The 56,590-nt window shown below is 42.8% G+C and carries 63 protein-coding genes (1 of these 63 only partly in view); 18 read left to right on the forward strand and 45 right to left on the reverse strand.

All coding sequences use genetic code 11. The features are described 5' to 3' along the window. The 33 genes from NG55_RS17650 to NG55_RS17810 all read right to left on the reverse strand — a co-directional run. Positions 1–833, reverse strand: the 5' portion of a protein-coding gene (locus NG55_RS17650) for a beta-ketoacyl-[acyl-carrier-protein] synthase family protein (protein ID WP_065343976.1). Its footprint begins 361 nt before the window's first position; 833 of the gene's 1,194 nt are visible here — the first part of the coding sequence; it begins with the start codon at positions 831–833; its stop codon lies beyond the left edge, outside the window. Next, the gene (locus NG55_RS17655) at positions 830–1,384 is read right to left on the reverse strand and encodes a DUF3261 domain-containing protein (RefSeq protein ID WP_065343977.1); all 555 of its coding nucleotides are present in this window, start codon (positions 1,382–1,384) and stop codon (positions 830–832) included. Before NG55_RS17655 ends, NG55_RS17650 begins: the two co-directional genes overlap by 4 nt. A gap of 1 nt (position 1,385) precedes the next feature. Then, on the reverse strand, positions 1,386–2,681 hold the full coding sequence (locus tag NG55_RS17660) for an NAD(P)/FAD-dependent oxidoreductase (RefSeq protein ID WP_065343978.1): 1,296 nt from the start codon (positions 2,679–2,681) through the stop codon (positions 1,386–1,388). Between the two features lie 25 nt (positions 2,682–2,706). After that, entirely contained in the window at positions 2,707–5,019 is a 2,313-nt protein-coding gene (locus tag NG55_RS17665; protein ID WP_065343979.1) for an MMPL family transporter, read from the reverse strand. Beyond that, positions 4,994–5,671 carry a LolA family protein gene (locus NG55_RS17670; protein ID WP_065343980.1) on the reverse strand — a complete coding sequence of 226 codons (678 nt, stop codon included), beginning with the start codon at positions 5,669–5,671 and terminating at the stop codon, positions 4,994–4,996. The genes NG55_RS17665 and NG55_RS17670 overlap by 26 nt, the downstream gene beginning before the upstream one ends. Further along, positions 5,664–6,092 carry an acyl-CoA thioesterase gene (locus tag NG55_RS17675; RefSeq protein ID WP_004802675.1) on the reverse strand — a complete coding sequence of 143 codons (429 nt, stop codon included), beginning with the start codon at positions 6,090–6,092 and terminating at the stop codon, positions 5,664–5,666. Before NG55_RS17675 ends, NG55_RS17670 begins: the two co-directional genes overlap by 8 nt. A gap of 9 nt (positions 6,093–6,101) precedes the next feature. Then, positions 6,102–7,643 carry an HAL/PAL/TAL family ammonia-lyase gene (locus NG55_RS17680; protein WP_065344014.1) on the reverse strand — a complete coding sequence of 514 codons (1,542 nt, stop codon included), beginning with the start codon at positions 7,641–7,643 and terminating at the stop codon, positions 6,102–6,104. 25 nt (positions 7,644–7,668) lie between these two features. Further along, positions 7,669–8,601, reverse strand: a complete 933-nt coding sequence (locus NG55_RS17685) for an LpxL/LpxP family acyltransferase (protein WP_065343981.1) — start codon at positions 8,599–8,601, stop codon at positions 7,669–7,671. Further along, positions 8,601–9,341: a glycosyltransferase family 2 protein gene (locus tag NG55_RS17690; RefSeq protein WP_065343982.1), complete on the reverse strand. Its 741-nt coding sequence runs from the start codon at positions 9,339–9,341 to the stop codon at positions 8,601–8,603. Before NG55_RS17690 ends, NG55_RS17685 begins: the two co-directional genes overlap by 1 nt. Before the next feature lie 10 nt (positions 9,342–9,351). After that, a complete protein-coding gene (locus NG55_RS17695) occupies positions 9,352–11,025 on the reverse strand; it encodes an ApeI family dehydratase (protein WP_065343983.1) in 1,674 nt (557 codons plus the stop codon). Positions 11,026–11,031: 6 nt separating this feature from the next. After that, positions 11,032–11,583, reverse strand: coding sequence for a COG4648 family protein (locus NG55_RS17700; protein ID WP_016540711.1), 552 nt, complete (start codon positions 11,581–11,583; stop codon positions 11,032–11,034). After that, on the reverse strand, positions 11,580–11,828 hold the full coding sequence (locus NG55_RS17705) for an acyl carrier protein (RefSeq protein ID WP_005193178.1): 249 nt from the start codon (positions 11,826–11,828) through the stop codon (positions 11,580–11,582). The genes NG55_RS17700 and NG55_RS17705 overlap by 4 nt, the downstream gene beginning before the upstream one ends. An 11-nt stretch (positions 11,829–11,839) precedes the next feature. Further along, positions 11,840–12,100: a phosphopantetheine-binding protein gene (locus tag NG55_RS17710; protein ID WP_005206340.1), complete on the reverse strand. Its 261-nt coding sequence runs from the start codon at positions 12,098–12,100 to the stop codon at positions 11,840–11,842. Further along, positions 12,084–12,905 carry a lysophospholipid acyltransferase family protein gene (locus NG55_RS17715; RefSeq protein WP_141669910.1) on the reverse strand — a complete coding sequence of 274 codons (822 nt, stop codon included), beginning with the start codon at positions 12,903–12,905 and terminating at the stop codon, positions 12,084–12,086. The genes NG55_RS17710 and NG55_RS17715 overlap by 17 nt, the downstream gene beginning before the upstream one ends. Further along, complete coding sequence (locus NG55_RS17720) at positions 12,890–13,504, reverse strand: beta-ketoacyl synthase chain length factor (protein WP_016540713.1); 615 nt, start codon at positions 13,502–13,504, stop codon at positions 12,890–12,892. The genes NG55_RS17715 and NG55_RS17720 overlap by 16 nt, the downstream gene beginning before the upstream one ends. A gap of 250 nt (positions 13,505–13,754) precedes the next feature. Next, a complete protein-coding gene (gene der, locus NG55_RS17725) occupies positions 13,755–15,164 on the reverse strand; it encodes a ribosome biogenesis GTPase Der (protein ID WP_016540714.1) in 1,410 nt (469 codons plus the stop codon). Between the two features lie 176 nt (positions 15,165–15,340). Beyond that, on the reverse strand, positions 15,341–16,483 hold the full coding sequence (gene bamB, locus NG55_RS17730) for an outer membrane protein assembly factor BamB (protein ID WP_016540715.1): 1,143 nt from the start codon (positions 16,481–16,483) through the stop codon (positions 15,341–15,343). Further along, entirely contained in the window at positions 16,483–17,181 is a 699-nt protein-coding gene (locus NG55_RS17735) for a YfgM family protein (RefSeq protein WP_016540716.1), read from the reverse strand. The genes bamB and NG55_RS17735 overlap by 1 nt, the downstream gene beginning before the upstream one ends. A gap of 29 nt (positions 17,182–17,210) precedes the next feature. Further along, on the reverse strand, positions 17,211–18,503 hold the full coding sequence (gene hisS, locus NG55_RS17740) for a histidine--tRNA ligase (RefSeq protein WP_023271337.1): 1,293 nt from the start codon (positions 18,501–18,503) through the stop codon (positions 17,211–17,213). Next, positions 18,500–19,615, reverse strand: coding sequence for a flavodoxin-dependent (E)-4-hydroxy-3-methylbut-2-enyl-diphosphate synthase (gene ispG / locus NG55_RS17745; protein ID WP_016540718.1), 1,116 nt, complete (start codon positions 19,613–19,615; stop codon positions 18,500–18,502). The genes hisS and ispG overlap by 4 nt, the downstream gene beginning before the upstream one ends. A 22-nt stretch (positions 19,616–19,637) precedes the next feature. After that, entirely contained in the window at positions 19,638–20,432 is a 795-nt protein-coding gene (locus NG55_RS17750) for a helix-turn-helix domain-containing protein (protein ID WP_016540719.1), read from the reverse strand. Next, the gene (gene pilW / locus NG55_RS17755) at positions 20,423–21,229 is read right to left on the reverse strand and encodes a type IV pilus biogenesis/stability protein PilW (protein WP_023271336.1); all 807 of its coding nucleotides are present in this window, start codon (positions 21,227–21,229) and stop codon (positions 20,423–20,425) included. Before pilW ends, NG55_RS17750 begins: the two co-directional genes overlap by 10 nt. A 16-nt stretch (positions 21,230–21,245) precedes the next feature. Then, a complete protein-coding gene (gene rlmN, locus NG55_RS17760; protein WP_016540721.1) occupies positions 21,246–22,481 on the reverse strand; it encodes a dual-specificity RNA methyltransferase RlmN in 1,236 nt (411 codons plus the stop codon). 121 nt (positions 22,482–22,602) lie between these two features. After that, entirely contained in the window at positions 22,603–23,034 is a 432-nt protein-coding gene (ndk, locus tag NG55_RS17765; RefSeq protein ID WP_004652531.1) for a nucleoside-diphosphate kinase, read from the reverse strand. 107 nt (positions 23,035–23,141) lie between these two features. After that, entirely contained in the window at positions 23,142–23,342 is a 201-nt protein-coding gene (gene iscX / locus NG55_RS17770; RefSeq protein ID WP_004652532.1) for a Fe-S cluster assembly protein IscX, read from the reverse strand. A 96-nt stretch (positions 23,343–23,438) separates the two neighbouring features. Further along, the gene (locus NG55_RS17775) at positions 23,439–23,990 is read right to left on the reverse strand and encodes a phosphatase PAP2 family protein (protein WP_065343984.1); all 552 of its coding nucleotides are present in this window, start codon (positions 23,988–23,990) and stop codon (positions 23,439–23,441) included. Between the two features lie 38 nt (positions 23,991–24,028). After that, a complete protein-coding gene (locus NG55_RS17780; protein WP_065343985.1) occupies positions 24,029–25,300 on the reverse strand; it encodes a glycosyltransferase family 4 protein in 1,272 nt (423 codons plus the stop codon). A gap of 476 nt (positions 25,301–25,776) precedes the next feature. Further along, the gene (locus NG55_RS17785) at positions 25,777–26,616 is read right to left on the reverse strand and encodes a symmetrical bis(5'-nucleosyl)-tetraphosphatase (protein ID WP_065343986.1); all 840 of its coding nucleotides are present in this window, start codon (positions 26,614–26,616) and stop codon (positions 25,777–25,779) included. Beyond that, the gene (rsmA, locus tag NG55_RS17790) at positions 26,616–27,428 is read right to left on the reverse strand and encodes a 16S rRNA (adenine(1518)-N(6)/adenine(1519)-N(6))-dimethyltransferase RsmA (protein WP_065343987.1); all 813 of its coding nucleotides are present in this window, start codon (positions 27,426–27,428) and stop codon (positions 26,616–26,618) included. Before rsmA ends, NG55_RS17785 begins: the two co-directional genes overlap by 1 nt. 18 nt (positions 27,429–27,446) lie before the next feature. Continuing rightward, positions 27,447–28,316 carry a pilus assembly protein PilJ gene (locus NG55_RS17795; RefSeq protein WP_065343988.1) on the reverse strand — a complete coding sequence of 290 codons (870 nt, stop codon included), beginning with the start codon at positions 28,314–28,316 and terminating at the stop codon, positions 27,447–27,449. Between the two features lie 36 nt (positions 28,317–28,352). Then, positions 28,353–29,327 carry a 4-hydroxythreonine-4-phosphate dehydrogenase PdxA gene (pdxA, locus tag NG55_RS17800; protein WP_065343989.1) on the reverse strand — a complete coding sequence of 325 codons (975 nt, stop codon included), beginning with the start codon at positions 29,325–29,327 and terminating at the stop codon, positions 28,353–28,355. A 219-nt stretch (positions 29,328–29,546) separates the two neighbouring features. Beyond that, on the reverse strand, positions 29,547–29,900 hold the full coding sequence (locus tag NG55_RS17805) for a hypothetical protein (protein WP_065343990.1): 354 nt from the start codon (positions 29,898–29,900) through the stop codon (positions 29,547–29,549). 65 nt (positions 29,901–29,965) lie between these two features. Next, positions 29,966–30,598 (reverse strand): hypothetical protein, encoded by a 633-nt coding sequence (locus NG55_RS17810; protein WP_016660147.1) that lies wholly within the window; start codon positions 30,596–30,598, stop codon positions 29,966–29,968. Positions 30,599–30,865: 267 nt separating this feature from the next. Between NG55_RS17810 and rplM the strand changes: the two genes are divergently transcribed. After that, complete coding sequence (gene rplM / locus NG55_RS17815) at positions 30,866–31,294, forward strand: 50S ribosomal protein L13 (protein WP_004802631.1); 429 nt, start codon at positions 30,866–30,868, stop codon at positions 31,292–31,294. A 12-nt stretch (positions 31,295–31,306) separates the two neighbouring features. Next, positions 31,307–31,693, forward strand: a complete 387-nt coding sequence (rpsI, locus tag NG55_RS17820; protein WP_004652544.1) for a 30S ribosomal protein S9 — start codon at positions 31,307–31,309, stop codon at positions 31,691–31,693. Positions 31,694–31,757: 64 nt separating this feature from the next. Here rpsI and NG55_RS17825 read toward each other — a convergent pair whose 3' ends face one another. Further along, the gene (locus tag NG55_RS17825; protein ID WP_065343991.1) at positions 31,758–32,150 is read right to left on the reverse strand and encodes a hypothetical protein; all 393 of its coding nucleotides are present in this window, start codon (positions 32,148–32,150) and stop codon (positions 31,758–31,760) included. Positions 32,151–32,277: 127 nt separating this feature from the next. On the opposite strand from NG55_RS17825, the gene NG55_RS17830 reads away from it, so the two are divergent. From NG55_RS17830 to NG55_RS17885, 12 genes are all read left to right on the forward strand, one after another. After that, entirely contained in the window at positions 32,278–32,937 is a 660-nt protein-coding gene (locus NG55_RS17830; protein WP_023271334.1) for a glutathione S-transferase N-terminal domain-containing protein, read from the forward strand. Positions 32,938–32,951: 14 nt separating this feature from the next. Next, a complete protein-coding gene (locus tag NG55_RS17835; protein WP_065343992.1) occupies positions 32,952–33,377 on the forward strand; it encodes a ClpXP protease specificity-enhancing factor in 426 nt (141 codons plus the stop codon). A gap of 15 nt (positions 33,378–33,392) precedes the next feature. Beyond that, on the forward strand, positions 33,393–34,055 hold the full coding sequence (locus NG55_RS17840) for a hypothetical protein (protein ID WP_016540733.1): 663 nt from the start codon (positions 33,393–33,395) through the stop codon (positions 34,053–34,055). Positions 34,056–34,442: 387 nt separating this feature from the next. Further along, positions 34,443–34,802, forward strand: coding sequence for a roadblock/LC7 domain-containing protein (locus NG55_RS17845; RefSeq protein WP_004802620.1), 360 nt, complete (start codon positions 34,443–34,445; stop codon positions 34,800–34,802). A 163-nt stretch (positions 34,803–34,965) separates the two neighbouring features. Next, positions 34,966–35,934, forward strand: a complete 969-nt coding sequence (locus tag NG55_RS17850) for a hypothetical protein (RefSeq protein WP_016540734.1) — start codon at positions 34,966–34,968, stop codon at positions 35,932–35,934. Positions 35,935–35,942: 8 nt separating this feature from the next. Continuing rightward, on the forward strand, positions 35,943–36,485 hold the full coding sequence (locus tag NG55_RS17855) for a GTP-binding protein (protein WP_016540735.1): 543 nt from the start codon (positions 35,943–35,945) through the stop codon (positions 36,483–36,485). Between the two features lie 22 nt (positions 36,486–36,507). Then, the gene (locus NG55_RS17860) at positions 36,508–36,927 is read left to right on the forward strand and encodes a roadblock/LC7 domain-containing protein (protein WP_004652554.1); all 420 of its coding nucleotides are present in this window, start codon (positions 36,508–36,510) and stop codon (positions 36,925–36,927) included. Positions 36,928–37,287: 360 nt separating this feature from the next. Next, on the forward strand, positions 37,288–38,631 hold the full coding sequence (locus tag NG55_RS17865) for a sphingomyelin phosphodiesterase (protein WP_065343993.1): 1,344 nt from the start codon (positions 37,288–37,290) through the stop codon (positions 38,629–38,631). A 12-nt stretch (positions 38,632–38,643) separates the two neighbouring features. Further along, entirely contained in the window at positions 38,644–39,573 is a 930-nt protein-coding gene (locus NG55_RS17870; protein WP_065343994.1) for a lipase secretion chaperone, read from the forward strand. A gap of 194 nt (positions 39,574–39,767) precedes the next feature. Next, a complete protein-coding gene (locus tag NG55_RS17875; protein ID WP_065343995.1) occupies positions 39,768–40,547 on the forward strand; it encodes an AraC family transcriptional regulator in 780 nt (259 codons plus the stop codon). A gap of 74 nt (positions 40,548–40,621) precedes the next feature. Beyond that, entirely contained in the window at positions 40,622–41,470 is an 849-nt protein-coding gene (locus NG55_RS17880) for a sterol desaturase family protein (RefSeq protein WP_065343996.1), read from the forward strand. Between the two features lie 26 nt (positions 41,471–41,496). Then, positions 41,497–41,970, forward strand: a complete 474-nt coding sequence (locus NG55_RS17885) for a hypothetical protein (protein WP_065343997.1) — start codon at positions 41,497–41,499, stop codon at positions 41,968–41,970. 34 nt (positions 41,971–42,004) lie between these two features. Here NG55_RS17885 and NG55_RS17890 read toward each other — a convergent pair whose 3' ends face one another. The 6 genes from NG55_RS17890 to NG55_RS17915 form a co-directional block, all read right to left on the reverse strand. Then, the gene (locus NG55_RS17890; protein WP_065343998.1) at positions 42,005–43,963 is read right to left on the reverse strand and encodes an acetyl/propionyl/methylcrotonyl-CoA carboxylase subunit alpha; all 1,959 of its coding nucleotides are present in this window, start codon (positions 43,961–43,963) and stop codon (positions 42,005–42,007) included. 86 nt (positions 43,964–44,049) lie between these two features. After that, a complete protein-coding gene (locus NG55_RS17895) occupies positions 44,050–44,880 on the reverse strand; it encodes an enoyl-CoA hydratase/isomerase family protein (protein ID WP_065343999.1) in 831 nt (276 codons plus the stop codon). Positions 44,881–44,890: 10 nt separating this feature from the next. Continuing rightward, entirely contained in the window at positions 44,891–46,051 is a 1,161-nt protein-coding gene (locus tag NG55_RS17900) for an acyl-CoA dehydrogenase family protein (RefSeq protein ID WP_065344000.1), read from the reverse strand. Between the two features lie 91 nt (positions 46,052–46,142). Then, positions 46,143–47,756 carry an acyl-CoA carboxylase subunit beta gene (locus tag NG55_RS17905; protein ID WP_065344001.1) on the reverse strand — a complete coding sequence of 538 codons (1,614 nt, stop codon included), beginning with the start codon at positions 47,754–47,756 and terminating at the stop codon, positions 46,143–46,145. A gap of 3 nt (positions 47,757–47,759) precedes the next feature. Further along, the gene (locus tag NG55_RS17910) at positions 47,760–48,635 is read right to left on the reverse strand and encodes an SDR family oxidoreductase (RefSeq protein WP_065344002.1); all 876 of its coding nucleotides are present in this window, start codon (positions 48,633–48,635) and stop codon (positions 47,760–47,762) included. A 10-nt stretch (positions 48,636–48,645) separates the two neighbouring features. Further along, positions 48,646–50,454, reverse strand: a complete 1,809-nt coding sequence (locus NG55_RS17915; protein ID WP_065344003.1) for an acyclic terpene utilization AtuA family protein — start codon at positions 50,452–50,454, stop codon at positions 48,646–48,648. A 195-nt stretch (positions 50,455–50,649) separates the two neighbouring features. Here NG55_RS17915 and NG55_RS17920 point away from each other — a divergent pair, with 195 nt between their 5' ends. The 4 genes from NG55_RS17920 to NG55_RS17935 all read left to right on the forward strand — a co-directional run bounded on the left by NG55_RS17920 (position 50,650) and on the right by NG55_RS17935 (position 53,247). Further along, positions 50,650–51,249, forward strand: coding sequence for a TetR/AcrR family transcriptional regulator (locus NG55_RS17920; protein WP_005259673.1), 600 nt, complete (start codon positions 50,650–50,652; stop codon positions 51,247–51,249). Then, positions 51,246–51,755 (forward strand): GNAT family N-acetyltransferase, encoded by a 510-nt coding sequence (locus NG55_RS17925; RefSeq protein WP_065344004.1) that lies wholly within the window; start codon positions 51,246–51,248, stop codon positions 51,753–51,755. Before NG55_RS17920 ends, NG55_RS17925 begins: the two co-directional genes overlap by 4 nt. Before the next feature lie 119 nt (positions 51,756–51,874). Next, the gene (locus NG55_RS17930; protein ID WP_065344005.1) at positions 51,875–52,492 is read left to right on the forward strand and encodes a DUF6915 family protein; all 618 of its coding nucleotides are present in this window, start codon (positions 51,875–51,877) and stop codon (positions 52,490–52,492) included. A gap of 17 nt (positions 52,493–52,509) precedes the next feature. Further along, positions 52,510–53,247 carry a hypothetical protein gene (locus NG55_RS17935; RefSeq protein WP_016540750.1) on the forward strand — a complete coding sequence of 246 codons (738 nt, stop codon included), beginning with the start codon at positions 52,510–52,512 and terminating at the stop codon, positions 53,245–53,247. A gap of 60 nt (positions 53,248–53,307) precedes the next feature. Here the strand turns inward: NG55_RS17935 and NG55_RS17940 are convergent, their stop codons facing one another. From NG55_RS17940 to NG55_RS17960, 5 genes are all read right to left on the reverse strand, one after another. Beyond that, positions 53,308–54,471, reverse strand: coding sequence for an acyl-CoA dehydrogenase family protein (locus NG55_RS17940; RefSeq protein ID WP_065344006.1), 1,164 nt, complete (start codon positions 54,469–54,471; stop codon positions 53,308–53,310). A 133-nt stretch (positions 54,472–54,604) separates the two neighbouring features. Next, positions 54,605–55,168, reverse strand: coding sequence for a DUF4256 domain-containing protein (locus NG55_RS17945; protein ID WP_065344007.1), 564 nt, complete (start codon positions 55,166–55,168; stop codon positions 54,605–54,607). Between the two features lie 23 nt (positions 55,169–55,191). Next, on the reverse strand, positions 55,192–55,539 hold the full coding sequence (locus NG55_RS17950; protein WP_065344008.1) for a GFA family protein: 348 nt from the start codon (positions 55,537–55,539) through the stop codon (positions 55,192–55,194). A gap of 65 nt (positions 55,540–55,604) precedes the next feature. Further along, complete coding sequence (locus NG55_RS17955) at positions 55,605–56,000, reverse strand: hypothetical protein (protein WP_065344009.1); 396 nt, start codon at positions 55,998–56,000, stop codon at positions 55,605–55,607. A 74-nt stretch (positions 56,001–56,074) separates the two neighbouring features. Further along, positions 56,075–56,470 carry a putative signal transducing protein gene (locus tag NG55_RS17960; protein WP_016540755.1) on the reverse strand — a complete coding sequence of 132 codons (396 nt, stop codon included), beginning with the start codon at positions 56,468–56,470 and terminating at the stop codon, positions 56,075–56,077. Between the last annotated feature and the right edge of the window lie 120 nt (positions 56,471–56,590).

Genomic DNA, 56,590 nt, shown 5'->3' on the forward strand with positions numbered 1-56,590 from the left:
ATTGCTGCACTGTCCAAGGCACACTGCATCGCTTTCGCTGCCCCCAAACCCTCAGGATGCGGTGCAGAAATATGCCATGCATCCATCGATTCACCCACACCATATAACATGATCGGTGCGGAGGCTTTAGTCAGTAAAAATAAAGCTGCGGCTTCGCCAATATTAATGCCATCACGATTGACACCGCAGGGTTGGCAAACATCTGCCGATAAACTTTCCAAACTGTTAAAACCATTTAAGGTCAGTTGGCATAAGGTATCTACGCCACCGACCAATACCGCATCAGCCAAGTCAGCCTGAATTAAACGCTGTCCTGCGGCAAAGGCCTTGGCACTGGAAGAACAGGCGGTCGAAATGGTATAAGCTGCTCCTTGCCAACCGAGATAGCCTTGTAAAGCTTTGGCTAGGCAGCCCATTTCTTGCGGTTGATGCATTACTTCAATAGTATCATTACCATCAAAATACTGTTTCAGTAACAGCTCAGTGTCGGATATCCCCGAGGTCGAAGTACCGATCACAATACTTAGGCGGCTTGGATCAATGCTGGCAATTTGCTGTTGAAGTTTAGTCTCGATTTTTTGCAGCGCAGTCAACGCAAAACGTAGATTACGTGAGTCAAATCGAGCTAGCGATTCAGGCACAGTGTCTATCAATGGCTCTGCATAGCGTCCCACCCAAACTGGACGATCGGCTAAAAACCCTGCTTCCAGTGTCAGAGTATTGTCAGGAGTCGTTAAACCTTCACGAATCTGCTGAATATCCTGGCCTAATGCAGAGAGCCCAACACTCACAGGAATCCCAACCGCTTGCAACTGAGATAAAGATTGACTCATGGTTGCACCCCTTGCCCAGATTGATCACTATTCAAGGTATTTTCTATCGGGCTCAAGGTCATACGGTACGGCACCTGCAGATTATCAAGTTCAATGCTATTAGCTTGAGTTTGAATCACTAATACTGCCTTTTCAGCAATAAAAACTTGCTGTTGCGTTGCCGATTGTTGTACCCGAACAGACTGTTGTCCTAACTGAGCAAACTGAGGATAGGTCGCAAATAACAAATCTCGAACCACAAACTCAAAAGGCAGTAAGCGCATCTGATCAATGCGTTGCTGTACCTTGACCTGCTGTCCATCAAATTGTAATTGAAACAAAGGCTGTCCAGTTAAACCCAAAGCAACCAGACTGAGCTGATGACCTTGCTGTTGCTGATACAGCAAAAAGCTAAAGCTTTTATCCTTCCACTGCACTTCAACTTGGTCTTGCCGTTGATATTGCTGTGCTGGCCAATGGCTGCTTTTCAGCCCCTGTGCATGGGGCATCAGTTGACAGCCACTCAACAGCAACATGCCACAACATAATAACGTTATCCAGATCCGTTGCATCTTAAACCTCTAAGGCTTTCTCTTGCGCGACGCCTTCACGGCAGTATTCGGCCAAGGTGCTTAAACGGCGTTTGGCATTTTTATGAATCGGATTTTGATCATCCCATGCATAACCTGCCAGTAATGATGAAACCATACGACGAATGTTGTCATTTTGATTGCTTGCGAACACCACATCCTGAAACTCGCCTTCGTACCAAGACTCAACATAAGCACGGAACACTTTAATCCCTTTACGTAGCGGTAGTTCATAGGCTTGCATCCAGTCTACCTGTTCGCCTTGCAGTACCCGATCAACCAAAGGAATTGCCAGACTGGCAGATTTCAAGGCAATGGTCACACCCGATGAAAATACAGGATCGAGAAACTCGCCTGCATTGCCGAGCAAGGCATAATTCCGACCTGCCAAATGTTTGACGTTTGCCGAGTAACCAACCAAAGTTCGAACTGGTGTATCAAATTTCGCCTGTGCCAAGACCTCGGATAATGCTGGATCATCGGCTAGAATCCGTTTCAATAACAAGTCAGGTTCATTCTGAGCGGCATCTTCAAGCTGATAATGATCAAAGAAATCCTGCTCCGCCACCACACCAAAGGAAGCACGACCATCGGCAAAGGGAATCAGCCAATACCAAGCACGACGATCTTTTTCATGCACGGTAATTAAAATTTTGTCACGGTCAAAATCAGCACGATTACCAATCCCATCTTCAATATGGGTAAACAAGGCACGACGCACTGGGAAATTGGATGGGCTTTCTAAATCTAAAAACTTCGGTAAGATGCGACCAAAACCACTGGCATCCAATAAAAACTTGGCTTGAATCTGATAGCGCTGCTGCGCCTCATCTAGCACGGTTAAAACAGGGTGTTCTACTTCAACATCGACAGCAACAACTTCATGTCCAAAACGAATATCCGCACCATATTGCTGTGCTTGTTGAGCCAGTAAGTGGTCGAAGTCAGCTCTGCGCACTTGCCAAGTGGTACCAGGCCCCGCACTGAATTTTTCCGTGAAATCATAATGGCTACGTTTTTCACCACACAAAAATGCCGCGCCATTTTTAAACTGGAAGGCACGGGATTGAACATGTTTCCGTACAGTTTCTAATAAGCCGGCTTCTTCTAGAAACACCATGCACTGCGGTAATAAAGACTCACCAATCGAAAAGCGCGGAAAATATTGTTTTTCAATCACCGTGACCGCATAGCCTTTTTGACGGAGCAAGGCTGCGGCTGAACTGCCAGAAGGTCCAGCACCAATAATCACCACATCGGCTGTTTGTATCATCTTCATTATTGCCCCTAAAAATTTAATCTTTTTAATGCTGTTCTAAATTCACAAGATGGTGTTGATCGGCTGGCGTAAGCAACGTTGCATAAACAAATGAAAAGATCACACCCAATAAAACGGTTAGACCAAAACAATGAATCGCATAAGTGTGACTCAATGATAATAGCCCAAAGCCCAATAAGGTCGACATCATACACAAAAACAACGCCATGCCAACCACCTGTGGATGATCGTGTCCATGTCGATAGAAAATCGCGTAATCCACGCCTATCCCAATGATCAAGAAGGTTCCCATAATACTGAACAAGTTAATTTCCACACCCAACCAAGCCTGTACAGCAAAGGTACTGATGAGTGCCAAAGTCACAGGCAGAACCAGCGGCATAATCGAACGCTTGCCATAGACCAAGCTCAAACCCAGTGCCAGTCCCAATAAGGCATAGATCAGTAAATGCTGCGCTTGCTGACGATGCTGTGCAAACGCACGAGACAGTGTGCTCACTGGTTGTTGGAAAGCAATCTGTGCGGATTCAAGTTGCTGCAATCGCTGCGCCTGCTTCACCCCACGAACCATGACCAGACGCTCGGTAGGACTGAGCTGTAAAAATGCCAAGGGATGTTGTTGAAACACCTGTTCTGTGAGTAAAGGTTGCTGCTGCAATTGTTGTTGCCATTGCAGTAGATCAGCAAAATTCAACCCCATGCTTTCCGCATACTTTTTCAGTGCCGTGGCAGGAATCTGCTGAAGTAGTTGCACATTTTGCTGCTGCTGGGCCATAGGTGGAATCCATTGTCCCAAAGCTTGAAAACCTTCAATTTGTCCCTGCGTTTGCAATTGCTGCAATTGATCAATCAATTGTGCTTCCTGCTGCTCAAGCTCAGCACTGGAGTGCGCACGCACAACAAAATAATCACTGCTTTGCTGCTGAGCAAACAAGGAACGAATATATTGGTCTTCCTGCTTCAGCTTGGTATCCATACTTTGCAAGTTTCGAATATCATCATTGGATTGCAAAGCAAATAGACTGCCTCCTCCAATCAGCAAAATACTCAAAATAAAGCCATAACGTAGTTTTTGATGTTGCTGAAACCATTGTCTGGCCATTCCAATCCAAGCTAAGCGTCGAATTGCAGGTTGTGCATTCAGCGGAGCTAAGCGCGGTAGGAGCAACACACTGGTGATCCAGGCAGCGACCAAACCGACAATTGAAAACACCGCAATTTGTCTAAAGGCTGGAAACGGCGTAAAGCTCAGAAAAATATAAGCCACAACCGTGGTCATTAAGCCCATAAATAAGCTTGGCAACAGCGGTCTAAGAATCCTAAATCCATCCAGTTTAGGGTGCTGCGATTGCATTGCCATAAAATAGAAAGAGAAATCGACACACACCCCGATCAGACTGGCACCAAAGACCAAGGTCATCAGATGAATTTCACCGAACACCAGATGCGTCACCGCAAATGCCAGTAAGCTCCCCGTCGATACAGCGATAAATTCAGTGATGAGGGGGCGGAATGAACGAAAGCCAAACCAAACCAACAAAATTAAGCCCAAGGTCGAACCGAGGCCGATGGTCGAGATTTCCTGCTTGGCCGACTGGGTTCCATAATTAGAAAATAAAATGGTCCCCGTCCAATGCGATTGAACCTGTAACTTATTCAGCTCAGGCTGTAGCTGTTTAATCCAAGCGCTGACCTGTTCCTGATAATCAATGTTATAAGGGCTCTGTTTTAATTGCAGAACCAATAAGCGTGACGTCTTTTGCTCATCATGAATGGTTGCAAAACCATCTTCCAGCTCAACATTGCTGGAAAGCTGATTGGCTGCGCTCAACATATAGCGTGGAAACAGCAACAAAGGGTCTTGTTGTAGTGAGGTCGCGGTGATCGGCATCCCGACACTCATTAACTGCATCAGACTTTGTTCAGTCAGTGCCTCATAGTCCTGCTGTTGCAAAAACTGTCGGTCTTGTTGATTCAGCAAACCTGCCCGATGTTGATATAACTGTTTGGAAAACTGCGCTAAATCCAATTGCGGTCGAAGCGGTTGCCACAGCTCACTATGTTGTAGCTTCTGTTGGAACAACTGAGTGGCTTGCGTTAAGGCCTGTTGATCCTGACTTTCTAAAACAACAAAGACCTTTTCATTGAGTTGATCACTCATATATTGCTGTGTTTTAGCAAGCTCAGGATTTTGTTGCGTTTCAGGCAGCAAAGCAAAAATATTGGTCTGGATATGGATTTCTTTTTTGACCCATGCCACCGCCAGCGTAAGCCCAACCAGCGTTAAAATAATTAACCAGATGGCTGTGAATTTATTTTGCCAATTGGAAAAGCGCATCTTCAGCAGCCGTCAGTTGATTCGGTTGAGTGGTTTGATTACGGAATAAAATCGTGGTGCTGTTATTGGCCTGTTCTTGAATCACGATTTTATTGACATACTGCTGCCCCTGCGCATCAATTCTCAGGAACAACTTTTTAAATAGCGCTGATTTAGGTGTTAATGCAATATTCCACCCACTCGGGCTGTAATTGGCGGATAACACATTAAAATTCTTCGCCAAGGCTTTGTCATCACCCGACATCAGTTGCAAAAATAAGCTCGCAACCGAACTATAAGGGGATTGATCAATCTGAATCTGGCTATAGGTTCGTTGTGTTTTCTGGATGAGTTTCTTTTGGGTTACGATCAAATCTGCTTGCACAGGTCGTTTAATTTGCCAAAGTACCCCATTGGATTTTGCAAAGGTCAGTGTGCCATTGGAAACAAAAGTTTTGTTTAAACTTGCCAGCTTCTTTTGCTGTTCAAAATCAGCGCGAATGAGTTCACTTTTAGCAAGCTGATTAAAAATCGTCGCGACCTGATCCGCATGTGCTGATGCTGAAACACTCAAGCTGAACAATACACTAACAACACTGAGTAATAACCACCAAGTACGCTGTTGCATCGATGCAACAAGGCGATTGAGATTCAGAAAAGCAGAATTAACCATGCGGGTGCTCCTTAAACGCATCCCATGCATTTAAACAATCCAATAAAATTTGCGGTGACTGGAAACACATTTCTCGGGTCTCCATATTCACAGCCACTTGCGTGGTATAGCCTTTGGTTAAACGTCGTCCAGTGTTTGCATCGAGAATCAGATATTCAATTTTTAACCGGTTTTCCCATTCCTTCAGAATTGCGCGAACTTTAATTTTCTGTTCAAACTCAATCCCCTGTACATAACGCACATGACTTTCAATCACAGGCCATGCATAGCCCGATGCTCTCATCTGGTTGTAGTTATAATTAAACTGTTCCAATAACTTACAACGTGCAATTTCAAAATACTTTAAATAATGTCCATGCCAGACCACATTCATGGTATCGACATCATGAAACGGGATTTCAATGATTACATCTGCCTGCATCTGTCGCTCCTAGACCTGTTGCTGGAATTGATTGAACAATTCAAAATTGTCGAAACGATCAATAATCTGTTGTAGTTCAGTTTGTAAAGGACGATCTTCTTGCAGTAGTGCAAAACTTTGTAAGGTCCACTCGACAAAGGCCTTTAAAGGCGGGCTTAATTGAGATTCAACACCTTTCAAATGCACGGCCTGCACACTGGCACAACATAAGGCCGCCAGAACCTGCTGCGTCAAGGTAATGACCCGAGTCGCATCTCGGGCAGCAATGGTGCCCATACTGACTTTGTCTTGGTTATGGCATTCGGTCGAACGTGAGAAAATAGACGCGGCCAAAGTATGTTTCAAGGCTTCTGCGGTCCAAGCCGAAACCCCAATTTGAACCGCTTTAAAACCATGATTCAGTGGTAAGCGCTCGGCACTGGCACCCGTTAAATTACGCGCTAAACCATGATTCATTTTATGGTCGACCAACTGGGCAATTTGTCGGTCCATCAAGTCGGCAATATTGGCAATCATAATCTTCAGACTGTCCATGGCTTGGGCAATATGCCCGCCATAGAAATGACCGCCATGTAACACCCGTAAATTCACCGGATCAATCAGCGGATTATCATTGCTAGAATTTAATTCATTTTCAATAAACTGGCGCAACCAGGTTTTTGAATCTTCAAACACACCAATAATATGCGGCGCACAGCGTAAAGAATAACGATCCTGTAAGCGTGGACTTTGGTGTGCCGTCTGCACTTCACTGTTCAGCCATTCACGTAATTGCTGGGCAATCTGTTGCTGACCTTGATGCGGTTTTTGGGCAAATAAAACTTCATCAAAATGACTTGGATTGCCTTCTAGGGCCAAGACATTTAAAGCGGTAATCAAGGTACTGGCCAAAGCCACCTGCTCTGCTTTTTTATAATTTAAGCAGGCAATCGCCGTCATCACCGCAGTACCATTCATCAGTGCCAAGCCTTCTTTCGGGCGTAACACCAAGGCGTCCAAGCCTTGTTCAGCATAGACTTGCGCAATCGGCACAATCTTACCTTGCGTATAGACATCACGCTCCCCCACCAAAGCACCTGCAATATAAGACAGCGGCGTCAGATCACCACTTGCCCCAACAGAGCCTTCAGACGGAATCACAGGAATGATATTTTCATTCAGCATCCAAACCAGACGTTCCAGCAAGGCCAGAGACACCCCCGAATAACCACGTGCGAGTGAACAAAGACGAGTTACCACCACGGCACGGGCAGTGATCAGGTCTAGATTTTCACCTAGACCGCAGCCATGAAAACGAGACAGATGCAAAGGGAGCTCATTGACTTGATGCATCGGAATCTCAACCAGACAAGAGTCCCCATAGCCAGTGGTGACGCCGTAGATCACACCTTCATCCAGCAACAGCTGATCCAAAAAATCTGCGCCGCGCTGAATCAACTCACGCCAAGCCGTTGCTGTCGGTAAAGCAACTTGACGCTGTTGTCGAGCAACCGCCACCACATCTTCAATACTGAGTGGCTGCTCACCGACAATCAGAACGGGCTTGAGCATTGCTTCACTTTGACTTGCATTCACGTTATTTTGTCCAAAACTGATAAAAATTAAACCATTGATACGGTGCTCGTAAGCAATGTTGTTCTAATACGGCGACATAAGATTGGGTAATCTGTTGCATGCTGTTTAATCGGGTTTTGCGCGGTAAATCCACTTGCGTGGCAATTGCATGAATATGCACCTGAAACTTCTGCTCGGCGCGATAACAAAACACCGCCAACACAGGAACTTTCAATAAATTGGCCAAAATCCATGCCCCTTGTGGCAACGCAGCCTCCTTTCCCAAAAACTGGATACTTTGCACTCGATCTGACTGCACAGGAATCCGATCCGCAGCTACGATCACCCACTCTCCCTGCTCCATCTTTTCCTGTAGCAGCATGGCAGTTTCAATACCAAGTTCATCCACTGCAATTAAATTGACATCAGCCTTATCATTAATCTTTTTTAAAAACTGATTAAATTGTGAGGCATGCTTTTGATACACCAGTACATTAATTTTTTGTGGGTGCTCTGACTTTAGCGCCCGCAGTAGCTCAATATTGCCAAAGTGCGACACCACAATAATCGCACCTTTTTGGTAATGTTGCTGAAAGTGCTCATGCCCAAACAATTGCAGTTTTTGCTCGGGAATATGCCCTAACCAGCCCTCAATTTTATCTAAAATGCATTCACCGAATTGCATAAAATGCGTATAGCTATTCACCCAGTTCGGCATTGCTGTAAACGGGGACTGAGACCCTGCAAATTGATGCAAACGCTGTAAATATTGTAAAGAAGCCTGTCGAGCTGTCAGTGCAAACAGCCAATACCACATGATAATAAAATACAGTACCACACGGCATAGCCAACGCCCACCACAGCGATAAAATCCAAGCATCAGCATCAGTGGCAACAGTCCGCCTCGTTCCTTAATCTGATGCCATGTATCCTGTGAAGTGGGTGCTGTCTTCATCAGTCCGCCTTAAACTTATGCCAAATCAACTTTGGAAAGCGCAGTAACATCCCTGCGAATAATCGGGCATGTGCCTGACTTAGCCCTAAATTGTCACGCCAGACATTAAAATGTGAGATGCCATGCTCAGGATAAATAACCTGTGTAGGCACATTCACAAAAGGTGTATTTTCCCATTTTAACCGAACCAAGATTTCACTATCAAAACCCATTCGAGGTTGGAATTGAGCCGCATTCAGTATCGCGATGGTTTTTGCCAATGGATAGATCCGGAAACCGCACATACTGTCTTTAATTTCGAAAGACAAACTGTTTAACCACACCCAAAAATGCGTAACATAACGTCCGTACAGACGCTTTTTCGGCACTGAGTCATCAAAGATTGGCTGTCCAATCACCATTGCTTGGGGATGTTGCTGCGACTGTTCAATAAATTTCGCCACATCCTGCCAGCAATGCTGACCATCCGCATCTAATTGCAGTGCATGTGTCATACCTAATTGAGCAGCATATTGCAGCCCAGTCATAACCGCTTGTCCCTTGCCTTGGTTGGTCTGATGTTCAACCAAATCAACCAATGGATGCTGCCCTGCCAGTCGATGTAGAATCGCTGTACATTCGGCATCACTACCATCATTGACAAGGATAATCGGATATTGAAATTGTTCCAGATACTGAACAAGATCAGCAAGATAATGCGGATGATTATATACAGGAATAACAATGCTATAGTTCAACATCAGCGGACTCCTAGACCTGTTCAAGCGCAAACAATAAACGCCCTGAAGCCAAGACCTGTTGCTCTGAGGTCATTTCAAAGCTGATCTTATGTAATTTACGAGTTAATTTTAATTGCACCACCGCATGAGGACGAATCAGGTTTTGAAACTTCAATTGCTCAAAGCCCTGACACCACTGTAAATCAGACCAACTATTTTTCGCAAACTGCTGAATAAAGCCAATCTGCCCAACACCTGGATAAATCGGTTGAGTTGGAAAATGCCCCTTAAAACATTCCAGTTCAGCGGGAAACTCAATGCTGAAATACTGCTCATCCTGTTGTTGCCATTGCGATAATACGACAGGCTGTAACATCGGGCTAAATAATGCTTTTAAATAATTTTTATCGCGTTTTGACTGGGTATTTTGTGGAATCTGACTTAAAAAGCGCCACTGTCGCGGAATGGCAATGCTTTCCAGCTGATACTGTAACTGCTGCTTCAACTGTTTGACAAAAGCGGCTTTACCAATCGTCATTAATTGCTGTTGAGCCTCGACACTGAGCACCACAATCGCGGCCAAAATTTGTCGATGCTGATGTTCAAGTAAGAGTGTGTGGCTTTGCGCTACTTCCAGCAAGCTATTCAAGCTGTGCTCAATCGCATCCAGACTCAAGCGCTTTTCTTCCAACTTGATAATGCGGTCCAAGCGACCTAAAAGTTTGAATTGTTTATTGTCGATATTGATCCACTCAGCAGCATCACCGGTGATGATCCAGCCAGACTCCCCCGCATGGTTGCTTTGCACCATAAGTTGGGTGTTTGCAGAAATCTGAATCTCAACATTATTGAATGCCGTCCATGCTGCATCATCATATTGACGATGTGCAATCCCGCCTGTCTCTGAGCTTCCTAGCACTTCAACAATCGGCACATTCAAATGTGGTCGAACACCCGCATCCAATTTGCCACCCGAACTAAACACCATTTCGCACTGCTGCAAGACTAAATCCTGCGTCCAGCGTTTTAATAAAGCTGGACTGGAAATCAGGTAGTTGCTCCACCCTTGTTGGGCTAAGCGCTGTTGCGCTTGAATAACATCTTCAGGAAAAGCCAATTGCGGATTAAAAAAATGACGCCCTGTTGCCAGCGGCAAAAGTAGCTTGAACAGCAGGCCATAAATATGCTGGTGACTGACTGTGGCAATGGCAACGCTTTTTTCTTTGAAATGAAAGCTGCCAGCTAGGCCGATCACTTCATTGAGCAATTGCTTCAAAGTACGTTCAATCTTTTTCGGTTCGCCGGTTGAGCCCGAGGTAAAGAACACGATCTCAGCCTGATTTAAGAAATCATCCTGTTGGATACGAACCAGTTGCGAAAAGCTTTGTTCTACCTTCTCAGTCGCGGGAACAGGCTGACGGCTTAGAAAGTAAATTTGTTGCTGGGCAAATTGTTGTTCTAAATCTCGAACACGATTGGGAGGTAAAATGATTTTTTTATTGGCCAACACGCCTGCAAATAATAACAGTAGAAACTGATAGCTGTCTTGTTCCCACAATGCCCACGTTTCTTGGCTCAGCGCTTTGATTGCAGCCGTTTGCTCAGCGACGTCTTGCCAAAAATCGGCATAAGAAATTGTTTTTAATTCAGAAGTAATACACAACGCATTCGTTGAAGCAGCATCATGATAAAAAGAAATAGGCATAATATTTTAAGGTGTCGTTTGATTTAAACGTTGATGTCTTTTTCGTAAAATGTACTCACCAAGGAATAATATTCCCATCAATAGGTAAGACACAAAACCATTATAAATGATCCAATATTTCATTGGTGCAAATACCGTTGTCAGTGCAATTACGGCATTCATCGCAAAGAAAAAGCACCACACTACCGTGACTTTCCGTGTCCACACCACGCCAGAGGCTGGCAGATCAGGTTCAACCAGACGTGCAAAGCGCTCAATCATGGACGGTGGTCGATATAGTGTCAGTGCAAAAATGATCAACGCACCGAGACTCATCCCCACAGGATAAAGCTTGAGCCAAGCATGATCTTTTAAAATCAGACTCAATCCACCACAAACAATAGCTAAGCCTGTCAGCGGTAATAGCAAATCTTTTTTGGCGCTCAGCAAGCGACTAATACCCAAAATAATCAATAAAACACTGACCCAGATGAACTGTCCATGTGACAGACTCCATCCAACAATAAAGGGGTATAACACAAAAAATGTGATCAATGCCCCTCTAATGAGATGTCTCATTCAGCAGTCATATTCTGAATGACCACAACAACATCCTGCACGGTTCTGACCGCTTTAAAATCTTCAGGCTTGACTTGCTTGCCAGTCAGTTCTTTAATTTTAACCACCAGATCGACAGCATCAATGCTGTCTACATCGAGATCTTCATATAAATTGGAATCAAGTTGGATATCATCAGGTTCAATTTCGAATAAATCCTGCATCCATTCTCTTAACTTTGCCAGCACCTGCTCTTGAGTTAACATCGATCTACTCCTTAACCTGCTTGCTGTGCTTCAACCAAAGCCACTAAGCTTTGAACGGATTTAAAATGTTGTTTGGTTTCATCTGATTCTGCATTCAAATGAATGTTATAGCGTTTTTTCAATGCCAAGCCTAACTCGAGCGCATCAATTGAGTCCAAGCCTAAACCCTCACCAAAAAGTGGTGCTTCAGTTTCAATATCACTGATGCCAATATCCTCAAGCGCGAGAACATCAATAATCATTTGCTTTAATTCATCAGCAAGATTGCTCATTTTTCGATAACTCATTATTAAAAATTTGATAAAAACCCTGATTCAACTGACGCACCTGTTTCGGTGAAACTTCTGAATCTGCCAAGATATCTTGGACTTCTATTGCATCCAACACCTTAATCTCGATATGAAAAGGCTGTGCGGGCACATGATACCATTTTTCATTTTTGGTTAAGGTTGATGGGGTACATCGAATCAAAACTGGACGTACTGGTACATTGGCACGAATCGCAATATTGGCAGCACCGCGTTGAAATTCGTTCAAGCACTCACCTTTTTCGGTTCGCGTTCCCTCAGGAAAGATCAGTAATGAAGCTGCACCTTGCTGTTTTAATCGAAGTACACAGTCTTCAATAAACTGCTGCGAACCCGCATTTAAAATATAACCCGCACTCCGCACTGGACCACGAGTAAATGGATTTGACCACAGTGATTGCTTCACCACACAATTGGCCTGCTGCATCAATCCAATCATCACCACCACATCAATCAAGGTTGGATGATTGGCAATCACCAACTCTTGGCGGCTATGTTGCAGTTTTTCCAGTCCCTCTACTGAGTAGGTCATGACCCCAAGTTTGACCATCATTTCAGTAAAGCCCTTAAAGCTGTAATGAATGACGTGCTGTGCACGTTGCTGACGTACAACTGGATTGCGGCTGCTTAAATGAACCAAGGGGGCCACAATGGTTGCAATCCCAACCCCACCCGCACCGAAACTGGCAAAGCTGAAACCTGTTGCTGCAACACGCCAAGCATAATTGGCTTTCTGTTTAATCTGATTCAGCTTTAACATTTTTTCCATCTCAACCCAGATTGACCCACTTCTGTAGCCTGCCAGAACTGGTAAAAAGCCAGACTTTCCAATGATTCCGAGCCACTGAGCTGTAAAACTTCCACATTAGGATGTTCTAAGCTGACGATAGTCGCCAACGCAAATGCGGGGAACTCAAGCGCATCGGCATAAACATTCGGCAAGGCTTGATCATATGCCACCACCAGCACACGTTGTGCGGTAGCTGTTGATTTTAAAATTGCATAAGCCTCGATCAATGCCTCTGTCCATTCACAGCTTAAACTTGTCGAGGGCGTTGCATCCTGACATAGAATCGAATACAAGCCTGCAATTGCATTATGAACTGAAGTTGAAAATTGTGTTGGAGATGGCGTTTGTTGTTGTAATACATCTTTTAGAATATCTAAAGTTTTCTGCTCATCGCCATATTTTGAAACCCAAACAATATAATCGACTTGTTGCCCATCCAAAGCAGTCAATGCACTATGCAGCGCCATTTTAGCCAAAGATGATAAACGGCGACGTTGCATTGCGGGAATAGCCTCCAGCGCAGCATAATTTTGCTGTACAGAAGTAAGCTGTGGCTGCGTGAGATGGAGTTTTAGCATGCAATGCACGACCCAGTTTAGTTTAAAAAATATACAAATAATGGAAATTTTGCGGTGGCATTATAGCACTAGCACGACATTTAACAAAAAATAATTTTTATTATATTTCAACAGCTTAAATAAAATAATTTTAAATGCACTTTTATTCAAAGTATCTAAACAATTTTCATTATTATTTAAATTAATTAATAAAACAATTCAATCAAAAAAGCCCAAAGCAATCTTTGGGCTTTTCATCATTTATACTGGCTTAACGTTTGAATTTCTTTTCCGCTTTCTTAAACTTCTGAACATAACGACGTTTACGTGCCGCTACACGCTCATCAACTTGAGATTTACGCCCTTCAAATGGATTATCCGATGTTTTGAAATCAACACGAACAGGTGTCCCTTCCAGTTTATACACTTTACGGAATACGTTTTCTAAATAACGACGATAGTCCGCAGGTGTCTTATCCACCTTGTTACCGTGGATCACGATGGTTGGTGGGTTTTGTCCACCCATATGCGCATAACGCATTTTAATACGTTTACCACCAATCATTGGCGGTTGATGCGCTTCAGTTGCATCATTCAAGATTTGAGTGAGTTTCGCAGGCGAAACTTTTAAATGTGATGAATCATAAGCACGATGGATGGTTGGGTACATATCGCCTACGCCAGTGCCATGCAACGCTGAGATTAAATGCACCTTGGCCCAAGGAATAAAGTCAAAACGGCGGTCAACATCCAACTTACATTGCTTACGATCATACTCGGTCATGTTGTCCCATTTGTTGATCGCAATCACCATGGCACGACCAGCTTCAAGTGCATAACCAATCAAATGTAAATCTTGTTCAACCACACCTTCACGGGCATCCAATACCACCACAATCACATGTGCATCTTTAATTGCTTGTAGCGTCTTCACGATCGAGAATTTCTCAATCATCTCATCGACTTTACCTTTACGACGTACACCCGCTGTATCGATCAAGGTATATTGACGGCCATCACGCTCATATGGAATATAAATTGAATCGCGTGTTGTACCCGGTTGGTCAAATGCAACGACACGCTCTTCACCCAACAGACGGTTAACCAAAGTTGATTTACCTACGTTTGGACGACCAATAATCGCTAAACGTAAACCTGTTGCTTTATCATGTTCTTCTGGATTTTCATCTTCTGGGACTTCAGCCAACACATCTTCAAGCATTTGCTGAACACCACGTCCGTGGCTCGCAGCAACTTGTAAGGGCTCACCCATACCGAGCTTGTAGAACTCAACCAATGCAGCCTCAGCATGAACACCATCAACTTTATTGGCGACTAGATATACTTTCTTACCGAGAGTACGTAATTCACGGGCAATTTGTTCGTCTGATGCCAATAAGCCAGCACGTGCATCCACAACAAACACAATGATGTCTGCTTCATGGATGGCGGTTTTTGACTGCTCTGCCATGTATGAATCAATGCCGCCTTCATTCTCACCAATACCACCGGTATCGACAACAATGAACGACTTATTTTGAAAAACCGCATCGCCATATTTGCGGTCACGAGTTAAACCAGCGAAGTCAGCAACCAAAGCATCACGACTTTTGGTGATTTGGTTAAATAGCGTTGATTTTCCGACGTTTGGACGACCAATAAGCGCAATAACGGGTTTCATAAATTAACCTTAATTCAGACGAGCCATCGTTGATGACATCGTATCAGAAACAGTATGGAAGATTTTGGTGATCAAGTAATCACAATAAAAATTCGGGGATTTGTTTAAACAAAACCCCCGATCATTGTTTTATTAGCAATAGCTAATTGTGCATTTTACCACAAGCTAAGGCAAAATTAACGATTCTGCCAAATGGTTAATGCACCTTTTCGTGTCGCAACATAGAGCTGATTGTCAATCACGCGCAATGAGCGCACTTCACCGCTGGTTTTGGCACGGCCAATTAACTTGCCTGAAGCAGGATTGATGAGATGAAGTACGCCATCCAAATCACCTACGACCAGATTTTGTCCTAACATGACAGGATTACTGAGTTTACGATTCAGCAATTCTTCATTTTGCCAAACCAACTCACCTGTTGCTAAGTTATACGCATTCAACTTGCCATCTGTCGTCGCAACAAAGACTTTATCATCTGCGACTTCAGCACTATTGGTACTGCTGGCATCTTCGCTCCACACCACACGTTGTGTCGCAAGATCGGTCACGGTGACTTGGCCTTGGAAACTGGTGGTTACCAGATATTGTCCTGAAACAACCGGATCACCCACCACATCGACTAAACGCTGGATATCAGAACGACCTTCACTGATCGCTACACGACGTTGGAAACGCGGCACACCGCTGATAATATCCAGTGCATAAACATAGGCATTGGCAGAACCAATCAGCACAGTACGCTCATCCAAACTGACAGGCGCAGGTTGACCACGTAAACTAAACTGAACATTCGGTAGTTTATACGCCCAAACCTGTTGTCCTGTCGCTGCATCATGCGCAAATACTGTACCATCATTGGCAATGGTAATCACACGACCCGACTGAATCAGCGATGGAGATAGAATGGCACCCGACAACTTCGCAGTCCATTTTTGCTCACCAGTCGCTTGGTCTAAAGCAAATAGCTGCCCCTTACGATTGCCGCTCACCACAATTCCCTCACCCGCTTCTACACCAGCTGTGAGTTCTTGTTTGGTGATTTTACTTTTCCAAAGACGCTGTTTACCTTTGTATGCAGAAACCTGACCATCTGGGTCAATCGCAAAAATCACACCATTGTCTGTATCTAACTGCAAGCGTAACGCTTCAGCAGCATCGGTAGACGAAACACTTTGTGAAAACACAAGGCTTAAATTTTGTTCTTGTGTGATCTTTGGCAATGGATTCGGTTTTGCTTCTTTTACTTTATTGCTTGAACAACCAACGAGTAAAGCTGAAGCAATTGCAATTGCCAAAGGTAGTTTTAGTTTATTCTGCATTAAGACTCATCCACTTTGGTATCTAAGATCGGGCGCTCAAACTCAGGATCATCTACTAAAACGCCAACACTTTCGAGTTTAATTTGTAAAAGCTGACGCTCTTGTTTACGCTCGAGCAGGTTATCCCATGCACTTTGATACGCTTTACGCGCAGACGCGTTGTCTTTTTTCGCAACGAAAATATCACCGCGAAGCTCTTCAGCACTCGCCTTGAACGCAGGATCAGTCACGCTCGTTAAAGTTTTTAACGCTTCGTCATATTTGCTTTGCGCTAATTGTGCATCAGCCAAACGTAATTTAACAATTTGCAATAAACCTGCATCTTTAACTTTTGAAGTTTCAACTTTCTTCAAAGCTTTTTCAGCAGCAGCATAGTCTTGCTTGTCATAGGCAAGTTTCGCCATGATAAATTGTGTTTGAATCGCCTGAGCAGAGTCAGCATCATCTTTCACAATTTTATCTGCTGTTTCAGATAAGCTGGCAAAGGCATTCGGTTGACCTGATGCCGCTTTCGCCTCATCCATCAACTTTTGTACCTTCGCCGTTTGGTTCTGGGCTTCGGCAAGGTTTTTCTTGTGCCAATATTCCCATCCGAAAAAGGCAATCAAGGCAATGAGAATTCCGCTAATCATTGCAGAACCATATTTTTTGGCAAACGACTTTAAATGGTCGAGTTGTTCATCATCACTTAAACTCATGTGATTGTCCTTTTCCTAAATTTTGCAATTTATTGTTTAAATTTTTCGATAAAAAATGGCGTCAATTCAGTGAGCGCAACTTGTGATTGCTCAGCTGTCGCAAGCGCTTTCACCAATAACTGTTGAGATTCCCACTCACGCTCGCCCAAGATCACCGCATAGGTTGCACCGGATTGATCAGCCTTCTTCATCTGGCTTTTCATACTGCCTTGAGATCCAGTCTTTAAGCGGATTGAACTGTTCGCTGCTTCTAACTGATCACGGATTTGTTCAGCCAAGACCAATGCCTTGGCTTGATATGCAGGTTCAGCCAATAAAAAGATTTCACAATCACGGGCATCTTTGACTTGCGTAACCTGTTCAACCAATAACAGTAAACGCTCCATCCCCATGGCAAAGCCAACTGCAGGCACTGATTGATCCGCTTTGCCTTTGAGCTGCCCAACCAAACCATCGTAGCGGCCACCAGCACATACGGTACCTTGTGAACCCAACATGGTGGTGGTCCACTCAAATACAGTCTTGTTGTAATAGTCCAAACCACGTACCAGTTTCTGGTTAATCACAAACTCAATTCCTGCATCCGTCAGATATTGTTGCAGTTGTTGGAAGTGATTGATGGAATCTTCTTTTAAGAAATCATGCAACTTCGGCGCATTTTCCAAAATCTTTTGCGTTGATTCAACTTTAGAATCCAGAATACGCAATGGATTGGTGCTTAAACGGCGTTGCGAGTCTTCATCTAAGGCATCTTTGTGTTGACTTAAAAACTCAACCAAGGCTGCACGATAGGCTGCACGTTCATCGATTTCACCTAAAGTATTTAACTCTAAGCGCACATGTTCTGCCACACCCATACGTTTCCATAAACGTGCGGTCATTAAAATGATTTCAGCATCGATATCCGGTGTTGCAACACCAAAAGTTTCCACACCAAATTGGTGGAATTGGCGATAACGACCTTTTTGCGGTTTTTCATAGCGGAACATTGGCCCGAGGTACCAGACTCGTGGTGTCGCACCACGCAGCAAGTTATGCTCCAACATCGCACGTACACAACCTGCGGTTCCTTCAGGACGCAAGGTCAGTGATTCTGGCGGTGTACCTTTGTCGAAAAAGGTATACATTTCTTTTTCAACAATATCAGTCGCATCGCCAATGGCACGCTTGAATAGACCAGTTTGCTCAACGATTGGCAAACGGATTTGTTGATAACCATATGCATCCATTAACGATGCAAGTTGCTGTTCCAGACTTCTCCAAGCCGCAGTTTGCGTTGGAAGGGTGTCATTAAAACCTTTGATAGCGACAATTGAACTCATGATGAACTACGAATAATAACTTTAGATTTTGCTTCTTCAAGCTCTTGAACACGTTGACGAACCATTGTTTCAATTTCATCAACCAGCTGATTTGTATCAATTAAATGGCTCTTTTCACCATTTCGATAGACCAGTGAACGCGGTGACGCACCGACAATCCCGATATCAGCTTCTTTCGCTTCACCTGGACCATTCACTTTACATCCGATCACAGACAAGTCCATCGGGGTACGGATATCTTCTAAACGCTCTTCCAAAGCCTGCATCACTTGAATTACATTGAATTCCTGACGTGAACAGCTTGGACAAGCAATAAAGTTAATCCCGTTTGAGCGTAAGCCCAAGGATTTTAAAATATCAAAACCGATTTTAATTTCGTCTTCTGGTTCAGCCGCTAGCGAAATACGCATGGTATCGCCAACACCCTCCATCAACAGTCCACCCAAAGCAATTGCTGATTTGACTGTACCCGTACGGTAAATCCCTGCCTCAGTTACACCCAAATGCAGTGGATTATCAATTTGTTGAGACAATAAGCGATAAGCATCCATGGTCAGAAACACATTCGATGCTTTAACACTCACTTTAAACTCATGGAAGTCTAAACGGTCTAAGATGTCGATATGACGCATTGCCGATTCAAGTAAGGCCTGCCCTGTTGGCTCGCCATATTTCACTTGCAAGTCTTTTTCCAGAGACCCCGCATTCACCCCAATACGAATCGAAATACCATGATGTTTTGCCGCAGCAACCACTTCACGCACTTTCTGATCCGAACCGATATTGCCTGGGTTGATCCGTAAACAGTCTGCGCCGTAGTCCGCAACCGCTAAAGCAATACGATGATCAAAATGAATATCGGCCACCAATGGCACAGAAACGCGTTTACGAATCGCGCCAAACGCCTCTGCGGCTTCCATTGACGGTACTGAAACACGCATGATATCCGCACCTGCATCTGCACAGCGCTGGATTTGCGCCACAGTTGCATCCACATCACAGGTTTCAGTATTGGTCATACTTTGAACACTGATCGGGGCATCACCACCGACATACACCGAACCGACACGGATTTTTCGTGTTGGACGGCGTTTAATTGGATTCACAATCATCGTATAGCTCTACTCTTTGGCATTAACGAGACAAACGGAATTCTGCTTTTCCATTGACCGTATATGGAGACAACGAAATTTGCTCCTGATTTAAAGTCAATGCTACTGCGGTCGCATCATCTAAACGAATTTGAAATGGCGATTCGCCACTTAAAGTCAACGTCGATGCTTGACGACCTGTTGCCAATACTTTACCTGTTGCATCGACAATATGCACAGAAGTTGGTCGATTAAAATTCAAGACCAATTGGTCACCAGATGTTGCCGTAGTGGTATTCCCCATCGGCAAAATCTGAACATCCGAGTTTTTGATCTTTGGCACATCATCTTCATCTTTATGGCCTGATGTCCAATTCTGCACCGCCATAACTGCCAACCACGCTAAAACTGCAACAGCCGCCACGATTGCAATGCGTTTTAACCAGATCCGGTTACGCACGCTTTTCGAGCCTGATAATTTCCCCATAATTTTAATTGGAGAATTATTCAAGGCATGGCTGGCTTTCAGTCCAGTATCATTAACATAAATTTCATCAAAACGCTGAATAATCGCACTGGCATCTGCATTTAAATGCTTTGCATAAGCACGATAATAGCCTTTGATAAAGGTCGCTTCTGGCAATGATTTATAATCATCTTGCTCCAATGCTGTCAAGGTTTTGACAGGCATATTCAATACGTTTGCAATCTCTTCAATTTCTTTCTTTTGTGCAATACGAATTTGACGCAAATACTCACCAGGTCGTTGAATATTTCCTAAGGTTGACGATGGCGAGGTTGTGCCAGTTGGCTGATGTGAATTTGGATTTATTTCCATACGGCCTCAGTACTGTACTGTAATTGCAAATAACGTTGATATTCTGGACTATCAGGAAAGAGTGCGCGCAGTTGATTGACTAACACTTGCATTCCTAATTGATCCGCATTCGCTCGAGCAATGCGTAAACCAATCCAAAGTGCCCGAGCACCTTGGTTTTTCTGTCCTACATTACGAACATATTGTTCGTATAGTTGCGATGCATCTCTATTATTTTGTTGCAAATAGAAAATTTCCGCCAACTCTAACATTGAAATGGTTGCGTTTCGATTCGCTTGTAGCGCCTGTTTGAATGATTTTTCAGCATTCGCAACATCGCCCAATCTTAAATAGATTCGCCCTAGGTTTTCCAACGACTGAAACCGTTGTTCATAGCCTAAAGTTGCACCCGCACGGGTAAATTGCTCAATCGCTTCATTATAGCGTTGCTGTTGATACAAATATGTACCGTAATTATTACGCGCTTGCGCATTGTCTGGTTCTGCAGAAATTGCCCGCTTAAAATAAGTCTCTGCTTTTTCCATATTACTGGCGCTGCCCTCTTGTTGCAGCAAAATGCCCATCATCATATTGGCATTGGCATCACGAGAATCAACTTTTAGGGCTTGGTCAAGCGAACGCTTGGCTGAATCCAGATCACGATTACGAATATATTCGGCAGCAAGTTGAGTACGCACTTGCACAGCTTTTTCTGGATCTTTTTTTAATGCTGTCGATGTCGATTGACACGCGGTTAAGCTCAATAAAATAAACCCAACAGCCGTGCTTATAATCGTTTTTGTTCGAGTGATCTTCAACGCCTTTCCCCAAGTATTATCCTTGTGTGCGCAAAATTTCTTGTCGTTGCGCCACTTTCTTTTTCCATTGTTCGGCACGACGAGTACGGTCAGCGACCTGTCCTACCAATTGTCCACACGCAGCATCAATATCATCGCCACGTGTCTGACGAATCGTACACACAAATCCTGCATCCGACAAAGTTTTTTGGAAGGCAATAATTCGGTTACGGCTCGAACGACCATAAGGCGCATGCGGGAACGGGTTAAATGGAATAAGATTGATCTTACTCGGTAGATTTTTTAACAGTTTTAATAACTGCTGTGCATGCTCAGGTTTATCATTCACACCATCGAGCATCACATATTCGATGGTCACGTGACGACGTGAGCTTTCATTACCATCTTTAGCGAGATAACGTTGGCAAGCCGCGATTAATTGCTGTAATGGATATTTTTTATTAATCGGCACCAATTCATTACGAAGTTCATCATTTGGCGCGTGTAATGAAATCGCCAAAGCGACATCAATGTCCTGTGCCAGCTGATCAATTTTCGGTACGACACCCGATGTCGATAAGGTCACACGGCGCTTTGACATGCCATAAGCAAAGTCGTCCAGCATCAATTGCATGGAACTGAGTACAGCATCATAGTTGAGTAAAGGCTCACCCATCCCCATCATCACCACATTGGTCACAGTACGTTCGCGTTCAGCGACTGGCACATCTTCCATATAGGAATAATTTGCCATCCACAACTGACCAATGATTTCTGCTGGTGTCAGGTCACGTTGGAAACCTTGTTTACCTGTTGAACAGAATGAACAATCCAGCGCACAACCCACTTGCGAAGAAATACACAAGGTTTTACGTGCACCCGTTTTATCTTCCGCAGGAATCAGGACGGTTTCGACCAGAGAACCTTCGCCATCTCCTACGCGGAATACCCATTTACGGGTACCATCTTTCGAGTAGTTACGATGCACCACTTCAGGCGCTTTAATTTCACAAATCTTTTCAAGTTTTTCACGTAATTTGCCAGAGATATTACTCATCTCAGCAAAATCAGTCACAAAATATTGGTGCACCCATTTCATGACCTGACCTGCGCGAAACTTTTTTTCGCCCAAATCTTCAAAGAATTTTTCTAGTTCAGCTCGAGACATGCCAAGTAAATTTACTTTTTTCTCGGCAGCATGAACGACAGGCGTAGAAACAGACTGTTGTTTTTCATCTAAATTTTCTGATGAAACGACCACTGCAGAACTCATGTACATTTACCTAAACAATATCAGCGCTAAAAATAGCCGTGCATTATTTGCACAACTCAATCTATAAAAAATAAAAAACCAGATAAGTAGTATACCACTTATCTGGCTTGAATACTTTGGATTAACGAGTGCGTGGGCAAATCTCGTTATCAGCAAAGAAGTAAGCGATTTCACGCTCAGCAGAAGCAACTGAGTCAGAACCGTGAGCAGCGTTTTCGTCGATGCTTACAGCGAAGTCAGCGCGGATTGTGCCTGGAGCAGCTTCTTTAGGGTTTGTAGCGCCTAAAATTTCGCGGTGAGCAAGAACTGCATTTTCGCCTTCAAGAACTGAAACAACCACTGGACCAGAAGTCATGAATGCAACTAAGTCAGCAAAGAAACCACGTTCTTTGTGCTCTGCATAAAAACCTTCAGCATCAGCTTGAGAAAGGTGTTTCATTTTAGTTGCAACAATTTTCAAACCTGATTTTTCGAAACGAGCAAAGATGTCGCCGATGTGGTTTTTAGAAACTGCATCTGGTTTTACGATAGATAAAGTACGTTCAATCGCCATGATTGACTCCTATTATGGTTTAAACTAAAAAATTTGCCGCATTATACCGATGTCATCGCTAATAATCAGCTTGAATATGCAAAACTTAAGCGTTTTCTGACGAATTTTTAACGAACTTCATCTAGCCATGCCATTTGAATGGCTTCAAGCAAACCTTCAGTTGACTTATTGGGGTCATCACTAAAGTCAGGCAAAGCACATACCCATGCATGTAAATCGGTAAAACGAATCCATTGTGGATCTACATCTGGGTGTGCTTCGGTGAGTTCAATCGCAATATCAATCGTATCTGTCCAACGTAAGCCCATATGACAACCTAAATAAATGAGTGTAATTGAGCGTACTTTAACAAATCATACAAATTAAGAGATAGTGTTCTGTCACTAAATTCAAGATAAAACACCTTATAAAGCGATATTGGCCGTTGGAGCCAATAAGATAATGCCACTGGCAACCGATGCACCTATCACCGCCCCCACAATCACATCACTTGGATAATGCAGACCAAGCACCATGCGAGACAAGGCAACCAAAATCGTAAATGGCAGCATCAACAACAATAATAAGGGTTGAATATAGCCCAATGTGATCGTCACCATGACCGCATGTAAAGTATGACCTGATGGAAAGCTAAAGTGATCCAACGGTCGCTCGCCCAAGACAATCACCTGATGTACTTGATACGGTCTCGGTCGTGTGGTTTTGTTTTTCAAAAACTTATAGATCAAGGTTCCGACAGAGCCTGCCGCAATCACATACAATATTTGCAGCCCGTATGCCAGACCTTGCATTGCCCATACAGACAACAACATCACATACCAAAATGGCCCATCCCCCAAACGACTGATCGTTTTAAAAAATAAAGCGATTCGTTGTGACTGAGACAGATGATTGAGGTAAACACAGCCCTTTAAATCTAAATCGAGTATTTTTATTTTTGCATTTTGAAGATTCATACGATTTCTCCTCTTTTTGAGAGTAGCTTAAGTCGCGGTCATGGGAGACTCCTCACGACTTGATACAATGCTTGTTCTAATTGTTGTACGGGGAACTGCCAGCTACTTTGCTGCACACTTTCACTGGCCAATAAGCCCATTTGTCGTAATTGCGGCAAGGCAGGTAATTGGCAAATCGATTGAATGAGATGATCTGTTTGTCCCAATGGACTCAACCAACCAGTGACATTCGGTTGTACATGCTGATGGGCGCAGACATAATCATAAGCCACCACCGCTAAGCCGCTGGCAATTGCTTCTAAGACCACATTTCCAAACGTATCGGCTTGGCTGGCAAAGGCAAATACATCAGCACTGGCATACGCGGCTGAGAGTTCACGACCACTCAGACTGCCCATGAAAATAATGTCATCTGATTGTGCCATCTTGCCCAGACGGGCACGATCTGGGCCATCACCGACAATCACAAATTTGCTATTTTTGCCTTGTTGGGCCTGTAATGCGTGAAAGCTCTTGATCAGCACGTCGACTTCTTTTTCAGGTGATAAGCGCCCGACATACAGCATCACACGAGTATCGGCATCAACACCCCATTGTTGGCGGAGCTGTTGTGAACGATGCTTAGGTGAAAATTTTTCAGTATCTACACCGCGTCCAACTACCACCAATGGGCAAGTCACACCGAAGCCACGTAAAGCTTGTTCGGTATATTGACTTGGCACACAGGTCACATCGGTACTGTTATGAAACCACGTTAAATAGCGCTGAATCGGCTTAACCAAGAAAGCCAAGTCAAAGAAGCGGCTAAAGTCATGAAAGGCAGAATGAAAACCACTGGAAACTGCGATTTTTCTTGATTTCGCTGCTTGTAAGGCGGTTAAACCCAAAGGCCCTTCAGTCACAATATGCACCACATCTGGCGCAAATTTTTCAAAAGCTTTAGACACTTTAATATATTGCGGCCAACCGAACTGAATACTTGGGTATTTCGGAATCGGTTGTGACATGACCAAACATTCTTGTTCGGGATGAAATTCGGTACAGACTGCTTTTTGGGTTGGTCGTACCAATAGAATCTTATGTCCAAGTCGTTGTAGACCTTGGCACAACTGCATCATCGACAGCGCTACGCCATTGATTTCTGGTGGCCATGTTTCGGTTACAATGGCGATTCGGAGACGAGGACGAACAAGATCACGAAGCTCAGACAATTCATCTTGTTTATTTTTAAGTTGTTTCCTTTTAAAGTAAAATTTAAAATTTTCAGGAAACTCTTGCTTGAATAGAGATGTCGCGTATGTACTTTGCATATCGCCATCCATTTGTGTCGTTATTTTCATGCTTTCAGCTTAAAAACATTATTTGACACTTTAATGATCAGTCTATGACAGTTTTTTGACAGTCTTAAAATAAAAAATGCCCAGTCTGAAACTGGGTATTTGCACACAACACAATAAATACTTAACCTAAGTTTGATCAGAAACATGATACTCGGAAACGTCATCAGCAACCTGAGCAAGCCAAAGCGATTAAGCTTTGCCTTAGCGCAATATCAACGAAGTGCGTAGTTTAGGACTCAAGCATAGCTTTCATCTTACGGTACGGCAAAGATTATTAATCTTTGCTACTCGCCCCTCAGGTTTTGCCTACTTTTCCCAAAAGAAAAGTAGGGCGAGCCGCAGGCTGATTCTGTAATCCGATGAGAATTTATCAAGACTCCGTTAAGATAATTTTTTCCAACAAACTCTAGATAAAAATATTTAGATCAAACTTAAATTGCTCTTATTCAAGCCAAAGGATTGTCTACCGCAAACATGTGTTGATCTTCCAAACGAAATGCCATCAATTGCTGCCCCCAAACACAGCCACCATCGACATTTTGAATTTGGGCGCTAATGGTCTTGCCCTGCAAAGCTGCCCAATGTCCGAAAATCAATTGATGACTTTGTGCTGCCTGACTTTCAAACTCAAACCATGGCTGAAAACTCTCAGGCATCGGTGCATCTAAAGCATCTTTAAAATCAAATTCTAAACGGCCTGCTGCGTCAGTTAAACGCATACGGGTCAGATAATTGGTAATACAGCGTAAGCGAGCCATACCCGTCAGCTCATCTGACCATAGATCAGGTTGCGAACCATACATCTCGGCAAGAAAGCCATCCAAAACCGAGAGATCATCATGACCCACTACCTGCTGGACTTCTTGTGCCAATGTCACCGTTTTTTCGGCATTCCAGATACAAGGTACACCTGCATGAGTAATCAAGGTCTGTGCATTCGGAGATAAGCTCAATGGCTGTTTACGCAACCAATCAATCAGCTCATCACCATCAATCGCATCAATTACTTCTTGAGTATGATCTTTGTCTTTGGCCTTTTTAAACCCGCGTGCACAAGCAATCAAAGTCAAGTCATGATTACCCAGTACAGTTGCTGCAGCGCCACGATCAGCCAGCTTTTTAATAAAGCGTAATGCGCCGACCGAGTTTTCACCACGTGCAACCAGATCACCCGCAAACCATAAAAAGTCTTGGTCTGGATCAAAACGGATTTCTTTGAGCAATACTTTCAGTGCTTCGAAACAGCCTTGTACATCACCAATAACGTAGTTATAGCGCTTAGACATCAAGCCACCATCTGATCAGAAAGCGCAACAAAATCAGCCAAGTTCAGCGTTTCTGGACGTGCCATTGGATCTACACCTGCTTTCTCAAAGCCATCTTCAACCAACATGCCTTTTAAGCTATTACGTAAGGTCTTACGACGTTGGGTAAACACATGCCCCACTAAACGCGCCAATGCTTTCTCATTTTTTGCCACAATCGGTTTAGTGTCGTAGGGTTCTAAACGGAAAACCGCTGACGTCACTTTTGGTGGCGGATTAAATGAGCCTGGTGGCACTTCAAACAAGAAAGTAGGCTTACAGTAATACTGGATCATCACCGATAAACGACCATATTCTTTGGTGTTTGGTGTTGCCGTAATACGATCAACCACTTCCTTTTGCAACATGAAGTGCATGTCTTTCACTTTGTCACCAAACTCCAAGAGGTGGAATAACAAAGGCGTTGAAATATTATAGGGTAAGTTCCCCACCACACGAAGTGGGCGACCTTCTTGGAACAACTGAGTGAAGTCGTATTTTAAAGCATCAGCTTCAATAATGGTCAAACGTTCAGGATGCGGCACACGACCCGGTAAACCAGCAGCCAAATCGCGATCTAGCTCAACCACGGTCAACGCATCACACTCGCCAATTAAAGGTGAAGTCAATGCCGCCAAACCTGGTCCGATTTCGACAATATTTTCGCCCGCACGCGGATTCACTGAGCGTACAATTTTAGCAATCACACGTTGATCATGTAAGAAGTTTTGACCAAAACGTTTTCGAGCCTGATGCCCTTCATCTTTAGGGTTTAGGGCATTAATTTGATACATAAAATTCTCCACATAAATTTATTGCCCTGATTGCGTATTAAGCATTAATTCATTCAGACCATTAAAAAGTTCATCTGACTTGGTCAAATTTTCTCTAGCAGCTTGATAGACCATGGAAAGAAATTCTCGTTTACTCAGTAGATTAAGCTCTCTAGATGCCAAGATTTCCTGAGTACTCTCTTGAATTGACAACAAACTCTCACGCCCTTCCACATCTTTAACACGCTTCACACCTAATTCAGGATTCCCTTTGAGCTGTGCTTCTAGGTAAAGATTAAATGTTTCCAGATCAGCAAAAAAATCATCTATATTCTCAACAAGATGCTTATCCCCCAGAGTTACTTTATGCATTGAGCGAAGAATACGCTCAGCTACAAAAACTTGGTTTTTTGCGATAATGACTTGAGATGACGGATAGTTTAATCGCGTTAGATGATCGGTCAGCAGATTATATTCAGCCTGAATTTCAGGAATATTTTCCTGTAGGTATAAATCGAAATTTTGTAAGGCTTCAATCTGGTCTTGATGCTTCACAAGCAAATCAATATTAGCATTGATTGTACTCGCATCCTTGAGAATTTTATTCATACCGTTATGATTCGGATATTTTGCGTTCATAGCATCCAAAGCCAGATTAAATTTCTCCTGACTCCGTTTTAGGCTCTCTACGCCTGTTGGGCTGGCATAGACGACAACATCTGCCGATTGTCGTGGAATTTGCAATGATAGAATCTTTAAGTCGCAAAGACTATGTTCAACCCGAGTAGATGAACAGGCTGACAACATAAATGCCGCCAGCATCATAGCAAATTTAGTGATCCGACTCATGCAAAGCCATTGCACACCAGTAAAGCGGATGTGTTTCATCTGCTCCAAAGCAAAACTCATATCAACACTCAATTATGTTCTTTTTTAATTCATCAGTTATATCGATGTATAGGCCATAGATAAGGCTAAATCCACTGCGACATGCAAGCTTGATGCTTTTGCCTGTCCAGTGCCTGCAAGAGAAAGTGCTGTACCATGATCGACCGAAGTTCGAATAAAGGGCAAGCCTAATGTAATGTTAACGGCTTCACCAAAGCCTTGTGATTTTAACACAGGTAGACCTTGATCGTGATACATCGCTAAAACTGCATCGGCATCTTTTAGATTTTCTGGGGTAAACAAGGTATCCGCAGGTAAACTGAGACTCATGTTAATCCCCTGTGTGCGATAACTTTCCAGCACAGGATTAATGACTTCGATTTCTTCTCGACCTAAATAACCATCCTCACCTGCATGCGGATTCAGACCACAGACTAAAATACGAGGGGCAATGATTTTAAATTTGCTTTTCAAGTCGTGAATGAGGATATCAATCACTTGCTGCAAACGATCTTTAGTAATGGCATCAGGCACATCCCGCAAGGGTAAGTGTGTCGTCGCTAAGGCAACCCTTAATGTTTTCGTTGCCAGCATCATTACCACACGATCCACACCTGCGGACTCTTGGTAATATTCGGTATGTCCGCTAAATGCGATGCCTGCGTCATTGATAATTGATTTCTGTACAGGCGCTGTAGCCACACCCACACTCTGGCCTGACATAGCATAATTGGCTGAACGACGTAATTGTTCCAACACATAAGCGGCATTGGCTGAATCTAGTTGCCCTAAAACAACTGTGTTGGATAAAGGCACATGCTCAACAAAAAGTTGTCCCTGCAAACTAGATTCAGTCTGTCCTTGATAAGCAATCAGTTCAACATCAATACCTAAAAGATTGGCGCGTTGCTGCAACATCTGCATATCGGCAAGCACAACCACAGGGCGTTCATCGATACGCGCTGCCAAACTCAGGCAGATGTCTGGGCCAATTCCTGCAGGTTCGCCTGAAGTGACATATAAAGGGAGCATAGGTATCGCCAATCTTTTTGATTCGCTCTAGTGTAACCAAAATCGAAATACAGTATAGCCTACATTTTTATAAATATAGTTTAAACGCCATCCCTGTCTATGCTCTTGAACCAATGCAAAAGAAAATGTCATCGCACTGCATTGTAAATTCGTAAAATCCTGTCGGAAAAGTGCCTAACTTAAGGTTATATAAACTTCGCAATGTTTCCAGTCAGGAATCTAGTCTTCAGCTTTTCGTGGCAGATGAAACTCGGCATTTAACCAGCCGAGCTGATGGGCAATTTCTGAAAAGAAAATTAAAAACACCGCCACAACAATGGCAATAAAAAGCCATTTCCACAGCTGACGATGAATATGGGGAAAACGCTGTGCCGGGATGAATAAAAAAATCAGTCCACCTGCGAAATAAAGCAGATATGGAAAAGGAGTGAAATGCATGAACATACTCACTAAAGCCACACCAACCATACCACTGAAACCGTAATAACTACAGAACGAGGTCACCAGCACCACATAGGTTGCTACAAAACCGAATAGACAGCCCCAAAAAAACTGTTTAACGCGCAATATCATGACTCTTCTTTATTTGGATTCACGCTCATAAAACATTATTTTACCCGCCCAATCAAGCAGATACCTCAGCGCTCAGTTGGCGGTGCTTTAGACAGGTTTTGCGGAACAAGATTAGAAGGTACGAACTCAACCTTACGTGTCCATGGATTGATCTTGGGCTGTACTTTTTTCTCAGCCTGTACCACCACTGCTTCTTCTTTTTTCTCAGTAACCACAACAGCACTGGCAGCTTTATCTGCCAATGGATTATTAACAACTTCTTTCTTTTCAACGGTGGTCGCTGCTTGTGACTGTTGAGGTTCTTTCTTCTCTACAGTCGTTGGCGCAACCACTGTATTGACTGGGCGTATATATGGCGCTGCGATTGACCCTTGCTTGACCACGGTCTGTGCGGTTGCAGGTTGAACCACTTGCGCCGCTGTATTTGAGCTTTGTCCTTGCAGATTCATTTGGTCAACAGGAATTTCAATCGCTTTCATTTCTGTAGTGACAGCCATCGCTGGGTCTACATGGTCATTGCCTCGACTTTCCAGCACCTCAAGTTTACGACTGGTTCCCTCTTTGGGTTGAAATTCAGAATAGTTGGTCACACTGGTCTGATCTACCCATTTGTAAAGTCGTCGTGCATTAGTTTGTGTTGAACAAACGCCGATCAATAAGGTGACGACAACAATTTTTGTAGAAAACGACAACCGCATCAAATTCCCCAGCAGAAAAGCTTAATACTTCTATTTATTTCAAACATTTGCTAGAAAAATAATAGGACAAATCAAACGCTCTCACAAGGCAAATAATGTTGCCATCAATAAAGGGCGCCTTAGTTCCCAAATCGGTCACATTGCAGCAAATTCTGGCGTCTCAGGCTAATTTTTCTTGTGTGCTTTTATAAAACCGTGTAGAATTCGGTCTCCTTTTGTTTGGACAGATTTCACCGTCCAAACCAACTATAATAGGTAGTGGTTTAAATGAAAACTCTCAGCGCTAAGCCAGCTGAAGTTCAACACGACTGGTATGTTGTTGATGCTTCTGGCAAAACTTTAGGTCGCCTTGCGACTGAAATCGCTCGTCGTTTACGCGGTAAGCACAAGACTTCTTATACTCCTCACGTTGACACTGGTGACTACATCGTTGTGATCAATGCTGAACACGTTCAAGTGACTGGTAAAAAAGCGCTTGATAAGAAATATTATCGCCATACTGGTTTCCCTGGTGGTATCCGTGAGACTAACTTCGAGAAGTTAATTGCTCACAAACCTGAAGCAGTTTTAGAAAAAGCTGTTAAAGGTATGTTACCAAAAGGTCCTCTTGGTTATGCAATGATCAAAAAAATGAAAGTGTACGCTGGTACTGAGCATCCTCATACTGCTCAACAGCCACAAGTTTTGGACATCTAAGGGATACAGCACATGGCTACTAATTATGGTACAGGTCGCCGTAAGACCGCAACTGCACGTGTTTTCTTATCAGCTGGTACAGGTAAACTCGTAATTAACAACCGTACGCTTGAGCAATATTTCGGTCGTGAAACTGCTCGTATGGTTGTGCGTCAGCCTTTAGAGCTTTTAGAAGTTACTGAAAAATTTGACCTTTACATCACTGTTAAAGGTGGTGGTATTGGTGGTCAAGCAGGCGCTATCCGTCACGGTATTACTCGTGCATTGATCGCTTCTGACGAAACTTTAAAACCTGCTCTTCGTCAAGCTGGTTTCGTTACACGTGATGCTCGTGAAGTTGAACGTAAGAAACTTGGTTTACGTAAAGCTCGTAAACGTCCTCAATTCTCTAAACGTTAATCGTTTTACGAATTGGACAAAAAACCTCGGATTTATCCGAGGTTTTTTTATAGCTTACTTTTCGTTAATTCTTTTTAGAACAATCCATCATGGCATCACCCATCCCATCGGCAGCAGCAAATTCCGTGATCGTACAGCCATTCTGCTGATAGGTTTTAGTGCTTTTCGAAAACTGATGATCTTTAGGAATCGGTGCATTACAGGGTTGGTCAGTTTTTTCATTCACCATTTGGATTGGCCCATCGTTATAAATCGTCACTTTACAACCTTTGACCACATACTGTTGTTTTATTCCACCATATTGTGAGTCATCCTGATCAACAGCCGCAGCAATCGCGACATCTGTAGCTGCTCCACTTTCTTCTGATGATACAACACTTGCTGGCTTGGGCACTGAGCTTGCACAACCACCGAGCAATAACGCGCTACACAGCACAGTAAAGTAATATCGTTCCATTCCCTTCTTCTCTCTTTGAACTAATTGAATCATAAATCTATTCTGTAACAAGCATATTGTTCAGCTTTAAGTGATTTCCAACGTTAATTTTAGTATTCTAAACAGTCAACCATAATTTTTTGGACTTATGTCTCTAGAAAATCCCCCAACCCCCGTCCAAGGCATTACGCTTTATAGCCATGCAGATGATTTCCGTTCCCATTGGATTCGTTTTTTACTCGCTGAAAAACAAATCAAATACCAACTGATTATTACTGATCATGAGGATGAGGATTTGGCTGATCTTAATCCCTATAATCAACTTCCGATGTTAATTGAGCAGAATCTAAAACTGTTTTCTGCCAATGTCATTGCTGAATATTTAGATGACCGCTATCGCCAGAATAAACTCTATGCTGATGCTCCGATGGCGCGTGCAGAACAACGTCAATATATCTGGCGCTTTGAACAAGACTGGTTCCAACTCGCTGACCATATGCTGAGACATGTCGATAGTTTAGACCCAAAACAAAAACAGAAAGCACAGAAAGAACTGAGAGATACTTTGATTTCACTCACCCCTCTGTTTCAACATTTCCCTTATTTTATGTCGGAAACATTTTCAATTCTTGATTGTATGCTAGCCCCGCTCTTTATACGGCTCAAAAGTATGGGGGTTGAACTCCCTGCACAGCACTGTCGACCTATATTCTTGTATTGTCATCGTATCTTTAGCCGACCATCGTTCATTAAATCAATGACAGCTCAAGAAAAAAACAGCTACAATGATTTGATTTCTACGATTTAATAAGTTTTTCAATTATGTCTGAGCAAATAACTTTTACGCCTACACGCCCATATCTTGCTCGTGCCATTTATGAATGGATTTGCGATAACCAGCTCACCCCTTATTTATTAGTGGATGCGACACAACCGCATACTGATGTACCACTGCAATTTGTGAAAGATGGTCAAATTGTTTTAAACCTTGCTCCACATGCCATTCATCAACTGCACATGAGTAATGAAGCCATTACCTTCTCTGCACGCTTTGGTGGTGTCGCAAAAGAAATTTATGTGCCGATTCGTGCCGTACTGGGGATTTATGCCAGAGAAAATGGTCAAGGCCTATTTTTCGATCCTTCTGAATATGCCGAGATTGAAGAAATGGCTGTAACATCGGTTGAAGAAACAAAGCAAGAAACTGAGACAACGAAAAAGAAACCTTCACTAAGAATTTTAGATTAAGCGAGGATAGGCACGATGGCATTTGACTTAGTTCAATATTTTGCTGAACAAATTAAAATTCAAAAACCACAACTTTTTGGTCAATATTCTCCTAAAGAAAAACAAGCGTTTATAAATGAAGTCAACGTATTGGCCCTTGGGCAACTGATTAGTCTATGGAAGCAGAATCCACAGAAACTGTATCAAGAAGTTCAAACAGCTGATCCGCTATATATTCAAGAAATTGCTCGCCATCTCACCACTTCAGCTCATAATCAGTCAGCCCTTAAAAGCGCTGAATTGGAGAACAACCTTTCAGATGTCCTTACTTTGCAACTGACCGAGCTTAAGCAGCTTGACCAAACAGGTAGTTTTGGTCAAACCGGACTGACAGAACTGTTATTGGGCCAAATCGAACATTTGTCTGGACAGGCGGAAGACTGGGTCTGGTCGACCAATCAGTTGCCCGAGTTACTCGGTTCAAAGCCAGTTATTCAACAAGAAGTATCACTCGAAGCAACCATGCAAGAATTCAATCAAATGGTCCATCAAGCACAACCGATTACGCCTGACCATACACCTGTTGCTGAGGTAGAAACGCCAGAAACTCCTGCATGGGCCTATATCGTTTCACCAATCGTGGCATTGGTCATTCTGATCTTTTTGTATTGTTCATATTGCCAATTAGTTTCGGTTTAATCTCATTGTTTAAATGATAAAGAAAGTATGATTACTTTCTTTATCATAGACTTATTATTGCCTTAATTTTATTTAAAATATGAATTTACCCATATTAATAAAAAATAATTTACATTTATTTACAATCAAAGCCAACTCTTAAAACCCAATATTAATGTGAATAAAATCACATTAAAAATAAAATCCAATCCTTAATTAGTATTTTTATTTGTTTGTTTGACAAAAATTGTCAATTACTAGCAAATCAGTCAATTCAATTATTTTAAAGTATGATTGATTTAATAAAAGAGTTTCCTATAATGAGATTAACTACTTTTGAAAACTAATCAAAAACAGAAGTGGCGAATATAAATTCATAAACAAAGATGTATTAGTAGAGATAAAATCATGGCTAAAATTTCATTAGAAAGCTTAACAAATATTGATGGGTTCGTTGCAGCAGCATTAGTAGATACAGAAAGTGGCTTGGCGCTAGCGACCCAAGGTGGGGGCTCAATCGACTTAGAACTGGCAGCTGCGGGTAATACCGAAGTTATTCGAGCAAAACGCCGTGTAGCTAACTCACTGAAACTTAACGATGACATTGAAGATATTCTGATCACACTGGGCAAGGCATATCACTTAATCCGTCCTCTAGAAAGCAATGGCAACCTGTTCCTCTATCTCGTACTCGATCGCAGTAAATCTAACCTTGCGATGGCTCGCCACGAATTAAAAACATTTGAAAAAGAATTAGATTTTGCTTAATTCTAAGTTTCAAATTACTTAATATATTAGGCTTCTTGTATATTTATTATCTTCTTATTATTCACAATAAGAAAATATAAATATGCAAGCGGTCTATTATTAGTCTTTAGTATTAGACTAATTTTATGCAGTCCAATATTTTATAAAATATTAAAGTGATACTATGAATGGACATTGCATCAATATCGCAATTTCAGGTATAAGTTTAAAAGTTTCAGATGAGTTAAAAATAGAGCTTAGAAAAACAATACCTCATGAATTTGGCATTAACTGGATCAATATTGCCGATCCGAATATCGATTTATTATTAATAAATGAAAATTTCTTTGAAACCGAAGGTATTCAACGCATTTTAGAAAAAAAACAACTTCCCTGCTTAAAAATTGCAAAAGGAGAAGGCTCACAGCATATCGAAGAACACAATACCCTTTACTTACCTTTTCAGCATACGGATGCATTAAAAAACTGGATTCATCTTCGCCTTTTAAGCTATATCACCCATCAACAGGCACAACAACCCAAGATCGAATCGACCTCGACACATAATGCCATCAATGAAAAATATTTAACGGACATGTTAAATCCTGAAAATGCCCGTCTGCATTTGTTTGATGACCACGGTACTTTGGCCATTATTGATACGCGAAGCCAAATTGCATGGCTAGAACCAACCCGTACCCACACACAAACCAACCATAGTTTTAAATATGAATTTGCGACCACCTCAAACTTCACCAAAGTTTCTCGCAAAGTTGAATATAACTTACAAGATTGGTTATGGAACCTGTTTTGGCATTCACTCGAGTTTCAGCGTTTAGCCCCAAATGAAAATGAATACTACAAAATTGAATATTGGCCACAGCCAGCTCAAGGCACTGACCGTAAAACCACTTTATTGCTTTCTGCTTGCTTTATACAAGGAGCCCAACTCTATCAAGTTGCAACACAATTAAAACTTCCTATTCAAACGGTTCAACAATTTATCGCTGCCTGCATTATTTCTGACAATGGCGGCATTATCCCTGCTTCAGAAAGTCATTACCTACGAATCGAAACGACTGAACAAACAATTGAACAACAAGGTTTTTTAAATAAATTTTTCGGCAAAATCAGACGCCGCTTTGGGCTTTAAGGATTGATATGATTCTCCAACAATATAAAATTGTCTTTGCAGGAAGCATGGGCGCAGGTAAAACCGAAGCGATCAAATCGCTTTCAGAAATTCCTGTCCTCGCAACCGAAGCATTCAATACAGACAGTCAGGCCCATAATAAAATGCAAACTACGGTAGGTATTGATTATGGTGAGATTACTTTAGATGACGGTGTCAAAGTGGGCTTATATGGTACCCCTGGACAATCACGCTTTGACTTTATTTGGCCTGTGATTTGCCAAGGCGCTTTGGGGGTTATTTTACTGGTTGATCACAACAGTAAAGTACCGATCGAAGAACTAGAGGGCTATCTAGATACCTTTAAAGACTATACTAAAAACATTTCAATTGGCATTACCCATGTGGATGAAAATAAAGGACAGCCAACAACGATCTATCGTGAATGGTTAATTCAAAATGACTACCAATACCCTTTATTTTTCATTGATGCTCGCAAACAAGAACATATTTTGCTGATGATTGAATCTCTCATAGCAGCATTAGAAGTCAATTTAAAAGCAACAAATTAATTACTTTATAAAGAGAAGAATTATGTTCAGTATTCCCAGTCAGCAACGTACAGCGCCGAAAGAGCTGATTCAGTTTGCTAAAGCGCAGGCCAATGATATTTTAACCAATATCCGAGGGGTCGATTATATTATGCTCTGCTCAACAGATGGATTTGAGCTGGCCTCCATTTACAAGAAGAACCCTTATAACAGCACCAAACTTGCCGCTGTCAGTAGTTCAATCTTGGCCATGGTGACGGCGTTTCTCAATGAAATTCAGCTGACTGGATGTCAAAGTATTACCTTGGACGCTGAAAATGGTAAAGCGATTCTCACCTCCATCCCTGCTCCGCATCATCCCATGGTGATGGTGACTTTAAGCAATAAAGATGTATTGCTGGGACAACTGCTCTATAGTCTAAAACAAACCAGTAGCGCAATCGTCGACGCTGACCAAGCTTAAAACCGTTTTATCTCAAAAAATCTGACAAGCATAACGGGTTTGTCAGATTTTGTTCATTTATAGCCCCTATAATAAATAGATTACTTTTCAATTTTCATTTTTGAATCATATCATTTTCTAAATTTCACTAAAAAACTGTCAAAATGCACGAATAAAGCCCAATAAAAGTCAGAATTATGAAATAAAACATTGTTTTTAAAAACATCAGATGAATGGCTAGAAATTTAAATGATTTAGCAATATTTTTTCATTATTATGATTTTCGAACAAATAACAATCATAAAATTTTCACAAATGAATAATTTCAACAATGAAATATGTATTTGTTCAAACATTATTAAGCACTATGGAGAGATAAAGATGAAGCTGAAGAGCTTAAAACTAGGCGCAGGGGTCGCGCTCTTAATCAGTGGTTTTTCTACCCAACAGACCTTGGCTGATTCCTACGTGTTTGTGACCAATACCACGCCACAAACCGTATCAATACAAGTCAATCAAACTGGGGCAAGCTTAGAACAAGGCAATCAATGGGCGCAGGAAGCGACTCAACTTGCACCCTACGAGACCAAACGGGTGTTACGTATCAACCGTTATACTGGGATCAAATCTGGTAAAACCTATAACTTTGATACCGTTCTCAGCAGTGGCAATTCACAAGTCACTTTAAAACAAACCATGACGGGGACTTGGTCGGGCAGCAATATTAAACATGGGATTCAAACGGCGACCACAACATCACCTTGGTATTCAGATCGTGATGTACATCGTATTAGCACAACTTATGCTGGTTTATCTGCACAAGCAGCGGTAAAAGCTGAGTACACGGGGGGCTATGATGATTTCCACTACACTATTCATCAAAACACACTTCAAGAGCCTGTTTCGGCCAGTGCCGATGAGCTCAAAGTACTGACTTATAATATTTATGCCCTCCCGATGGTGGCGAGTAAAATCAGCGAACGCTTGGCTGAATTACCAAATCATTTAAACGGTTACGATGTGATTATGATGCAAGAAGCCTTTGCTTCATCGCGTACTGGCATGCTGAATCAACTGGCGCAACAGTACCCATATCAAACTCATATTCCAGTCGGTTCTGGCTATAACTTGTTTGACAGCGGTTTGGTGATTGTGAGCCGTTATCCAATCGTCAAAACGACACAATTGATTTATCCAGACTGTACCGGAACGGATTGTTTTGCAGATAAAGGTGTGTTGTATGCAGAAATCATTAAGAATGGTAAGGCCTATCATGTGACCTCTACGCATACCGCTTCTTTTGATACCGATGCAGCGCGTGCACTGCGCCAAACTCAGTTCAAGCAGATTCGCCAATTAGTCAATCAACAAAACATTCCAAGTTTTGATGCTGTCTTGATGGGCGGTGATTTTAATGTGAACAAGTTGTTATGGCCGCAAGATTATCAAGACATGTTGACCAATCTGAATGCCACCGCAGCACCAAGCACAGGTTATACTGCATCGACTTTTGACCCACGCGTGAATAAGTTGGCTGGAGCAGCGGGTTCAGGGGGTGCAACAGTCGAATATCTAGACTATGTGGTAGCATCAAATAACCACCGTCAACCAACTCAGTCTCGTAACGATGTGCGTATCTTACGTACCACAGCGGACCCACTGTATATGACTTGGGATCTTTCAGATCACTTCCCTGTGATGGGGCAATTTAATTACGGCCCATAAACGGAATTCGTTATGAATAAAAGACTATTGCTGACAATGCTTATTGTTGTCGTGGTCTTGGTTGGGATTGTAGTTTGGAAGAGCACTGCCTCTTCCGCTGCAATTCAGCAAGCCAAATCCACCGCATCATCTCAAGATTCATCAACACAGGTGAGTAATGAAGGCATGCCAAACAAAACCAAGGACGAAGTTTTTCAAGAGTCACTTTTAAAACAATTAAAAATACTACAACAGCAACCTGGCAATATCACCGAGTTTCTCAATGATTTTAAAGCCAACTGCCCTGTATCCGACTGTAATGCAGCTTTAGCAAAAGCTTTAGCTAATTATCCCGATCAAAACTTTGCACATTTGGTGGAAAATCTAATAAAACGTCTGCCGCAATATGAACAACGCATGCAAAGTACCGTGTTATCAACGTCGTTATCACCAAAAGAACGCTTTGATGCCTTATGGAAGCTCAGAGAACAAACCTTGGGACAAGCCGAAGCGATGCTGGGTTTTGGGCAAGAACGAGGCTATGCAGATTATCGGTTTGCCTACAATGATTTGGCACAGAATCAAAAACTGAGTGCTGAACAACGTTTAAAAGCATTTGAGCAGCTACAAAAACAGTACCCTGATGCAACTCAACAAGAAAATAAAATCGGACTTTATGAACAAGCGCTCGGTTTAATCAATCAAGGGCAACATAGCCCTGCTGAAACGCAACGCTTAAAGCAGATGTTACAACAACGTTATCTGACTGAGCAGCAACGCCAAGAGGTTCAGCAAAGAGAACAACGTGAAGTTCAACAACAGCAACAAGTCGACCAATATCAACAAGCTGTGCAGCAGTTGCAACAAGAGATGGAGCCGTTAAAAACACAACTGCCAAATGACGAGTGGCAAAAGCAATATCAAAGCCGTTTAGAAAGTCTGCGTCTAAAAATGTTCTCTTAACACATTGAACTCAACGGATAGCAGCTTAAATTTATATCTCATTTCTGATAAAAATCAGCCGACCATTTAGATAAACAATGCGTCGGCGTTAAACAAAAATGAGACTTTTAAAAGTCTCGCCATTCGCTCATTTGACAAACAACATGCATTCCCGCTAAATAAGCCATTCAATCACTTCAAGATCATGATGTGGCATGAGCAGCATTAAACATGTGAATTCTGGTTGGACTGGTCAAGCAGCAATTGCTTTGGGAGTTGGCGCTTTTCTTGGACAATCAGGAAATAATCACCCTCACCACCACTATGCGCATCAAATCACCATGTCCTTGAACCCAGATCAAGCTGTACAAGTGATTGCTGATGGCCAACGTTATCAAGCACCGACTTTACTCATTCCTGCCAAGCTAAAGCATCAACTTATAACAGGCAACTATCTGTCAATCTATCTTGATACCCATCATGCACTCACCACCCGATTCAATCTAGATCTTCATCGAGCAACACAGGTATATGAGGTATCCACAGATCTACAACAACAATTACGACAAAGCTTTTGTCTAAAGACACCCCTCAATCATGGCTTAGCCCATTTCTTAAAAACGACACCACTGAACAACCATGCCTCCCAGAGCAATCCACGGAAGATTGAACACATACTAGAATTGCTTTATCAGGGCATCTTGCAGTCCAACATTCCTGATCGTCAATATTTAGCACAAATTGCAGGTTTATCTGAAAGTCGCTTTTCGCACTGGTTTCGTGAACAGGCAGGACTACCTTTACGCAGTTATCGTAAATGGTTACGTCTCATCTGTGGATTAGCCCAAATGCAAGAAGGACTCGCCTTAACGGATACAGCTCACCAAGCTAATTTTGCTGATCAAGCGCATTTCACACGAACTTGTATCGAGTTATTGGGAGTGCGCCCATCGGAACTGAGTGATATGCAGGGGAAAATTTTCTTTATTGAATAAATAGCTGTTTTGTTCAATTCAGTCCTGCAATCGCACAGGCATAGTGACTGTTCATTGTTTTGGAACAATACACCATGCCGAAGTTAATCCAGTACCTCATTCGCTATAGCAGTTATCCCTTGATTATGGGGCTGAGTCTGTTTTTTTTATTCCCCATTGCAACTGGCACGCTTTCTTATTGGCCTTATGTACCCTTAATCGCAGCCGTTGCGATTGGGCTGGTTGCTCTGCTTGAGCAGATTCAGCCCTATGAGCAAACCTGGTTAAACGATCACGAAGATACAGGTGTTGATATTCTGCATGCCAGCTTGAGTATCATCATGATTTTTATTACCGCAGAATGCATTACTTTATTTCGGCAGCTGATCCATATTCCGAGCTTTTGGCCAGCCTCTCTACCGATCTGGCTACAATTACTGATTGTCGGTCTCATCATCGATTTTGGCTTATGGCTGATGCATTACTTCAGTCATAAAAAACGATTTCTATGGAAACTGCACGCTCTTCATCATAGTTCTGAACGATTATATTGGCTGAATGGTGAACGTCGGCATCCCTTAAGCGCTATTCTGCTCGCTGCACCGGGAATTATCTGTATTACCTTAATCGGTGCACCAGCCAATCTAATTGGTACTTGGATGGGATTAACCGCGATTCATTTGGCTTTTCAGCATGCCAATCTGGATTATTCTTTAGGTGCTTTTAGGCATTTACTCGGGGTTGCCGAAGTCCATCGCTGGCATCATAAACATGGTTTTGGTCGTAAAAACTTTGGTGAATTCTGGATGATCTGGGATCATCTGTTTGGGACATATTACTATGAAAGCAAACCCGTAAAAGCTGGACAAGTCGGGTTAAAGACTGCGCTACCGAAGACTTATCTCAAACAAATACGTTGGCCATTTGCTAGAAAAAACCAATAAGACACATAAATTAAAGGAAATCAGCGATGCATTACCCACAATATCAACACGACCTCAACACAGCACTTGAATCAGAAATACTGGGTGAACTGATCTTTTTAAATGCCGCCAAATATGCACGCTCAATTGAGCAACAACAAAAATGGCAAACTTTGGCCAAACTGGAAACCCAAACCCTACGCAAGTTACAGCAGTACTTAATTCAACAAGGTCAAACAGCCACAATTCGTTTGCATGTTAAGTTACAGGCCAAAGCATCAGGCGTTGCGATGGCTAAACTGCCATGGAAACTAGCCATGCATTTACTTAAGCAAGGTACACAACCATTTATGGTCACTTTTGAGCGGATGCAGCAACACGCCGATACCAACACACAAGACTTTCTCCAGTATTTATTGGCGCATGAACGAGCATTAGCTGAATTTGCAACACAAGAATTGCAAGGGAATTCAAAGCATTCTTTAGATGCGGTGCTGCACCTATTAAAAAGCGAGGCATAACACCTCGCTTTTTTGTTCTATTCTATTGCCACCCTCAAGTCGTGCTGAGGTTTAACAACAATTGACGTTTTTTCACCTGTTGCCCGACTTGACCAATCAACTCCTCGACAACGCCATCGACATCGGATTTGATTTGTTGCTGAATCTTCATCGCCTCAAGCACCAATAAGGTCTGCCCTTTTGTTACCGAATCTCCTACATTGACCAACAGATTCACAATCGCACCGTCCATTGGCGCACGGATTTTGCCATCACCCACCACTTCTGCTGCCTCTGGGGCTGCATAAGTAATATTTTCAAGCACGCTATTACCATTGCCTCTATCTAAATACAGCTGATTTTGATCGAAGACATAGGCGAGCTTGCGTCGAACACCTTCACAGCTATAAACAACCTGTTCATCACTGATGCTTATAATCTTGATTGTCGCGTGTTGATCACATAACGCAACTTTGACCTGCTGCTGATCATTTTGCACATGCAGCAATATCTGCTGATCGGCATATTTCAATTTCAGTGGAAACGGCATACTAACACCAGTTTGCCAAGCGAATTGCTGCTGATTTTGCTGGCTAAACAATGCGGCTGCTACGGCTAAGGTTTCGAGTGTCAACGTTTGTTGGTGCAGGCTGACATCTTCTTGGAAGTGTTGCTGAATAAATGCGGTGTTGGTATCCCCAGCCACAATGATCGGATGGCGCAATAAATTGACAAGAAACTGCTTATTGCTATTCACCCCAAGCAAAACACAATCCTCAACCGCTTTGGCAAGCAGGCGAATCGCATCCTGACGGGTCTTGCCATAGGCAATCACTTTGGCCACCATCGGATCATAGAAGGGACTAATTTCACCGTGTTCCAGCATGCCATGATCAACACGAACATTGGGTAAACTGCCATCCGCACCTGCTGCTTGCCAACGCAGCACTTTACCTGTTTGTGGCAGAAAGTCCTGACGTGGATCTTCTGCATATAAACGGACTTCAATGGCATGCCCATTCAATGTCAGCTCATGTTGCTGTAGTGGCAATGTTTCACCATTGGCAACACGCAATTGCCACTCCACCAAATCCAAGCCTGTGACCATTTCAGTGACTGGATGCTCGACTTGTAAACGGGTATTCATTTCCAAGAAATAGAATTCACCAGATTGATCAAGCAGAAACTCGACCGTGCCTGCCCCGACATAATCACAAGCTTGAGCTGCAGCAACAGCAGCCTGACCCATTTTCTGACGTAGTTCAGGTGTCATCACTGGACAAGGCGCCTCTTCAACCACCTTTTGATGACGGCGTTGAATCGAACAGTCCCGTTCAAATAAATACACATAATTGCCATGCGTATCGCCGAAGACCTGAATCTCGACATGACGTGGGGCAATTACCGCTTTTTCTAAAATCAACTCACCCGAACCAAAGGCATTCTCTGCTTCGGAACGTGCTGTTTTTAATGCCTCTAATATATCAGCAGCGTGTTGGACCAGACGCATGCCACGCCCACCACCGCCCGCAGAAGCTTTGACCATTAAAGGATAGCCAATCTGCTCAGCTTGTTGTGCTAGGTAATCAAGGTCTTGCTGATCACCTTCATAACCAGGCACACACGGCACCCCTGCTTGAATCATGGCAATTTTAGAAAGACGTTTACTCCCCATCAGCTCAATCGCCGCAGCCTTTGGCCCAATAAAGGTGATGCCATGATCGAGACAAGCCTGAGCAAAATCGGTATTTTCAGATAAAAAACCATAACCAGGATGGACCGCATTAGCTCCTGTTTTCTGACAGGCTGCTATAATATTAGCAATGGATAAATAAGATTCGGCCACTTTAGATGCACCGATATAAACCGCTTCATCTGCCAGCTGTACATGACGGGCATTGGCATCTGCATCTGAATACACCGCAACCGTTTGATAGCCCATTGCTTTAGCTGTTTGCATCACGCGAACAGCAATCTCACCACGGTTTGCCACTAAGACTTTTGAAAAACTCATTGTTTCATCTCTATTATTAAATCCCTCTCAATCCACCTTTTAAAAGGTGAAGTCCCTCCTTTAATAAAGAGGGATCAGGGGAGATTTCAGTCAAACCAACTCGGATTACGTTTTTGAATAAAGGCCATGGTTCCTTCTTGACCTTCTGCACCACCAACTGCCTGAGCAAACTGTTGTGCGGCATCATCCAAAAGCTGTGCTAAAGGTTCATTCAAAGTTCGATGTAATAAGGCTTTGGTGGCACGTGAGGCCAAAGGCGCAGCACGTTTAATCTGCTGAATGGTATCCATAAGTTGTTGCTCTAATTCAACATCATCTTGTGCAACTTGATGAACCACACCTAAGTCCAAAGCCGTCTTGCCATCAAAACGTAAACCCAATAAGGCCAAACGACGGGCTTGGGTCAAACCAATTCGCTTCACCACAAAAGGCGCAATCTGTGCAGGTAAAATGCCCAAGCCTGTTTCTGGCAGACCAAACTGAGCACTCTCACGGCTGATGGCAATATCTGAAATACAGGCTAAGCCAAAGCCTCCACCAAGCACTGCCCCTTCCAGCACAGCAACAACGGTTTGGGGAGCTTGATCAACCTGTTCGATCATGGCCCCAAAACGACGGTTAAAATCAACATAAGGTTGCAAACTGCCTGTATTCGCAGCTTCAACACGTAAGCTCGCCATATCTTTGATATCACCGCCAGCACAGAAATGCCCACCTCGACCACGTAAAACCACAGCACGAATGGATGAATCATCGGCAATCTGGCTAAACACCTGTTGAATGGCAGTGACCATATTCAAACTCATGGCATTACGGCTCTCAGGACGATTTAGCCATAACGTTAAAATGCTGCCCTGTTGTTCTAGCTGAATGCTGTCATCTATCGCCAAGCTTGCAAGAGAAGTTGCAACTGTCATGCTCCTGCTCCTATTTTTTCTGTTTCTTCGGCAAGATATCGGTGAGCTTACAAATGATTCCGAGCATAATTTCATCTGCACCACCACCAATCGAACCTAAGCGACCATCACGGAACAATTGTGATGCGGGGTTGTCCCACATAAAGCCATTACCGCCCCAATATTGTAGGCAGCTATCTGCCACTTCACGGCTTAAGCGTCCTGCTTTCAATTTCGCCATCGATGCCATCAAGGTCGCATCCTTACCAGCAATATGCTGCTCACAGGCTTGATAAGTTAGAGCTTTCAGGGCTGCGACTTCAGTCATCAATTCTGCAAAACGGAAATGTACATATTGGTTATGAATCAAAGGCTGACCAAAGGTAGTACGTTCTTTGGCATAATCAATGGTTTGCTGAATGACCTTTTCCATACCTCCTACAGCATTGGCACAGGCCCACATCCGCTCCTCTTGGAACTGCATCATTTGCATCATGAAGCCCATGCCTTCCACCCCAACCAAGTTGCGTTGCGGTACACGCACATTGTCGAAATAGACCTGTGCCGTGGTGGTTGAACGCATGCCCAGTTTATTTAAGGGTTCTGAAAAGCTGATCCCTGCCGTTTTTGCAGGAACAATAATCATGGATTTATTGACGTGTGGTTTGTCATCCGAGGTATTTGCCAATAGACAAAAGAAATCGGCTTGCAATGAGTTGGTGATCCACATCTTGCTGCCGTTAATCACATAATCGTCGCCATCTTTTTTTGCTGTAGTTTTAATGGCTGCCACGTCAGAACCCGCATGCACTTCCGAGACCGCAATCGACGCGACATATTCACCACGAATCGCAGGATTTAAAAACTCATCTCGTAGTTCTTTGCTACCAAAACGAGCCAGTGCAGGCGTCGCCATATCGGTTTGCACGCCAATCGCTAGGGGTACACCGCCACAGGCGGCACGACCTAATTCTTCTGCCACCACAAGGTTGTATGAATAATCGAGTCCTAAACCACCATTCTCCTCAGGCTTACAAATCCCCAATAAGCCCAAATCCCCCATTTTCTTAAACACGTCATGAATTGGAAAACGGCCCGCCTCTTCCCACTCAGGAATAAAAGGATTTAATTCATTTTCAACAAACTGGCGTGTGGTCCGGCGTAAAGCTTCATGTTCTGCGGTAAATTTCATTGTTTTTGTTCCTTAAATTTAATCTCCCCTAACCCCTCTTTAATTAAAGAGGGGAACTCCTCCCTTTTTAAAGGGAGGTTGGGAGGGATTATTAAAATCTCGACACACCAAATCGTGTTGGATTGAGTTCACGTTGTTGTGCTTCATAAATAGTTTGTAATAAAAAGATCAGTACTTTACGGGTATCTCTTGGGTCGATGATGCCATCGTCATGCAGCATTGCAGTATTGAATAAAGCAGTCGACTGCTGTTCCAATTTCATTGCTGTACTTTGTTCCAAGAAATCCAGCATCTGCGGATTCGGTTCCATCCCAGAGGCTTTTTGCTTGCCCTCAGCCACGATACGCAAGACTTTGCCTGCTTGTGCCGCGCCCATCACCGCCACATGCGAATTGGGCCATGCAAAAATAAATTGCGGAGATAAACTGCGGCCACACATGGCATAGTTACCTGCGCCGTAAGAGCCTGCCACCACAATCGAGATTTTTGGCACAGTTGCATTGGCTACAGCCTGAATCAGCTTAGAACCATGCTTGATAATACCGTTCTGCTCCGCATCGGTTCCGACCATAAAACCTGTGGTATTGTGCAAGAATAAGAGTGGACGTTGGGTCTGTTCACACAGATGAATAAATTGCGCTGCTTTAGCTGCCCCTTGTGGGGTAATCGGCCCATTATTGGTAATAATGCCGATATGCAGTCCCCCCATTTTTGCCCAACCACAAATAGTTAAGGCATCATATTCCTGTTTAAATTCCAGAAAATCCGAATCATCAATGATCCGTGCAATGATTTCTTTCATATCAAAAGGTTGCTTCGGATCTTGCGGGACAATACCTAACAGCTCTTCAGCCGCATAACGCGGTTCTTTATAATGCTGATTCGATTGTGCGGTCTGTTCTTTCCAATTGAGATGTTCAAAAATTTCACGCGCTAAACGAATACCATCAGCATCATTCTCCGCAAGATATTCCGCCACGCCTGAAACTTGGGTATGCATTTCTGCACCACCCAGTTCTTCCGCAGTCGCCACTTCGCCTGTTGCAGCCAATAACAACGGTGGGCCCGCCAATAACATTTCTGTTTGCTTGCGGACTGCAATCACATAGTCAGACAAACCTGGTTGATAAGCACCACCCGCAGTTGCGTTGCCATGCACCACAGCGACTTGGGGAATCCCTGCCGCAGACAATCGTGCCTGATTGGCAAAGGTCATACCGCCATAAGTAAAGACTTCAGCCGCATAGTTCAGGTTTGCCCCGCCACTTTCCGTCAATGTCACCATTGGCAACTTTTGTTCTAATGCAATCTTTTGCAGGCGCAGGGTTTTATGTACTCCCATCGGTGACATGGTGCCACCCTTGATTGCACTGTTACTGGCAGAGACTAAGGCACGTACACCACTGACAAAACCAATGCCAGCAATTACCCCGCCACCGGCTTCGGAACCATCTTTATCGTCATGCATGTTGTAGCCAACCAAGCCACACAACTCGACAAAAGGTGAATCGGCATCTAACAGTAAACGAATACGCTCATGCGGCAAGATTTTGCCTTTCTTGTCGAACTTGGGTTTTGCTGCATAAGACTTATCAATACTTTTTTGCTGCACCGCACGAACTTCAGCCAACTGCGTTAATAAAGCCTCTCGATTTTGCTCATATTGTTCACTACCTACAGCAATTTCAGATTGGAGAATACTCATTGTTTAGTCTCCATCCGTTTTGAATATGTCAGGGATAAAAGCACGATGGAAACCATTAAAAGCGTCATTATTGGTCGCATCAGCTAATGGATACATCCGTGTGCCTTGTGATGCCGCCCCATCAATGCGAAGGGTGACACCCGAAACAAAAGCCGCAGCATCGGAGAGTAAATAACAAATTGCGGAAGAGATTTCAGACTCAGTACCCATACGTTTTAACGGAACATTACTCGCCAAACTTGGAATGATCACTTTGGCAAAATCACCACTATAGTTGTCCATGCCCGAAGAAATAATCCAACCTGGTGCAACTGCATTGACACGTACACCCGACTTGCCCCATTCAACCGAAGCTGTTTTAGTGAGATTATCGACCCCTGAACGTGCTGCACCCGAATGCCCCATACCAGGCATACCACCCCACATGTCTGCGGTCATATTGACGATGCTACCGCCATGTTTTGCCATCCACTGGTTATAAGCTTCACGCATCAAGTAAAAGGTTGAATGCAAGTTATTACGGACCACAGCATCAAAGCCATTGGCAGAAATATTCTCTAATGCAGAAGGAAATTGTCCACCCGCGTTATTGACTAATCCATCGAGCTGACCAAATTTTTCCAGTACCTCAGCAATCATGTTTTTGACTTGCTCTTCATCACGATTGTCACAGACAATAAAATGGACTTTGCCCCCATCCTCCAGAATTTCTTGGCTAACCTTTTCCAGTTTTTCAACTTTACGTCCTGTGATGACAACTTGCGCCCCCAAAGAAGCCAACTCATGTGCAGTACAACGGCCAATGCCAGAACCACCACCTGTAACGATCACTACTTTGTCAGCAAATGCATCTGTCCTGAAAATTGATTGATAACCCATGTTTACATCCTTAATATTTTTCTAACAGTTGTGCTGGCACTTTCACCGGCATATCCAATAATTGCTGTGCAAAGGCTTTGCCCTGCGGATCAATCCGCAAACTGGCAATCCCTCCACCACCCAATGCATTTTCCAACATGAAATTCAGCGCATGCATTGCAGGCAATTCGTAACGAATCACCTTTGATTTCTCTGGGTCAAGAACATGCTGCATATACGCGGCGACATTGGCTTCTGTCAGTGCCGCGCGAATCCAAGGTAAATATTCAGCCTTGCGCGCGATCACCCCAATATTGCTATGATTGCCCTTATCGCCACTGCGTGCATGTGCTACCTCAATTAAAGGAACTTCAATCTCATCGCCTTGATACGCGCCTACGTCACCAACGAGATGCTGCGCATAATCCTGTGAAGATTGTCCAACGGGGATCTGAACGGGATAACGTTGTCCTGAAAAATCGACTTCGACTTTTAATTGATCTTTATCAATTAGGAACGAGAACAGCTTCACCACAGCGGATGCCTTAGGTCGACCGCCGACGATTCCCGCCAATGCAGGTGCCATGCCTGTTGAGGCTTGGGCAATTTCAGACGCAAAGAACATACAAGCTTCTTTAAATAGATGTTTTACCGCGATCTTAACCACCACTTCACGACTGTCTTTCACTTTCGCATGTGTACCATAGGTGCTTTCAATGCCAAGAATTTCAACAGATTTTTCACTAAACGGAGGAACTGAACGCAGTGCCAAAACCCGTTCACATTTGTTGATAATGGCATCCGCAATCACTTGTGCTTTTTCTGGTGCTTCCCGACCTGCAATCAAGAAACTGACCAAGACACGATAACCATCGGCATAGGTGGCACTGACTTTATATTGCTGAGTTGGCGCACGACCTGTTGCTCCTGTCACTTTGACTCGATGCTCTCCCACCTGTTCTAAATGCACTTGGCTAAAATCAGCGCTTACATCTGGTAAAAGATAGGCTTGCGGATTGCCAATTTCATAGACAATCTGCTCTGCTACCGTTGCAGTTGAAACGAGGCCACCTGTCCCTTTCGGCTTGGTCACGATAAATGAAGCATCAGCACTGACCTCTACGATTGGAAAGCCCATGTTGTCAAAGCCTTGAACCAGACGCCAATCGGTAAAATTACCACCAGTACATTGTGCACCGCATTCGATCACATGCCCTGCCAATGAACCTTGTGCCAGCTTGTCATAATCATCCAGTGACCATTTGTATTCATGTAATAATGGGGCAAGCACAACTGCTGAATCGACCACACGGCCTGTAATCACAATATCTGCACCCAAATCTAAAGCATCGCGAATCGCAACAGCACCTAAATAGGCATTGCTACTAGCAACATGCGCAGGCAAGGCATCACCATTAAACATTTCCTGAACATTTTGGGTGAGTAATTCACCATGCTTGGGCAATACATCATCACCCAGTACCACTGCGACTTTTAAATCTAAGCCTTTTTCATCAATGATTTTCTGTAAGGCATCACGGCAAGCCAGTGGATTCACCCCACCTGCATTGCTGATCACTTTTATTTTTTTCTCAGAAATTTTATTGATCAGTGGTGACATCACTCGGCTAACAAAATCCAGCGCATAACCATGACTTGGATCCATCATCATCGCCTTGGCCATAATCGACATGGTGATTTCTGACAGATAATCAAAGACTAGATAATCAATATCACTCAGATGCACCAACTGAAATGCAGCAGTATTGGTATCGCCCCAAAACCCTGATGCACACCCAATCTTGACTACCCTCTGGTCATCCTGTTTGACAGTTGTCATGCGCTTTCTCATTGTTATTGCTAAAAACGCCTTAACATTACCAAGCAAGTGCTTGGTTTGTAAAGTACATAATGCTATGCTGTATTGGCAAAAATAGACAAACTCAAGCAAATGCTTGTTATAAAAAGATAAGACAATGCATCAAATGAATTTTGTTACAATAGACTTTAGATTAAACGGGATAGACGAATAGGCATGATCGCAACCTCAATTGAGCAAATACCCAAGATTGTTTGTTTTGATGACAGTCCACGTGGACGCTTACTGCAAGGTGCTGCCTATCTATTTTATAAGCAAGGTTATGATAAAACCACGGTTCGTCAGCTCGGTGAGTTTATTGGCATTCAATCGGGCAGCCTGTTTCATCATTTTAAAAGTAAGGATGAGATTCTGGCGACAGTGATGGAACAAACCATCATTTATAACTTTGCCCGTTTAAAGGAAGCAGCTGAACGCTCAACCGATCCTGAACAGCAATTACGTCATCTCATTAAAGCGGAGTTACTCTCGATTGCAGGTGATACAGGCGCTGCGATGGCGGTTTTAGTACACGAATGGTTTGCGCTTTCTAAAGAAAAACAAGACTACCTTTTAAAAATGCGTAATGAATACGAGCAAGTTTGGCTGGATGTGATTGAAAAACTACGCGCCCAAGGTAAAGTCAAACATGATGCTTTTATTTGGCGTCGTTTGCTCGGTGGTTCGATTTCTTGGACAGTGACATGGTACAAACCCGAAGGCAAAGTCAAAATTGATGAATTGACTGAAATGGTTTGGGAAATGGCGGTGAAATGAGTCCAGTCTATTTGCGTAAGCCTCAACCCACTGATTTAGCCGAAATCAAACATGCCTACCAAAATAGTATTCAACTGCATCAACCATGGACCTATCCACCAGCTGATTTTGAACACTACCTCGTGCAAGAACATCGTTATTTTGTCTGTTTAACAGAAAATCACGCCATTGTTGGCACCTTTAATATCTCGAATATTGTTTGTGGTTACTTTCATTCTGCTTATTTAGGTTACGAAGCCTTTCATCCTTATGCAGGACATGGCTATATGCGACAAGGGTTGCAACTGGTTTTACACGAAGCATTTCAAACACTGAATCTACATCGACTAGAAGCCAATATCCAACCAGACAATCTGCCCTCTATTCGCCTTGTGGCACAGGCAGGTTTTATAAAAGAAGGCTTTTCTCGCCAGTATCTACGAGTGGGCGGAAAAGAATGGAAAGATCATGAACGTTGGGCAATTTTAAATGCCGATTGGACCGATAAAAAATATCAGGCATTCTAAAAAATTGATTCCAATTTAAGCACGACACAGCTTATCGCTCACGTCTATTTATCTATATTCGTTGTATTAGAAAGCTGCTATTGTTGTTAAACATCAAACGATTATAAGAATTAGTAACAATGAATCCCGTACAACATGCCAATATATCGGTGAAACGTCGTGGGGGCGAGCTTGAAGATTATATTGATATTCATGCTCTAATCGACAGCACCAAAATGTTGTGTACAGACAATCGCCATCGTATCTTGCATACCTTTTGGGGTGTTCAAGAAGTGATTATTCCAATCTTTGGGCATCATTTCGAAAATAGTGCAGGCAAAAGCATCGAGGTGAAAGACCTGTGTGAAAAAGACCACCTATTGGTTGATTTCCATCATCGTTTTATTCCAACTTTAGGTGATTTTGTTGCAGCGATGCAGGATATCCCTACAGATGGATTGGCGAAACGCTTAGAGAAGTTCCATGCTGATGTGATTAATGATCCAAAGCTGTCAGCAACCCTGCTCTCGCCATTATCGGTGACGGGACAATTAAAGTCTTTGCTGATTACCCATAATAGTTGGTTTATCAATAGCATTCTTCCGATGATGGGAAAAGGTGAAGCCAAATTTATTGATTTTGATATTCGTCCTGATTTCTTTTTCAATCCGATGCGTTTTGAACTCTGGATGGACAATGGCATGGCTGTGCCACCGAGTGCAGCTAAGCTGCAAGACTTAAAAACTAAAATTGCTTAACTTAAGGGGAAATAAAAATGAGCAATATCCAATACGTAATTCGTCAAAATGACTTTGCTTATAATGACGAATGGCATCTGACCAACTGCGTTTCAACTGGGGCAATCAAACAAATTTATACAGATAAAGTTGAAGCAGAAAAGGCCTATAAAACCTTAGTTGTTGAGGGCTTATATTATGATGAACTCTGTAACTATGACATCGGCAATGGTGAAGTAGATGATGAGGTCTACGAAAAACTTGAAGCTTTGGTATTAGAAAAAACAGGCAAAAAATTTGATATCGAAGATGGTGAAATTCCGAAACTGAATGAAGATGATGCTTTCGAATTTGCCCAAATTTCAGGTATTGTCTGGTATCAACTTTTAGAAGTCGATGCGTCACAGCCTTGCTATGTCCTCTGGATCAACTCAGAAGAAGACTATTTTTCTGGCTATGAAACTGGCAGTATTATTTCTAGCCAAGATGAGAACTTTAGTGATGTTTCGTGGGAATCCAATATTTATGCGATGGACTATGAGTTCGAAGCCTTGATGGATAAACCCCTTGCAGAGCTGAGCGATAGCCCATTGTTATTGAAACAGTTTATCGAGCAAACTGCGGATATTCGCTATGATGCTGAAAAAGATAGCATCGAAGGTATTGCACTCGACAATATAAAATTTATTGATATCAAAGCATTAAATTCATTTCTAAAACAACCTATCTTTGAAATCCGTCAGATTTCTTTAGAAGAATTGGCTGAACTCGAATAAATCTCAAAATGAAAAAAGTGCGGTGTTCTAACCGCACTTTTAATGATATTTAGAACAGTTTTAATAGCCCAACTGTTTACTAATTAAATCCTTCATAATTTCTTCTGCACCTCCACCAATCATATTCACTTTCACTTCACGATAAATACGTTCGGACTTAGTACCGCGCATAAAGCCCATGCCTCCGAGTGTTTGTACCGCAGCATCGGCACAGAATTGCATGGTTTGAGTCGCAACATTCTTAAGCATACAAATCTGGGCAATCAGTTCACTGCCTTGCAATTCTGGCTTACCCAAGCGATAAGCAGTATCCTCGAGTAAAGTACGGGTTGCCGTCAGACGAGTGGCCATGTCCACTAACTTATGACGCATCACCTGATGATCGACCAAACGCTTACCGAAAGTTTGGCGTTGCTGTGCCCAATCCAATGCTTCCTCATAACAAGTCAGGGCAAAACCATAACTACTGGCTGCAAGAAAAAAACGCTCCATATTGAAGTTATTCATAATCACCAGAAAGCCCATATTTTCAGGGCCCAATAAATGGCTAGCAGGCACTTTGACATTGTCAAAATGCAAATGTGCCGTATCGGATGCCCACCATCCCATCTTATCCAGTTTAGTTTTACTGATCCCTGCACTATGTGCATCAATCAACAGCATAGATATACCATTTGCGCCTTTCGCATTCGGATCGGTACGTACAGCCACTGAGTAATAATCCGCTCGCATCCCTGAAGTGATAAAAGTTTTTTCGCCACTCACCAGAAAATAATCACCTTCACGCACTGCCTTGGTTTTAAGAGAAGCGACATCTGAACCGCCGCCTGGCTCAGTAATCGCCAGTGCCGAAATTTTTTCACCCGATAGAATTTGAGGGAGTACCTCAGCTTTAACATCTTCATTGGCAAAGTGCTGGATGGGTGGCGCACCAATGGTATGTGACAGTAAAGAGGCTGCTAAGCCACCTGAAGCGCATTTTGCTAACTCAATCGAAGATAACAAGGTATAAAATGCATCTGTCCCCGCAATCCCACCATACTGCTCTTCAAATCCTAATCCCAATAGACCAATATCTGCAGCTTTCTTATAGAGCTCTCGCGGAAAGGTTTCACTTTCATCCCATTCATTGATAAAAGGCGAAATTTCTTTTTCAACAAAACGTCGAATACTCTTGGCAAATTCAAGATGCTGCTCATTGTAGTACAAAGGATTAAGGTGCATATTCTGCTTCCTAGCAATTATTGATCATTGTTTATTGAATGAGCACTAAAGTAGCAAAACCAGAAAAACCAAGCAAGCGCTTGGCTCAATTAAAAATTAAAAAATATGCAAAAGTGGAGGTCTAATCATAAAACTATATTTTTAATCGACCACGAAACCCACGGGTCGCATAATAAGATTGAGCACCATTATGATAAGTAAAGACTCGGCCATAACGGCTATCACAGAAAATTGCACCACCCAATTTACGTACATCTTCTGGGGTTTTGACCCAACTTGAGGTTTTTAAATCAAAATGTTCAACTGACTGTAACTGCCTATATTGCTCTTCTGTGAGCAATTCAATACCCATTGCCTCAGCAAGCTCAATCGCATTGTTTTCGGGCTTATGTTCTTTACGCGCATCTAAAGCAGCACGATCATAACAAAGGCTTCTACGCCCTTTTGGTGTTTCTACAGCAAAATCATAAAAGATGATTTCACTTGATTCAGAATCAAGTGAAACGATATCTGGCTCTCCCCCCGTTTCTTCCATTTGACTGAGCGACCATAACTTTTCTGCTTGCTGCTGTAATCGCTCCTCGATATCAACCCAATTCAAGCCTTTGTGACGATGCATATTCTTTTCAAAACGTTTTTTCAATATGTCCAGTAACTCTGTCGCTTGTTCAGACTCTAACTTCTTATTCTTAGTCATTTTTTATACTCTAGATTTTATGATTACACTGAGCGTCCATCAAAAGGATTGATTTTGAGGCTTTCCAAATTTAAATTTTCAATACATCGAACATTAATGGCATAGATCTGATTCCCTTGCGGATCGATACCTGTTGCATAAGGATGAATCCCACAGATCTTACAGAAATGATGATCGATCATATGTTTATTAAACTGGTAGCTCGCTAAAGCATCTTCTTGAATTGAAATATCAACCTGATCCCTAGGTAAAAACCATAACAATGAACCTTTTCGTTGGCAAATCGAACAGTTACATGACAAAGCCTCGGTTAACTCACCTTGTGCAACCAAGGTAATTTTTCCACAATGACAACTTCCTTTATATTCCATCTTATTTTCCTTTTTATAATGTTCTACTGTATTAAACAAAGCTGTTTAAATGATGTCCACATAATTTAGTTATTTCTTTGGTGATAAGAACATATCAGTTGATGCCGCCATTGAAATTCTAATCGAGCTAAAGCACCAACAAAGACCGCCTCTCCAGCAAGATGGATCACTGCAAAGATTGTCATTTCTTGCCAAAATCGCCAAAGCATAAACAAACAAACCACGACCCAGATGCTATTTGCGATCGCCAAGATATTGATGAGCAACAGTGAGCGTTTTTTATAATTGGCTAGTGCAAATGAATAGCATGCATATAAGAGATTAATGCAACCAATGAAAATGACGACATGCTTAGGTAAATGATAAAGCTGACTGAACCATTCGCCAGCGAACAACACAATCAAGCCTGCGGATGCAGCCGCAGTACAATCTACCCATAAAATTTGCTTGGCAATCTTCATTTTTTGAATGCTCTTTTTATTTTAAGTTTAAGTCAATCATATTTAAAACATCTTGCCGCTTTTCCAATACAGCACTAGCTCCAAAAATATTGGCACTGTCGGCACTTCATTCCATTTTTATAAGAAAAGAGTGGAAAACCTAGCAGTAGAAAAACCACATAAGCAGGACGTTTACCTTCTGTATACGGTTGTATATCGGTACTGCCACAATGAGGACAGCTTTCACTTGCTGCTCCAAACTGTTGTTCTACTTCTTGGCTAAAATCTTGAGCAAGTAATGCTTTAGCCTCTTCAGCATAGCTTTCAGGAACTAATAGTCGCACACCACCTAAAGCATTGGAGTAAAGCCAATCCATATTAATCGTATGTTCATTTTCAATACGTGCTGGAATTTCAGCTGCTTCTAATTGCGTTTTGGCAATTTGAGCCTCGTAGGGAAATGAAAAGCTTTGTACAACGATCCAAGTCATATCAGAAAGCCCTTAAAACAATCAGTATATAAAATTCTTTGCAATAAAAAACACCCCCTCAGCGTAAGCGGAGGGGGTGTTTAGTATTTAAAAGCTGGCGATGACTTACTCTCACATGGC

The sequence above is a fragment of the Acinetobacter gyllenbergii genome (assembly GCF_001682515.1).
GTDB classification, from domain to species: Bacteria; Pseudomonadota; Gammaproteobacteria; order Pseudomonadales; family Moraxellaceae; genus Acinetobacter; species Acinetobacter gyllenbergii.

What these genes read in the sequence shown, in the direction of transcription:
- NG55_RS17835 (WP_065343992.1), top strand. Translation starts at nt 32,952, where the DNA reads ATGTCTGAGCAAATAACTTTTACGCCTACACGCCCATATCTTGCTCGT.
- NG55_RS17665 (WP_065343979.1), bottom strand. Translation starts at nt 5,019, where the DNA reads ATGCGCTTTTCCAATTGGCAAAATAAATTCACAGCCATCTGGTTAATT.
- NG55_RS17950 (WP_065344008.1), bottom strand. Translation starts at nt 55,539, where the DNA reads ATGGAATATAAAGGAAGTTGTCATTGTGGAAAAATTACCTTGGTTGCA.
- NG55_RS17690 (WP_065343982.1), bottom strand. Translation starts at nt 9,341, where the DNA reads ATGTTGAACTATAGCATTGTTATTCCTGTATATAATCATCCGCATTAT.
- ispG (WP_016540718.1), bottom strand. Translation starts at nt 19,615, where the DNA reads ATGATTGTGAATCCAATTAAACGCCGTCCAACACGAAAAATCCGTGTC.
- NG55_RS17880 (WP_065343996.1), top strand. Translation starts at nt 40,622, where the DNA reads ATGCCGAAGTTAATCCAGTACCTCATTCGCTATAGCAGTTATCCCTTG.
- NG55_RS17875 (WP_065343995.1), top strand. Translation starts at nt 39,768, where the DNA reads ATGAGCAGCATTAAACATGTGAATTCTGGTTGGACTGGTCAAGCAGCA.
- NG55_RS17675 (WP_004802675.1), bottom strand. Translation starts at nt 6,092, where the DNA reads ATGCAGGCAGATGTAATCATTGAAATCCCGTTTCATGATGTCGATACC.
- NG55_RS17830 (WP_023271334.1), top strand. Translation starts at nt 32,278, where the DNA reads ATGTCTCTAGAAAATCCCCCAACCCCCGTCCAAGGCATTACGCTTTAT.
- NG55_RS17905 (WP_065344001.1), bottom strand. Translation starts at nt 47,756, where the DNA reads ATGAGTATTCTCCAATCTGAAATTGCTGTAGGTAGTGAACAATATGAG.
- NG55_RS17865 (WP_065343993.1), top strand. Translation starts at nt 37,288, where the DNA reads ATGAAGCTGAAGAGCTTAAAACTAGGCGCAGGGGTCGCGCTCTTAATC.
- NG55_RS17945 (WP_065344007.1), bottom strand. Translation starts at nt 55,168, where the DNA reads ATGACTAAGAATAAGAAGTTAGAGTCTGAACAAGCGACAGAGTTACTG.
- ndk (WP_004652531.1), bottom strand. Translation starts at nt 23,034, where the DNA reads ATGGCGATTGAACGTACTTTATCTATCGTAAAACCAGATGCAGTTTCT.
- rlmN (WP_016540721.1), bottom strand. Translation starts at nt 22,481, where the DNA reads ATGAGTTCTGCAGTGGTCGTTTCATCAGAAAATTTAGATGAAAAACAA.
- NG55_RS17910 (WP_065344002.1), bottom strand. Translation starts at nt 48,635, where the DNA reads ATGGGTTATCAATCAATTTTCAGGACAGATGCATTTGCTGACAAAGTA.
- NG55_RS17805 (WP_065343990.1), bottom strand. Translation starts at nt 29,900, where the DNA reads ATGATATTGCGCGTTAAACAGTTTTTTTGGGGCTGTCTATTCGGTTTT.
- NG55_RS17810 (WP_016660147.1), bottom strand. Translation starts at nt 30,598, where the DNA reads ATGCGGTTGTCGTTTTCTACAAAAATTGTTGTCGTCACCTTATTGATC.
- rpsI (WP_004652544.1), top strand. Translation starts at nt 31,307, where the DNA reads ATGGCTACTAATTATGGTACAGGTCGCCGTAAGACCGCAACTGCACGT.
- NG55_RS17915 (WP_065344003.1), bottom strand. Translation starts at nt 50,454, where the DNA reads ATGACAACTGTCAAACAGGATGACCAGAGGGTAGTCAAGATTGGGTGT.
- NG55_RS17750 (WP_016540719.1), bottom strand. Translation starts at nt 20,432, where the DNA reads ATGGAAATAAATCCAAATTCACATCAGCCAACTGGCACAACCTCGCCA.
- NG55_RS17710 (WP_005206340.1), bottom strand. Translation starts at nt 12,100, where the DNA reads ATGAGCAATCTTGCTGATGAATTAAAGCAAATGATTATTGATGTTCTC.
- NG55_RS17720 (WP_016540713.1), bottom strand. Translation starts at nt 13,504, where the DNA reads ATGCTAAAACTCCATCTCACGCAGCCACAGCTTACTTCTGTACAGCAA.
- NG55_RS17795 (WP_065343988.1), bottom strand. Translation starts at nt 28,316, where the DNA reads ATGAGTTTTGCTTTGGAGCAGATGAAACACATCCGCTTTACTGGTGTG.
- NG55_RS17955 (WP_065344009.1), bottom strand. Translation starts at nt 56,000, where the DNA reads ATGAAGATTGCCAAGCAAATTTTATGGGTAGATTGTACTGCGGCTGCA.
- rsmA (WP_065343987.1), bottom strand. Translation starts at nt 27,428, where the DNA reads ATGTATCAAATTAATGCCCTAAACCCTAAAGATGAAGGGCATCAGGCT.
- NG55_RS17845 (WP_004802620.1), top strand. Translation starts at nt 34,443, where the DNA reads ATGGCTAAAATTTCATTAGAAAGCTTAACAAATATTGATGGGTTCGTT.
- NG55_RS17860 (WP_004652554.1), top strand. Translation starts at nt 36,508, where the DNA reads ATGTTCAGTATTCCCAGTCAGCAACGTACAGCGCCGAAAGAGCTGATT.
- NG55_RS17705 (WP_005193178.1), bottom strand. Translation starts at nt 11,828, where the DNA reads ATGTTAACTCAAGAGCAGGTGCTGGCAAAGTTAAGAGAATGGATGCAG.
- NG55_RS17655 (WP_065343977.1), bottom strand. Translation starts at nt 1,384, where the DNA reads ATGCAACGGATCTGGATAACGTTATTATGTTGTGGCATGTTGCTGTTG.
- NG55_RS17735 (WP_016540716.1), bottom strand. Translation starts at nt 17,181, where the DNA reads ATGAGTTTAAGTGATGATGAACAACTCGACCATTTAAAGTCGTTTGCC.
- NG55_RS17870 (WP_065343994.1), top strand. Translation starts at nt 38,644, where the DNA reads ATGAATAAAAGACTATTGCTGACAATGCTTATTGTTGTCGTGGTCTTG.
- NG55_RS17700 (WP_016540711.1), bottom strand. Translation starts at nt 11,583, where the DNA reads ATGAGACATCTCATTAGAGGGGCATTGATCACATTTTTTGTGTTATAC.
- NG55_RS17660 (WP_065343978.1), bottom strand. Translation starts at nt 2,681, where the DNA reads ATGAAGATGATACAAACAGCCGATGTGGTGATTATTGGTGCTGGACCT.
- NG55_RS17925 (WP_065344004.1), top strand. Translation starts at nt 51,246, where the DNA reads ATGAGTCCAGTCTATTTGCGTAAGCCTCAACCCACTGATTTAGCCGAA.
- NG55_RS17680 (WP_065344014.1), bottom strand. Translation starts at nt 7,643, where the DNA reads ATGCTCAAGCCCGTTCTGATTGTCGGTGAGCAGCCACTCAGTATTGAA.
- NG55_RS17895 (WP_065343999.1), bottom strand. Translation starts at nt 44,880, where the DNA reads ATGACAGTTGCAACTTCTCTTGCAAGCTTGGCGATAGATGACAGCATT.
- NG55_RS17785 (WP_065343986.1), bottom strand. Translation starts at nt 26,616, where the DNA reads ATGTCTAAGCGCTATAACTACGTTATTGGTGATGTACAAGGCTGTTTC.
- NG55_RS17855 (WP_016540735.1), top strand. Translation starts at nt 35,943, where the DNA reads ATGATTCTCCAACAATATAAAATTGTCTTTGCAGGAAGCATGGGCGCA.
- NG55_RS17685 (WP_065343981.1), bottom strand. Translation starts at nt 8,601, where the DNA reads ATGAAGACAGCACCCACTTCACAGGATACATGGCATCAGATTAAGGAA.
- NG55_RS17825 (WP_065343991.1), bottom strand. Translation starts at nt 32,150, where the DNA reads ATGGAACGATATTACTTTACTGTGCTGTGTAGCGCGTTATTGCTCGGT.
- NG55_RS17670 (WP_065343980.1), bottom strand. Translation starts at nt 5,671, where the DNA reads ATGGTTAATTCTGCTTTTCTGAATCTCAATCGCCTTGTTGCATCGATG.
- hisS (WP_023271337.1), bottom strand. Translation starts at nt 18,503, where the DNA reads ATGAGTTCAATTGTCGCTATCAAAGGTTTTAATGACACCCTTCCAACG.
- NG55_RS17890 (WP_065343998.1), bottom strand. Translation starts at nt 43,963, where the DNA reads ATGAGTTTTTCAAAAGTCTTAGTGGCAAACCGTGGTGAGATTGCTGTT.
- NG55_RS17935 (WP_016540750.1), top strand. Translation starts at nt 52,510, where the DNA reads ATGAGCAATATCCAATACGTAATTCGTCAAAATGACTTTGCTTATAAT.
- NG55_RS17695 (WP_065343983.1), bottom strand. Translation starts at nt 11,025, where the DNA reads ATGCCTATTTCTTTTTATCATGATGCTGCTTCAACGAATGCGTTGTGT.
- NG55_RS17940 (WP_065344006.1), bottom strand. Translation starts at nt 54,471, where the DNA reads ATGCACCTTAATCCTTTGTACTACAATGAGCAGCATCTTGAATTTGCC.
- NG55_RS17930 (WP_065344005.1), top strand. Translation starts at nt 51,875, where the DNA reads ATGAATCCCGTACAACATGCCAATATATCGGTGAAACGTCGTGGGGGC.
- NG55_RS17900 (WP_065344000.1), bottom strand. Translation starts at nt 46,051, where the DNA reads ATGAAATTTACCGCAGAACATGAAGCTTTACGCCGGACCACACGCCAG.
- NG55_RS17850 (WP_016540734.1), top strand. Translation starts at nt 34,966, where the DNA reads ATGAATGGACATTGCATCAATATCGCAATTTCAGGTATAAGTTTAAAA.
- der (WP_016540714.1), bottom strand. Translation starts at nt 15,164, where the DNA reads ATGAAACCCGTTATTGCGCTTATTGGTCGTCCAAACGTCGGAAAATCA.
- rplM (WP_004802631.1), top strand. Translation starts at nt 30,866, where the DNA reads ATGAAAACTCTCAGCGCTAAGCCAGCTGAAGTTCAACACGACTGGTAT.
- NG55_RS17920 (WP_005259673.1), top strand. Translation starts at nt 50,650, where the DNA reads ATGATCGCAACCTCAATTGAGCAAATACCCAAGATTGTTTGTTTTGAT.
- iscX (WP_004652532.1), bottom strand. Translation starts at nt 23,342, where the DNA reads ATGGGCTTACGTTGGACAGATACGATTGATATTGCGATTGAACTCACC.
- NG55_RS17780 (WP_065343985.1), bottom strand. Translation starts at nt 25,300, where the DNA reads ATGCAAAGTACATACGCGACATCTCTATTCAAGCAAGAGTTTCCTGAA.
- NG55_RS17840 (WP_016540733.1), top strand. Translation starts at nt 33,393, where the DNA reads ATGGCATTTGACTTAGTTCAATATTTTGCTGAACAAATTAAAATTCAA.
- pdxA (WP_065343989.1), bottom strand. Translation starts at nt 29,327, where the DNA reads ATGCTCCCTTTATATGTCACTTCAGGCGAACCTGCAGGAATTGGCCCA.
- NG55_RS17960 (WP_016540755.1), bottom strand. Translation starts at nt 56,470, where the DNA reads ATGACTTGGATCGTTGTACAAAGCTTTTCATTTCCCTACGAGGCTCAA.
- NG55_RS17885 (WP_065343997.1), top strand. Translation starts at nt 41,497, where the DNA reads ATGCATTACCCACAATATCAACACGACCTCAACACAGCACTTGAATCA.
- NG55_RS17715 (WP_141669910.1), bottom strand. Translation starts at nt 12,905, where the DNA reads ATGGAAAAAATGTTAAAGCTGAATCAGATTAAACAGAAAGCCAATTAT.
- NG55_RS17775 (WP_065343984.1), bottom strand. Translation starts at nt 23,990, where the DNA reads ATGAATCTTCAAAATGCAAAAATAAAAATACTCGATTTAGATTTAAAG.
- bamB (WP_016540715.1), bottom strand. Translation starts at nt 16,483, where the DNA reads ATGCAGAATAAACTAAAACTACCTTTGGCAATTGCAATTGCTTCAGCT.